Origin of the sequence: Thauera sp. WH-1, from assembly GCF_047806685.1 — a bacterium.
Taxonomy (GTDB): domain Bacteria; phylum Pseudomonadota; class Gammaproteobacteria; order Burkholderiales; family Rhodocyclaceae; genus Thauera.
In genome coordinates this window covers 57,672-115,342 of sequence record NZ_JBLQGP010000014.1, presented here as the reverse complement: position 1 = coordinate 115,342, position 57,671 = coordinate 57,672, and the positions used below count along the sequence as shown (strand labels likewise).

Genomic DNA, 57,671 nt, shown 5'->3' with positions numbered 1-57,671 from the left:
AGGCTGCGGTAGAGCTCGGCCGCGCGGCGGCGCACCTTCATGCCGCCGGGCAGCACGCCCTCGACCTCGCAGCCGCGGCGCACGCAGGCCTGCATCACCTTCCAGATGTGCAGCAGGCCGTTGCGCGTCTCGGCCTCGCTGCGCCAGGCCTTCTCGTTCTCCAGCATCAGGCGGCTGATGGAGAGCTCGTTGACCGCGCACTGCGTCAGCAGCTGGTCGCCGTTGCGGAAGGGATAGGGCAGCTCGGTCGTGTCCTGCACGATGCGGTCGGCACCGGCCGCTTCCTCATTGACGACGAAGCCGCCGCCGACCGAGTAATACACCCGGTTCGCCAGCTCCACCTCCTGTTCCCCGTAGGCGATCAGGCGCATGCCGTTGGGGTGGTAAGGCAGGCTCTGGCGGCGCAGGAAGACGAGATCGGTCTTCTCCACGAAATCCACCGCCTGCATGCCGAGCAGGGACAGCTTGCGCGTCTCGCGGATGCGGGCGAGCCGCTCGTCGATGCTGTCCGGATCGATGAGGTCGGGGGCCTCGCCCTCGAGGCCGAGCATCACCGCCTTGTCGCTGCCGTGGCCCTTGCCGGTGGCGCCGAGCGAGCCGTACAGCTCGGCGCGCACACGGCGCACCTGGGCCAGCACGCCTTCCTCCTGCAGCCGGGTGACGAAGGTCAGCGCGGCGCGCATCGGTCCCACGGTGTGGGAACTCGACGGCCCGATGCCGACCTTGAACATCTCGAATACGCTGATGGCCATCGTCGTTCTCCTGGCGCGGCGATCAGCGGCTGGCGGGATAGACGGGGAAGCGGGCGCACAGCGCGGACGCCTTCTCGCGCACCGCGGCGATCACCGACGCGTCGTCGATGTTGTCGAGCACGTCGCAGATCCAGTGCGTCAGTTCCTTCGCCTCGGCCTCCTTGAAACCGCGGCTGGTGATCGCCGGCGTGCCGATGCGAATGCCGCTGGTGACGAAGGGCGACTGCGGGTCGTTGGGCACGGCGTTCTTGTTCACCGTGATATGCGCGGCGCCGAGCGCGGCGTCGGCGGCCTTGCCGGTGATGCCCTTGGCGACCAGGTCGACCAGGAAGAGGTGGTCGTCGGTGCCGCCGGAGACGATCTTGTAGCCGCGCTCGATGAACTCGCCCGCCATCGCCCGCGCATTCTTCAGCACCTGCTCCTGGTAGGCCTTGAACTCGGGCTGCAGCGCTTCCTTCAACGCCACGGCCTTGGCGGCGATGACGTGCATCAGCGGGCCGCCCTGGATGCCGGGGAAGACAATCGCGTTGAGCTTCTTTTCCAGATCCGGGTTGGAGCGCGCCAGGATCAGGCCGCCACGCGGGCCGCGCAGGGTCTTGTGAGTGGTGGTAGTGACGACGTCGGCGAAAGGCACCGGGTTGGGGTAGAGGCCGGCCGCGACCAGGCCGGCGACGTGTGCCATATCCACGAACAGGTAGGCACCGACGGCATCCGCGATGTCACGGAAACGCTTCCAGTCGATGATGCGCGAGTAGGCCGAGAAGCCGGCGACGATCATCTTGGGCTTGTGCTCGCGCGCCAGCGCTTCGACCTGGTCGTAGTCGATCTCGCCGGTGGCCTCGTTGAGGCCGTACTGCACGGCCTTGTAGATCTTGCCCGAGAAGTTGACCTTGGCGCCGTGGGTCAGGTGGCCGCCATGGGCCAGGCTCATGCCCAGCACGGTGTCGTGCGGCTCGAGCAGCGCCATGTACACCGCGGCATTGGCCTGCGAGCCCGAGTGCGGCTGCACGTTGGCGAAGTCGGCACCGAACAGCGCCTTGGCACGGTCGATCGCCAGCTGCTCGACCACATCGACATGCTCGCAGCCGCCGTAGTAGCGCTTGCCGGGATAGCCCTCGGCGTACTTGTTGGTCAGCACGCTGCCCTGCGCCTCGAGCACGCGCGGGCTGGTGTAGTTCTCGGAAGCGATCAGTTCGATGTGCGATTCCTGGCGCGCGAATTCCGCGTCCATCGCGGCCTTGAGCTCGTCGTCGAAACCTGCGATGCGGTCGGTCATGGCAAACATGTCGGGTTGTCTCCTGGTTGGTATGGGTTTCCGCCTGCGGGGCGGCAGGTGCGTCGAATCGCGACCTGTTGGAGACGGATCTTAGGAACATCGCCCCGTGCCCTTTTGCCTGTATCCGTCACCCGTTTGTCCGAGAGAGACCGATGCAGCACCACTTTTCCGGAAGCGACATGCGGTGTCGGTTTTGCCATCCGGGGGTGCGTATAAAGTCTGTAAATGTACGCATCACAAGCCTGCACAAGCTTGCACAAATCGCCGCAACGCCATTTACACCGCGTCCCTAGTCTCCGTATCGACCGCAAGGTCACGCACACATAGGAGACACTCATGAGCACCACTACGATAAAGCGGCCGACGCTCGGCCTGGCCCTGCTGCCCATCGTCCTGACCCTGGGCGTGCTGGGCATCCAGCTCTTCCACTTCAAGGACTTCACGCCCCACATCCCGCTCGCCTTCGGCCTGGCCATCACCGCGGCCCTGGGCTGGCTGCAGGGCCACCGCTGGCAGGACATGGAAGCCGGCGCCCTGCGCGTGGTCACGATCGGCCTGCAGTCGGTCGCCATCCTGATGGTGGTGGGCATGATCATCGGCACCTGGATCGCCAGCGGCACCGTGCCCTACATGATCCACGCCGGCCTGCAGTTGCTCACCCCGGCCTGGTTCCTCGCCGCCGGCATGCTGCTGTGCGCGGTGGTGTCGGTGTCGCTCGGCACCTCCTGGGGCACGACCGGCACCGTCGGCCTGGCGCTGATGGGCATCGGCGCCGGCTTCGACATCCCCATGTACTGGACCGCGGGCGCGGTCGTGTCGGGCGCCTTCTTCGGCGACAAGGTCTCGCCGCTGTCCGACACGACCAACCTCGCCCCTGCGGTGACCGGCACCAACCTGTTCGACCATATCCGCAACATGATGCCGACCACCGTGCCGGCGATGCTGATCGCCTTCGTCATCTACCTGGTGGCGGGCTACAGCCTGATCGACGGTCGCCCGGTGGACTTCGCCAAGATCACCGCCATCACCCAGGGCATCGAAAGCCAGTTCACCCTGAGCTGGATCGTGCTGCTGCCCGCCGCACTGGTGCTGGTGCTGGCGCTGAACAAGATGCCGGCCATTCCCTCGCTGTTCGCCGGCGCCGTGGCCGGCGGCGTGGTCGCCCTCTTCGTCCAGGGTGCCGGGCTGCATGAGGTCTTCACCTACATGCACAGCGGCTTCAAGCTGGAGTCGGGCATCACCGAGATCGACAAGCTGCTGAACCGCGGCGGCATCGAATCGATGACCTGGGTCATCACCCTGGTGCTGATCGCGCTCGGCTTCGGCGGCGCGCTCGAGCACACCCGCTGCCTCGAAGTCATTGTCGAGGCGCTGCTCAAGCGCACCCGCAGCTTCGGTTCGATGCAGGCGGCCGCCACCGGCACCGCCGTGGCCACCAACCTGGTCGCCGGCGACCCCTACCTGTCGATCGCGCTGCCGGGCCGCATGTTCGCGCCGACCTACCGCGGCAAGGGCTACTCGACGCTGAACCTGTCGCGCGCGGTGGAAGAAGGCGGCACCCTGGTATCGCCGCTGGTGCCCTGGAACGCCGGTGGCGCGATCGTCATCACCGCGCTCGGCCTGGGCATCTCGGACGGCCAGTTCGAGAACCTGCTGTACATTCCGCTCGCCTTCGCGTGCTGGATGTCCCCGGTGATCGGCATCGCTTATGCTTACCTGGGTTGGTTCTCTCCCAAGGCGAGCGCCGCCGAGCAGCAACGCTGGCGCGACCTGGGCGAAGCCATCCAGACCATCGACACGAACCCTGGCGTGAGGCTGCAACCCAGCTACGCTGCCAGTTGATCCGCCGTCGGCGGCCCGGGGCCAGCTGCCCCGCGGCCGCGCGGCCGCGGAGCGGAGCACAAGGCGCGGCATGAGCACCAGCGAGCAGTCCAAGACCCCACTCCTGAGCGCACCCTCTGGAAGCAGGCCCTTCAACAGCAGCCTGCGCCACAGCAACCAGGCCTATCTGCGGGCCCGCCAGAGCGACAGCGACCACCCGCCGATCAGCCGGCGCATCGCCTTCGTGCTGCTCGAGCACTTCTCGATGATGGCCTTCACCGGCGCGGTGGACGCCATCGTCACCGCCAACCTGCTGAGTCGCAACCCGCTCTACCGCTTCCAGGCCATCAGCCTCGAGGGCGGCGCCGTCCTCAGCGACCTCGGCATCAGCATCGCGGCCGATGCCGAACTGCAGGCGCTCGACGCCACCGAGCTCGACATGCTGATCGTCTGCGGCGGCTATCGCTCCGACCTCAATCCGCCGCGCGCCGTCCTCGACCGCCTGAAAGCCATCGCACGCAAGGGCGCTACGATGGGCGCGCTGTGGAACGGCAGTTGCGTGCTGGCCAAGGCCGGCCTGCTCGACGGCTACGCGTGCACGGTGCACCCCGAGAGCCGGGCCGGGCTGGAGGAGGACTGCCCGCGCGTCAAGCTGCTGCCGACGCCCTTCGTCATCGACCGCGACCGCATCTCCTCGGCCGGCGCCAACAGCGCGCTGGGCATGATGCTGGCCGTGATCCGCCATCAGCACGGCGACGACGTGGTGCGCGGCATCGAGGAGATCCTCGCCTGCGACCGCGGCCCGGAGGACATCCCCGACCGCCCGATGCCGGTACTCGAAGGCAGTGCGGCCCTGCCCGACGCCTTGCGCGCCATCCTCAAGCTGATGGAAAGCAACATCGAGGAGCCGCTCGCCATCGACGACCTCGCCCATTACGCGCAGGTTTCGCGGCGCCAGATCGACCGCCTCTTCCACCGCTACATGAAGAGCACGCCGTCGCGCTACTACCTGGAGCTGCGCATCACCCGCGCCCGCCGCCTGCTGCTGCAGACCAATGCGCCGATCACCAGCATCGCCATTGCCTGCGGCTTTACCGGCGCGCCGCACTTCAGCCGCTGCTACCGCGACTTCTTCGGCGTGTCGCCGTCCAAGGCGCGCTCGACCCAGCGCCTGTAGGCGCGACCCGGGCGCCGCCGCTCAGCCCGGCGGGGTCGCCGCGGCCAAATCGCGGGCGCGCGCCAGGTCGGCCGCGAAGCGGGCCGACAAGTCGGCGAGCAGCGCGCGACACGCCGCCGGTTCGTCCGCCGCCGCCCTGCCTTCGAGCGTCCGCAGGCAGCGGCCGCAGGTATTCAGCCCAAGCAGCTCGCAACTGCCGGCCAGCTTGTGCGCGATCGCCTCGGCCTCATAGAGATCCTCGCGCTGCAAGGCCTCGGCCAGTTGCACGAGGGCAGGGTCCGTCTGCGACTCGAGTTGCGCGAGCAGCGCCAGCAGCCGCGCCGGGCCGAACACCGACGCGTGGGTGGCGAGCAGGCGGCGGTCGATGTCGCCCGCCGGCACCTCGGCCGCGGCTGCCAGCGACGCGCCCGCGCTGCGCGTGACGCTGGCCAGGGTCTGGCGCAGGGTCTCGAGCCGGATCGGCTTGGCCACCACCGCGTCCATGCCGCTGTCGAGGTAATGGCGGATGTCCTCCGGCGCCACGCTGGCGGTCAGCGCCACGATCGGCGTGCCCGCGTTCAGGTTGTCGGTGTCGCCGCGGATCCGGCGTGCGACCTCCGCCCCGCTCATGCCGGGCAGGTGCATGTCCATCAGGATGGCGTCGAAGCCCTGCTGCCGGCACAGCGCGAGGGCCTGCTGGCCGTTCTCGGCGCTGAACACCAGGTGGCCGACGTTCTCCAGCAGGCCGACCAGCACCTCGCGGTTGATGGCGACATCCTCCACCAGCAGCAGGCTCAGGCTGGGCCACGCCGGGGCGGCGCTCGCATCCGCCGTCGCGCCGTCGGCCGCGACCTCGATGACATCTGGCGCACACTGCAAGGGCAGCTCGAACCAGAACCGGCTGCCCACGCCCGGCGTGCTCGACACCTCGAGCGTGCCACCCATGCTCTCGACCAGCTTGCGGCAGATGGCCAGGCCCAGGCCGGTGCCGCCGAAGCGGCGGGTGATGCTCTCGTCCGCCTGGGTGAAGCGCTCGAAGATGCGCTCGAGCTGCGCCGCCTCGATGCCGATGCCCTGGTCCTCGACCTCGAAGCGCAGCCGCCCGCCCTCCTCCCCGGGAGCCGGGCGCACGCGCAGCGTGACCTGCCCCGCGGCGGTGAATTTGATCGCGTTCGCGAGCAGGTTGGCGATAACCTGGCGCAGGCCGCCGACGCTGCCACACCAGGCATCCGGCAAGGCGGCGTCCACCTCGGCCACCAGTGCCAGCCCCTTCTGCCGGGCAGCTACGTCGACCAGTTGCCGTTGGCCGTCCACCAGTTGCCGCAACGAGAAGCCGACCGACTCCGGCAGGTAGGCGCCCTCCTCCAGCCGCGCGTAGTCCAGCACCTGGTTCAAGGTCGCCAGCAGCGCCTCGCCGGACTGGTGCAGCAGCTCCAGTTGCGCCCCGATCGCCGCCGGCAGGCGGCGCTGGCGCAGGAGCTGGATCATCCCCAGCATGCCGTTCATCGGCGTGCGGATCTCGTGGCTCATGGTGGCGAGGAACTGCGACTTGGCCTGGTTGGCGGCCTCCGCCGCCTCCTTCGCCGCACGCAGGCTGCGGGTGCGCTTCTCGACCCGGTCCCGGAGCTGGTCACGGCTGGCGACGAGCTGCTCCTGCACGCGCTGGCGGCGGGCCATCTCCTGGCGGATGGCGAGCTGCATGTCATTGACCGCAGCCACCACCGCATCGAGTTCGTCCGGGGTCGTGGTCGGGGTGCGCGCCAGCGCCAGGGGCGCATCGAACTGCCCCTCGCCCAACTGGCGGGCGTGGCGCGCCATGCTCTCGAGGTGGCGGGTGACCAGCCACTGGAAGATCACCACCAGCACCCCGGCAATCATCAGGATGGTCAGCGACTGGCTGAGGAAGATGGTGAGGCCGCTCCAGCCGAGCCGTGCCGCCACCGCGTCGAGGTCGATCTGCACCACCAGCCGGCCGAGCTCGCGCACGCCGTCGGGCGCGGCGTGGCTGAGGACGAAGGCATGCTCGCGGGTCGACACCGGCGGCGCCCGACCGGGCAGACGCACGTCGCCGATCTGAGTGGCCTCTGCGCCCTGCAGGCGCAGGCCGCCGACGTCGGGGATGAACAGGATGCCCTGCATCTGCAGGCGCAACTGCTCGTCGTCTACGTCCCACAGGCTGCGTGCAAGGCTGGCGACATAGCCGCTGCGGATCAGTTCGAGGCGCTGATCGATCTGGCGCATCTCGCGCTGGTACTCGATGCCCACCTGCAGCACGGTCGACAGCAGCGCAAAGCCCAGGCTGCAGGCCAGCACGTACATCGTCAGCCGATGCGCGAGCGGATGCTCCTGGCGGTAGCCGGGCAACTGGCGCAGGTACTGCCGGAGCCAGGGTCTAATCGCCATGGTCCGCCGCCAGCGGCTCGGCCAGGTAGCGCTCGGCCAGTTGCCGGGCACGGCGCTCGATGCTGCCGTCGGCATGCAGGGCGGCGAGGCGCCGATCGATCTCGGGCAGCAGGGCCTCGAGCGCCGATCCCCGGCGTACCGCGACGTGGTAGTACTCGGTGACCAGGGCCTGCGGTAGTGCCATCACACGCTCGTCGTAGCCCAGGCGACGACTTTGCAGGCGCCCGCTGTCGCGCCCGATCGGCATGAAGTCGATGCGCCCGAGCACGAGCTTGCGCACGTTCTGGCGACCGGTCGACACCCGCTCGACCCTCAGCGCCGTCTCGGCGAAGCGGTCGAAGCGCTCACCGAAGCTGTCGCCGAGCAGCAGGCCGACGGTGCGCCCGCGCAGGTCGTCCCAGTCGTCGAAGGCAAAGGGGCGATCGCGGCGCACGAACAGCACGATCGGATCGGCGACGACGTACTGGCCGGAAAAGGTGAACTGCCGCTCGCGCTCGCGGTTGCGGTAGGCAGCGACCACGATGTCCGCCCGCCCCGCGCCTACTTCGAGCAGGCAGCGCTTCCAGTTGCCGAAGGCCTCGAGGCGCACGCGCAGGCCCAGCTCACCGAACAGTTCCCGCACCAGCGTGGGCGCCAGCCCGCGCAGCTCGCCCTCGGCCACCCAGGACACCGGCGGATAGGCGGGGTGGCCACAGGCGATCAGTTCGCGCGCGGTGGCCGGCACCGCGGCTAAAGACAGCAGCAGCGCGCACAGCAGACGCTTCATGCGCGCGGGCGCGCCGAGGGGTTGAAGCGGTAGCCCGCCCCGTGCACGGTGAGGATGATCTTTGGGTTGGCCGCGTCGTCATGCAGCTTGCGCCGCAGGCGGCCGACCAGCACGTCGACCGTGCGGTCGCTCGGCACCCATTCCCGGTTGCGGATCTGGTCCAGCAGGGCGTCGCGGCTCATGGTCTGCCCCGGATGGGCGAGGAAGGCACGCAGGAGCTGGAACTCGCCTTCGGTCAGCGCCGTGACCGCGCCATCGGCGTGGGCGAGCTGGCGAGCGTCTTCGTGCAGCACTGCGCCCTCGCACACGGGCACGGCCAGCGGCGCAGGCACCGCCGGCGTGGCGGATGCGACTGCATCGACCTGGCGCACGCGCCGAATCAGGTTTTTCGCCCGCGCCAGGATCTCGCGCGGATTGAAGGGCTTGGTGACGTATTCGTCCGCCCCGCACTCGAGGCCGATGATGCGCTCGACCTCGTCCTGCCGCCCGGACACCAGGATGATGCCGACCTCGGAGCGCACCCGCAGCTCGCGCGTCAGCGTGAGCCCGTCCTTGCGCGGCAGGCGGATATCGAGCAGCACCAGGTCGACCGCTTCGGCCGCCAGCTGCTGCTCGGCCTCCTCGGCGGTGCCGGCTTCGCGAACCTCATACCCCTCGGCAGCGAAGTAATTCACCAGGCAACTTCGGGTGACAGCATCGTCGTCGACGACAAGAACCTTTGCATCAAGCGGCATGCACATTCACTCGGTCAGGCGGCGACTCACTCGCCGGCTCGGGGCAGGCGCGGAGCCGGCCGCCCTGAGGCTGCTTCCGGTGCGCCGTATGGTGGCCAAGCTAACACGGCCGATCGTGCGGAGTTTGCCCGTTCCGGACACCGGATTGCCTGGCTCCGCCATCCGCGTGACGGGCACGGTGGCGGAAAGCTCGGCGAATAATTGCTCCTCGAAGCATCAATGCAGCTCGATTACTGATTGGACGTCATTTATCCGCATCCTTAATCTTTGAACTGCCTGAGGGCAATGCCCGAACCGGCCAGCGCAAGACAGCGGTTCCCGGAAACTTGATATCCACCCCTAAAGGAGTACGAAAGATGTCCAACGATCTGCAGAGCATGCTCGACCAAGCCTTCGCCCAAGCCACCAAGCTCTACCAGGAGCGCGGCTTCCAGCGCCGTGTCGGTTTCGGCAAGCGCCCCGCCCTGGTGAGCGTCGACCTCGCCAATGCCTGGACCCGCCCGGGCAACCCCTTCACCTGCGAGAAGATCGACGAGGAGATCATCCCCGGCATGCAGCGCCTGCTCGCCGCCTTCCGCGAGCGCGGCTTCCCGGTCGTGCATGTGACCACCTGCTACCAGGTCAATGACCGCAGCAACCCCAACACCGACATGGGCCTGTGGCACAACAAGATCCCGGTCGACGTCGTCGCCCAGGCCGACGAGAACCTGTGGGCGATCGACTCGCGCATCGCGCCGATCGAAGGCGAGCAGGTCCTGATCAAGAAGCACGCCAGCTCCTTCCAGGGCACCTACCTGGCCGGCTTCCTGCGCGCCGCCGGGGTCGACACCGTGCTGGTGACCGGCGTCACCGCCTCGGCCTGCGTCCGCACCACCGTGTGCGACGCGATGGCCGAAGGCTTCCGCCCGATCGCCGTGCGCGAATGCATCGGTGACCGCATCCCCGGCGCCGTGGCCTGGAACCTGTTCGACATCGACGCCAAGTTCGGCGACGTGGAGTCGGTCGATCGCTGCGTCGAGTACGTGATGAGCGTCGGCCGCGAAACGGCTGCGCCCAAGAGTGCCGCACAGAAGCCGGCCCTCGAGACCGCCTGATCAGCGCCCCCGCGGCCACGGGGCAACTGCACTGTGGCCGTAACGTCGACGTTTCGAGCATGGGCTCAGGTCGCAGTGCGGACCTGAGCCCATCAAGCTTGACAGGCCTGGGACGAGCCGGAAACATCGGAGCCCCTCCTACTCCAGCGCCGGACTCCGCCATGGGCAGCCAAATCCGCTTCGACCTGCGCCACCTGCGCGCCTTCATTGCGGTCGCGGAGTCGCTGCACTTCAAGAAAGCCTCCGAGGCGCTGTTCATCACCCAGCCGGCGCTGAGCCGCCTGATCAAGTCGCTGGAGGACGAGGTCGGTGCCGAGTTGTTCTCGCGCACCACCCGCCAGGTCACGCTGTCCGAGGCGGGCAGGCTGTTCCTGGCCGAGTGCCAGCAGGCCTTCACGCACATCCAGCGCGGGGTCCAGCTCGCGCAGCGGGCCGCGCGGGGCGACATCGGCCGCATTTCGATCGCCTACAACGATTTTTCGATCAACAGCGCGCTGCCCCACCTGCTCGAGGTGTTCAAGGAACAGCAGCCTGCGGTCACCATCGATCTGACCTACATGCCCTCGCACGTCCAGGTCGAGGCCCTCCGCAACGGCGAGATCGACGTCGGCTTCCTGTTCGGCCCCCTGCACGAGGACGGCATCGACACCCTCAGCCTGTCGACCGAGCGCACCGTGGTGCTGCTGCCGAAGAAGCACAAGCTGGCGCACCGGCGCTCGATCAGGATGGAAGACCTGCGCGACGAGAAATTCATCATCGGCTCGGAGAGCGGCTGGAAGTCCTTCCGCTCCTTCGTCTTCGACCTGTGCCTGAAGTCGGGCTACATCCCGCAGGTGGTGCAGGAGGCGACCAGCAGCACCGGCATCCTGAGCCTGGTGGCGGCCAACATGGGGATCTCGCTGTATTCGGAATCGGTGCGCAACTTCATCCGCAAGGACATCGCGATCGTGCCGGTGGACAGCACGCACGCTGCCATCGAGACCGTGGCGGCCTGGAGCGCGGCCTACCAGAGCCCGAGCCTCCGCCTCTTCCAGCACACCATGGCGCAGGAGCTGGCACGGCTGCGGCTCGCCCCCCAGGGCGCCGAGCCGGCCGCCTGAGTGCCGGGCCGTCGCCGCCTTGAAACGACGGCGCCCCGCGTTGCGGGGCGCCGTCTGGTCGAGGCCTCAGCGCTTCAGCGCGTCGTCACAGGTCTTCCCGGCGGTCGAAGTCGTGGCCGAGCTGGCTGGTGGGCAGGCGGCGGAAGCCCGATTCGGCGGTGTAGGTCCAGTTGTGGCCCATGGTGGTGGCCAGGTAGCGGTCGCTGTAGCCCGAGGTGATCTCGGCCTGCTTGTAGCGCGGCAGCACCCACACCCACATCAGCAGCAGATACAGGCTGAAGCCGAGCACCAGGCCGACGACGAAGGCCCACGAGCCCGAGTAGAAGGCCGCGCCGCCCGCGATCAGCCAGGCCAGCACGCCCGCCGGATTGACGCCGCCCAGGAAGCGGAACTGGCCATGGGCCTCGTACAGCTCCGGCACGTTGAGGCGGCGGCGACGGATCACGAAATAGTCCGCCACCATGATGCCGCCGATGGCCGACAGGAAGGAGCCGTAGGAGAACAGGAAGCTGAACAGGTTATCCAGAATCAGCCAGGGCATGGACAGCGTGCCGATGATGCCGGCCAGTACGACCGCGCTGCGGTAGCCGATCCAGGGTGCGCCGGCATTGACGAAGGTGAGCGCCGCCGGGATCAGGTTGGCCGCGTTGTTGGTGGACCACTGCGCCAGCACCACCATGACCAGCAGCACGATCAGCGACAGGCCGGTGGCGCTGCCCTGGATCACCGTGATCGGATCCCAGTTGCCGGCGGCAATGAAGGCCGCCGCGCCGATGACGGCGACCCAGGTCTGGGTGATCGGCAGGGCGACCAGTTGGGCGAGGAAGACGCGGCGGTTGCGCTTGGCGAAGCTGCGCGTGTTCTCATCGAGCTTGAGGAAGCGGGTGATGTTGGGAATGTCGATCGCCAGCGTCGACCAGAAAGCCATGTTGGCGAGGAACAGGGTCAGCACCGTCGCCTCCTTGCCGCCCACCCAGTTCCAGATGTTGAGGCCCTGCGTCTGCGCCATCACGTCGAGCGTGTAGTACATCCAGATCGAGATCGCGATGATGGCGGGCGCGGCGATGTCGGCCAGCCGCTCGACCGCCTTGATGCCGCAGGCGGTGTTCCAGATCTGCACGATGGCGAAGATCGCATACCACAGCGCCCAGTTCGAGAACCCGGTCAGGTACTCGACGATGCCGTTGATGGCGAGCGCGCCGAGATAGGTCTGGATGCCGAACCAGATTGCCGCGACGATGCCGCGGAAGATGGCCGGCAGGTGCGTGCCGGCGGTGCCGAACGGGGCGCGCAGGTAGACCGCGAACGAGAGGCCATGCTCGGTGCCGATGTCCGCGGTCAGCGTCATCAGCAGCGCGAGGCAGACGTTGGCCAGCAGGATGACGGCGACCACCTGCCACAAGGGCAGGGACTGCACGCCCGCCGCGCCAAGCTGGAAGGTGGCGATGATGACGGCGAGTCCGATCCAGATCCACACGAAACCGAGCGTGCCGATCGTGCGCTGCGAGTTGAGGACGGGCAGGATGGACTCTTCCAGCAGGTGGGAGCGGCCCGCAGTCGCCCCCTTCGCAGACGGCAGAGCCGCCGTGTCGACGCTATTCATGATGCAACTCCTTTGTAGTTGTGACGGGTTCAGCTATCGAGAAACCAGCGCGCACGCGTCCTCACCCGGTCTTGCGACCGGGTGAAAACACGCTACGGAGTCAGAGAGTGGGAGGCGTCAGGCCGACGCGGATGCGGGCTCGGCCACGCTCGGGCCGGAGTCCGCCTGGCGCTCGAGACGCATCAGCAAGCGTCGCGACTGGGTGGCCGCGAGGTCGAGGACGAGATCTTCCGAGATGATCACGCCATAGACCTCGCGCGCGCGATCGAGGGTGCAGAAGTCGTCCATGACGTCCTCGAGCACCTTCTGCGCGGGGCGGTCGAGCGGATCGCCATAGCCGCCGCCGCAGGGCGAGTAGTAGCTCATGCCACCGCCGGCCGGCACGCGCAGGTTGGATATCTTCGAGTAGGTCTCGCGCACCGTGCCATCGGGCAGGAAGATCTCGACCCGACCCGCCGCCCCTTCGGTGCCGCCGAAGGCGCCCCAGGGCACGTCGAGGTGACGCTCGGACTCGTGCGTGATCGCGCCGTCCGCCAGCAGGCGCTGCGACTTCACCACGCCGATGCCGCCACGGAACTTGCCGGCGCCGGGCATCACGTCGTCGCGCAGCTCATAGCGGTCGCACACCATCGGCAGGTGCATGCCGAGGTCCTCGATGGGGTTGTTGCGGGTGTTGGCCATCAGGTTGTCGATGGAGTCCGGACCGTCGGAGGCGGGGCGGCCGCCATAGGCGCCCTCGTTGACCTCGAGGAAGACCCAGTAGCCGCCCTCCGGCTTGATCCCCGAGTAGGCCGCGAACGAGATCGCCGCCGAGTTGCCGGCGGTGGCGCGATGCGGCAGCACCGGGCTCAGGGCCTGGATGATGAGGTCGATCATGCGGTTGCACTGGGTGAAGCGGGCCTCGGCCGCGGCCGGGAAGATCGGGTTGAAGATCGAGCCCTTGGGCGCGGTGACCTTGATCGGGCGGAAGGAACCCTCGTTGGGCGGCAGCTTGATCTCGGTCAGCGCGGTGTCGGTCAGCATGGCGCGGAAGGCGCAGTAGCAGGCCGGCTTGGTCGAGCCCTCGAAGGGCACGTTGAAGCCGGTCGGCACCTGGTCGGCCGAGCCGGTGAGGTCGACCTCGACGCTGTCGCCCTGCACCCGCACGCAGACCTTGATCGGCAGCGGCTTGTCGCGGTTGGCGCCGTCATCGTCGAGGAAGCCCTCGGCGAAATACTCGCCGTCGGGGATCTCGGCGATGCGCGCGCGCATCATCGACTCGGTGTAATCCATCAGCTGGTTCGCGGCGCCGAACACCGTCTCCTTGCCATAGGAGTCGAGCAGCTCCTGCATGCGCTGGGCGCCGAGCTGGGCCGAGGCGATCTGGGCGTCGATGTCGTCCTTGGTTTGCTTGGCAGTGCGGCTGTTGTGGCTGATGTACTGCCACAGGCCCTCGTTGCGCTTGCCGCCTTCGTACAGCTTGATGCCGGCGAACAGCATCCCTTCGGCATACACATCGGGGATGTCGATGATGAGCCCCGGCGTGGCCGCGCCGATATCGACGTGGTGCGCGGTGTTGGCGGCAAAGGCCACCAGCTCGCCGCGCCAGAATACCGGCACGACGATGCAAAGGTCGGGGCTGTGGCTGGAGCCGTAGTAGGGGTGGTTATGGATCACCACGTCGCCCTCGTTCCACACCCCGCCCTGCAGGCACTGGCTGATGCCGCGCAGATAGGCGGGAATCGAGCCGATGTGCAGCGGCGAGCCTTCGGATTCGGTCAGGGTGTTGAACTCGGTATCGAAAAGCCCGGCGCCGATATCCTGCGATTCACGGATGATCGACGAGAAGGACATGCGGTACAGCACGTGCGCCATCTCCTGGGCGATGGTGTGCAGGCCGCCGCTGATGACCTGCAGCGTGATCGGATCAACCTTGGCCTGGGTATTGGTATTGGACGAAGTCATTTCATGCACCTCCCTGGACGCGTTGCGCATTGATGTGGATGTTGCCCTTGGCCGACACACGAGCGACGTAGCCCGGCGGCACCAGCGTGGTCGAGTCGTGCTGGACGATGATCGCGGGCCCGGGCAGCTGGTGGCCTGCCTTCAGCCGCTTGCGGTCGTAGCGCGGCGTGGAATAGACCTTCTTGTCGTCAAACAGGGTTGGCCGCTCGTACATCAACGCGCCGTCGATGCTGCTGCCGGCCGCATCTTCGAGCTCCGGCCAGCTCAACGGCAGGGTGCGTGCGAGGCCGATGATGCGGATCGTCACGATCTCCACATCGACCTCATCGAAGGCCCAGCCATAGTCCCGACGGTGCTGCTCCTCGAAGTTCGACTTGATCACCGCCAGGCGCTCGCGATCGAGCACGCCATCCGGGATCTCCGCGCGCAGCTCGAAACCCTGGCCGTGATAGCGGCACTCGGCGATACGGATGAAGCGGCGCGCCTGCTTGAGCACGCTGTCGGCCTCGAGCCGCTCGGCGCACTGCTCGGTGAGCTCGTCGATGACCCGGTTGAGCCTGTCCAGGGCGGGCTGCTCGACGTCCTTCAGCACGGTCGGCACCGAGCGCGTGAACTCATACTGCATGTCGGTGACGAGCAGGCCGATGGCGGCGGTGATGCCGGGGGCCGGCGGGATGATCACCTCGCGCGCCGACACGGCTTCCGCCAGAGCCACGCCATTGAGCGGCCCCGCGCCGCCGTAGGCGGCCAGCGCGAACTTGCGCGGGTCATAGCCCTTCGCCACCGAGTTGGCGCGGATCTCCAGCGACATGTTGGAGTTCATGATGCGCAGGATGCCGAGCGCCGCCTCTTCCACCGTCATGCCCAGCGGCTCGGCGATCCGGGTCCTGATCGCCTCGCGCGCCAGTTCGGCGTCGATGCGCACGCCGCCGCCGAGGAAGTGGTCCGGGTCCAGCCGCCCCAGCACCACCTGGGCGTCGGTCACGGTGGGCTCGGTCCCGCCCTTGCCGTAGCACGCCGGTCCCGGGTAGGCCCCGGCCGAACGCGGTCCGACGCGGAAGGCGCCGCCTTCGTCGATGTAGGCGATCGAGCCGCCGCCCGCGCCCATCGTGGCGAGGTCGATCATCGGCGCCAGGATCGGGTAGGCGCCGACATAGGTGTCGCGCGGGTTCATGATCCGCACCTGGCCGTCGGGAATGGTGCTGAAGTCGGCCGAGGTGCCGCCGATGTCTACGGTGATGATGTTCTTCTCGTCCGACAGCGCACCCGACCAGCGCCCACCCATCACCCCGCCGGCGAGGCCCGACATCAGGATCGACACCGCCTCGCTGGAGCACTTCTCGACCGTCGACACGCCACCGTTGGACTGCATGATGCGCAGGTGGGCCTTGATGCCGGCACCCAGCAGCTTCTGCTCGAGATTCTTGAGGTAGTGCGAGGTCTTGGGCCCGACGTAGGCGTTCATCGCGGTGGTCGAGAAGCGCTCGTACTCGCGGATCACGTTCGCCACCTCGGACGAGCACGACACATAGGCGTCGGGCAGCACCTCGAGGACGATCTCCTTGGCGCGGCGCTCATGCGCGTCATTGAGGAAGGAGTACAGGAAGCAGACGATCACCGACTGGATGCCGCGTTGCTTGAAGACTTCCGCCGCTGCGCGCACCTCCTGTTCGTCCAGCGCGACGGCCACCTCGCCCTGCGGCGGCATGATGCGCTCGCTGATCGCGATGCGGTTGCGGCGCTTGACCAGCGGCCGCGACTGCCAGGGCACGTCGAACTGCAGCGAGAAGTTCTCCGGGCGCTTGTGGCGCCCGATATGCAGGATGTCGCGAAAGCCGCGCGTCGTCAGCATCCCGACCTCGGCGCCGTTGTGCTCGATGGTGATGTTGGTGGCCACCGTCGTGCCATGCACGATCAGGCGCACGTCGCTGGGCGCGATGCCGCCAAGCTGGCAGATCTCGAGGATCCCGCGCAGCACTCCTTCCGACTGGTCCGCTGGCGTGCTGGGGACCTTATGCACGAAGATCCGCTTCCCATCCTCCCGCTCGCCCTCGAGCTCGAGAACGAGATCCGTGAAGGTCCCACCTACATCGACTCCAATCCTTGCCATTGTGCTCTCCATTTAGAACGATCTCTTTACCGCCTTCCGATACAGCAACGGCGACCCGCCCGTCTCGTGATCCCCTCACCCGTCCAGCAGCGCCTGCTCCCTCTCATCGAACCACTCCGTCGACAACGGAGAACATGAGCGCAGGCGCGCTTCGTATTGGCCATGTCATTGTTTGCACTCGGCTCCCCGAGCAATGACGACCTAATCCAGGCAAGGTGACGCAAAACCATTCTAGGCCTGAACTTTTCGCTCATTAGTTTCATTTCTGCTCTCATTAATTACACGAGATCATCAATTCGGGCACTCGCGCACCAGTCGCACCCACACCTGTCGGCGCCAGGACCGGTTCAACCCGCCCCTTTCGTTAAAGGTTTTTCGCAGAAGAGGACGTGAAGCGGACCGTGCCCGACCGACAGCAGAAGCACTCGACAATTAATTAAGCAGATTATGTGCCATGCACAAATACGCGTTAATCCGTAATGATTGAGCGAATTCCTTTCTGCAATGCACATTCTTTGTGCAGATCGAATCCATCACGGTGCATGCAGCTGGATATTCCGCATCATGAAAGCGGCGTACGCGCGAACAGATGACCTGCTGTTCTTTTTCTAGAACAGTGACTTACGCCACATGTCGAGTTAATCGGGCGGTTTCCGTGGACGCTTCAAAGAGTGCCTTTTTCGGCAATTCCTCGGCCCGTCAGCGCGCATCCAGATTCGTAGAAACAACGCAAAAACGCACGGACACTCAGTGCATCCATGCGCGTCAAAAAATTGAAATCTGGAGTTTGATGCGACCGACAGAGAAACGAACTCAGAATATTCGCGGTCGCCACTTGACACTTGAACAGTGCCGACGAATCGAATTCGATCGAATGCCGATGGGCAATACCGATAATTATCAGGCCCGTATCCGATTTCCCTGCCGTCATTACACCGGCGGCAAAGGAGGATGGCCTCGGGACCGCTCAGTTCACTTCACTGTAATCACGCCCGGTGCTTCCCGAAAATAAGGCTCGCATTCGCACCACCGAACCCGAAGCTATTCGACATCACACAATTCACATCGACATCCGAAGCCGTCGATGCCAGCAGCGGCAATTCGGCCAGTTCCGGGTCTGGCGTCTCGATGTTGTGCGATGCCGCCATGAAGCGGTGGCGCATCATCAGCAGGCAGTAGATCGCTTCATGCACGCCCGCGGCACCGAGCGCATGCCCGCTGAGCGCCTTGGTGGAGCTGAACGCCGGCACCGCATCGCCAAAGGCGCGTTGCACGGCCGCGATCTCGATCAGGTCGCCGACCGGGGTGCTGGTGCCGTGGGTGTTGAGATAATCGACCGGCAGCGGGCAGGTCTCGAGCGCCGCGCGCATCGCGCGCAGGGCGCCCTCGCCATTTGGCGCCACCATGTCGGCCCCGTCCCCCGCGGTGCCATAGCCCAGCACCTCGCCGTAGATCTGCGCGCCACGCCGCAAGGCGTGTTCGCGCTCTTCCAGCACCAGCACGCCGGCGCCACCGCTGATGGCAAAGCCGTCCCGATTGCGATCGTAGGGGCGGCTGGCGCGCTCGGGCGTGTCGTTGTAGGCCGTGGTCAGCGCCCCCATCGCGTCGAACATGCAGGTCTGGGTGACATGGATCGCCTCGGCACCACCGGCAAAGACGATGTCCTGCTTGCCGAACTGGATCTGTTCAACGCCATGGCCGATGCAGTGCGCGCTGGTGGCGCAGGCCGAGGAGATCGCATAGTTGAGCCCCTGGATGCCGAAGAAGCTCGACAGGCAGGCCGCGACCGAGCTCGTCATGGTGCGCGGCACCCGGTAAGGCCCGACCTTGCGCACGCCCTGGGCATGCAGAATCGCGTTCGCCTCGACGATGTCCGCGCTGGAGCCGCCCCCCACGCCCATCACGCAGCCGGTGCGCGGGTTCGACACCTGCGCGGGGGTCAGGCCGGCGTCGGCCACGGCGTCGCGCATCGCCAGGTAGGCATAGGCCGAGGCGTCACCCATGAAGCGGCGGTGCTTGCGATCGATGCCATCGAAGTCGGCCTCCACCTTTCCCGAAACGTGGCAACGCAGGCCGGCATCACGGTACTCGGGATTGAAGCCGATCCCCGAACGGCCGTGACGAAGGGCGTCCGCGACCTCGGCCTGGGTGTTACCCAGGCTGGAGACGATTCCCAGCCCTGTCACAACGACTCGACGCATTCCCTTCGCTCCTCGCTTCCACACTCAATGTCGCATCACCCAGCAGACGGATACGAGGCTAACAGAGCACTGATGCGCAATTGATGCAATGTCTGTGATCATTGCTGCTTCCACAGGCATCAATCACACCTGCACCGCAAGCCCTGCGGGCACCTGTTGAAGCTGCCCGGGCGCAACTCGCATGTCGGCCGGGCCGGCCATCCCTGCACCGGCCCGGCTCGGGTGAAAGCCGCGTGATCACGTGCTGGCGGCTGGCCTCAGATGAGCAGGGGCGTCCTGCCGGGCCTCATCGTGCTCGCTCACCTGGAGCTTCACGTTGGGGTCGGGGTTATTGACGAACTTCTCCAGCTCCCGGGTTGCGCTGTCGCGCTTCAACAGACGCCGGATCGTATTGACGATCATCAGCAGGATCACGATCGAGAAGGGAAAGCCGCCGATGATGGTGCCGGTCTGGACCGTATCCACGACTGCGGTACCGCCCAGGGTCAGCAGCACCGTCGTCACCGATGCGATGCTGAAGACCAGGATGACGCGGAAGCAGGCGCCGGCCTTCTTCGGCGCCGACACGAAATCGGCCAGCGCATAGGTGCCCGCATCGAGCGAGGTCACGTAGTAGGTCGCGACCAGCACCGTGGCGACGATCATCAGCACGCTGCCGACGACGGGCATTGCATCGAGCATCACGAACAAGCCGCTCGATACGTCCTGGCCGACCGCAGCCGACACCCCGCGCGCGGTGAGGTCGTCGTAGTAGATCGCCGCCGAGCCGATCACGGCGATCCACACCATGACGATCAGCGACGGGATGATGGTGACGCCGATGACGAACTCACGCAGCGTGCGACCGCGCGAGATGCGGGCGATGAAACCGGCCACGAAGGGCGAGAACGCGATCACCCAGCACCAGATGAAGACCGTCCACCAGCCGTTCCAGCTGTCCTTCCAGGACGCCAGCGCACCAGCCGTGCTCGGCGCGTCCGTCCAGAAGCTCATCGCGGCGAAGTTCATCGCATACGCGCCGAAGGACTCCGTCATGTTGGACAGGATGAACACCGTCGGGCCGAACACGAATACGCCGACGACCAGCACGATGCTCAGGATCGAGTTCGTCTCGCTGAGCAGGCGCATGCCGCGGTTGATGCCGAAGAAGGCCGAGATGGCGGCCACCGTGCCGAAGCCGAGAATGACCACCAGCCAGAGGCTGGGCCCCGAGCTCAGCCCGGTGAAGGCGGTGAGCCCGGACGAGAACTGCATCGCGGCAAAGCCGAAGGAGGTGGCCAGACCAAGAATGGTGGCCATGATCGCCAGCAGCTCGATGACCACCCCGGCGGCGCCCCTGGACCATTTCGGCAGCAGGTCGACGGTGGCTTCGCGGAAGGTGAGCGTCTTGCCGAGGTTGTGGTGCGAGTAGGCGAGGCACACGGCGACGACGCAGTACATGGCCCAGGCCGTGAACCCCCAGTGGAAGTAGGACCACACGAGGCCGTTGCCGGCGACGTTGCTGCCCAGCGTCCGCACCACCGGGCTGTCGTCACGCAGCATGATCGGCTCGGCGACCGACCAGAAGATCAGGCCGATGCCCTGGCCGCAGGCGAAAAGCATCGAGTACCAGGCAAAGTTGCTGTATTCCGGCTTCGCATTGGGGCCACCCAGCCGGACCCGGCTACCCACCTTGCTGAAGATGAGCCAGGCGCACACGGCGACGGCAAAGAGCGAATACAGCACGAACAGCCAGGTGAATCCGCCGGTGACGAAGGTCCGCAGCTCGGAGATGACCGCGGCGACGCCGTCGGGGTTCACGAGCACGGTCACGACGAGCAGGATGATGGCCAGCGGAGGAATGAATTGAATGAGCAACCTGCTCACGTGCGGCAGATCCCGTCCGGTGAACCGGGGAATCGACACCGGCTCGAAACACGTGCCGTCACTCAGGGGCACGTCGTGCTCCACTTTTCTGTTTGTCACTTTGGTCCACCTCTCGATCATCTAGTTTTATGAATCTTGCACATCGGCATGTTGCCGGCGCCCTTGCAGTGCGCGCCGCCAACTCTCCGTGTGGAGCGCACACTTCGACGCGTGCGCCCTGCTCCTCCTGCGAAACATGAACCTCGGCTCATCCGCCGTCTTCGCCACAGATGATTCGATCCACTTATGGATCAATAAATCTTGTCAAGTGCAGTATGAAAACCTCGGAAAGAGGCGACTGTCCTGATATCGCCAGATCCTTTCGTGTTGGCGACATTGATCTGCCGCCTCACCCACGATGCGCGTGGGAACTCAGAAATTCCACCTCAGCTGCAGCGTCGGCGTGTGGCGTGAATAGGTGCCGCCTCCTTCTGCATCGGTCTTGCTGTACCGCGCGTACTCGTGCCGGTAGCCAATATCGAAGTGTGAGTTGATCTTCAGCCACAGGTCGGGCTGGACGAAGACCGTGGTACCGCGTTCTTCGTTATTGAAGTTCACGAGCAGCAACGGTGACCAGGTGAACTGGAACCCGCCGAACTCGAACGGCAGAATCGCGAACGTGCGCCAGAAGAGCGTCTTGACAGCATCGCCCCCGTCGCCGGTGAATCGTGCGCGGCGGGCGTAGAAGTCGGTCTCGAAGAAGCTGAAGCCAGGTACGTCCAGATCGAAGGCGAGACCGAGGTTGTCGGCGCGAAAGTTGGCATAGGATCCACGCTCCAAACGGGCCGCCAGGTTCACATCCTTGATGATGCCGAACGAGAGGTCCTTCCCGCTGATCCGGGACAGGCTCAAGCGCGGATTCCACACGCCGAAGTACTGGTTGCCGGTCTCCTCACCAAAAGAGCCAGCACCATCCCCGAAGAAGTTGCCGACGCCCTTGCCGTGATAGGTGTCGAAGAAGAAATAGTTGTCTCCGTACTCGTGGACGCCGAAATGCTCAAGGCGCACGGTCGTGAGCTTCTTGTCCTCTGTACCCGTGCCGAATACCGGATCGAACTTCGAATTCGTCGTGTATCCGATGTTCACGTTGGTGTTCTGCCAGCTTTCCACGGCGTGGGCGCTGTAGGCAGTGGCCATCCCGAGGGCGACGCCGCAGCTCGTCAAGAGCGCGGCAAGGCGTTTGTTGCGAATCATGTTGCTCCTCATCTTCATTCACTCGTTATTGAATCCTTCCAACAGCATCGGCCCGCCGCCGCCCGGGCGCCGGCGCGTCCTGCTGAATGCCACGCCCGACGCATTGCATTGGGCGCGGCAAACCCCTTCCTTGCTGCAAGAGGTGGTGCTCCGAACATCGGTCGCCGCACCGGATTCACCCCTCTTATCCGCACATCAATCAATGTTTGCGAGCCCAGTATGCGAAGCTTCCAACCTCGCCAATTGGCTGTTATCGCCACATCCTGTCGCGTTATCGACATGGTTTTCCTGCAGGGCGCCACGCAGCCAGGGGGCTGGATCCGCGCCCCGCGAAGGCGGGCCGCTCGCGGCGCAGGCGCGAGCAGGCCCTGTCCGCGCGCCAGGGCAGCGCAGATGGAAACCGCATCGATTCAGCGATGATTACGACCTTGACGAGCTCGCGGGCAAACCAGGGGGCACCGCAGCCCCTGCGCCGACGCGTCGTTCAGGGCTTAGCCGGCCGGATCCGGCAGTGCTCGGTGCGTCTGCGCCACGGCGGCGCGGGCACACGCGGCTTGGGGTAAGCCCAGCGCACGCCAGATCTCGCCCACGCGCTCGCCCTCGTTCAGGCTGAAGAAGTGCAGCCCGGGCACGCCCATGCCGAGTAGCCGCTCGCACAGTCGCACCACCACCTCCACGCCGAAGGCGTGAATCGAGGCGCTATCGTCGCCGAAGCCTTCCATGCGACGGCGGATCCAGCGCGGGATCTCGATGCCACGCGCCTCGGAGAACTGCACCAGACGGGAGAAGCGACCGATCGGCATCACGCCCGGCACGACCGGGGCCCGGATCCCTGCGGCCGTGCATCGATCCAGGAAGTCGTCGTAGGCGTCGGGATTGAAGAAGTACTGCGTGATCGCAGCATCGGCCCCCGCATCGATCTTGGCCTTGAACTGGGCCAGATCCGCGTCGCACGACCCCGCCAGCCGTCTCGGAGGGATAGACTTCGGCGCTGAATTGAAGGATAGGCTTCGCCATGAGATCACCGGGAAGGTAGTGGAATGATGCTGGGCCGCGCGTGGCGGACGCATATGCTCGCGCCCGCCACGGTGTTGTACATCCTGGACAGCTCGCATCCTCTGATCGTCACCCGGCGCTTCAGGCGCGCCGGATCATGGACCGCGTGCGGACCGGCCCTCTGGTGATCAAGGACACGGCAACGTAGCAGGCCGACGAGGCCAGGCAACCGATCAGCGGCCCTTCCACCCAACCCAGGTCGGTCAGCGTCAGCAGTCCGGCGCTGGTGCAGAAACCGACCAGCATCGCCGTCAGCGCCCCGGCGACGTTGCCCTGCCAGAAGGTCGAGATGAACACCGGACCGATCATGGCTGCCAGCAGCGTGCCCGAGCCGAGGATGCCCAGCCAGGACAGCATGAAGGGCGGGGCGTACATCATCATCAGCAGGCCCAGCAGGCCCAGCACCACCACGGCCAGGCGGTTGATCGCCAGCGCCTGCGGCGAATCGTGCTGCGCGCCCTTGAACAGTGCCAGGCGCAGGTCGTGCGAGGTGGCCGAGGCCACGGTGTGCAGCATCGAGTTGGCGGTGGATTTCATCGCGAAGATGATGAACAGCGTGATCAACCCCTGCACCGCCGGATGCATGAAGGTCTGCAGATACATCGGCATCGCCTGATCGGCATCGGCGAGCGCCGGGCCGTAGGCGCGCATGTACAGGCCGACGATCGGGATCAGGCTCAGCAGGCCGCCCATCACCGCCACATACACCCCCACCCGGTACATCCGCACCTCCGCCCGGAAGGCGAGGAAACGCACCGCCATGTAGGGCAGCACGGCCGCGAACAGGAAGGCGTAGGGCAGCACGTAGAACACCGACACCTTGCTCTCGCCATAGGGCGCGGCCGTCTCGGGGTTGAGCAGGGACGGGTTGATGGCGTCGAGCCGGGCGGCCCAGTCGCCGACATCGACGCTGAAGAACATCTGCCCGGTGATCACCAGCGCCCCCAGGACCATGCCGCACACCATCACGGTGTCGGTCCAGGCCACCGCCGCCAGCCCGCCCCACATCGTGTAGATGATGATGATCGAGATCATCAGCCAGGCGCTGGTGGTCATGTCGATGCCGAGCCAGGACGCACCCAGCATGCCGACGGCCTTGATCTGGCTGACGAGGAAGACCATCAGCAGCACGATGGTGATGAGCCCGGCCACGCCTTGCAGCAGACGGCCGCCCTCGCCGCCCCCATGGATCTGCGCGATGTATTCGGGGATGGTGTTGCTGCCCATCGTCAGTGCGCGCTTGCGCATCGAGTTGGCGAAGAACAGCACCGCGATCATCATCGCCGGGGCGAAGAAGAAGTTGCCCAGCACTTCGATCGCGCCGTACTCGTAGGCCACGCCGGGCGAGCCCATGAAGCCCCAACCGCTGAAACCGGTCGCCACGATCGTGCTGGCACCGACGAAGGGCCCGAGGCTGCGCCCGGCCAGTAGGAAGCCACCCTCGTCGCTGTCGCTGACCTTGCGCGAGGACAGCGCGCCGATGCCGATCATCACGGCGAAGGCGAGGATCATCAGACCCCAGTTAAGCATGGTGTAGTCCATGGCTCACCTCCGCCCTTGACGACGCAGGCGGGCGGACCGCACCCAGGCCGTGCCGAAGGCGACGGCCAGCATCACCACATTGAGCAGAACGAATAAATCGATCACCCAGGAATTCATGTCTGTCTCCTCATCATTTTTGGGTTCGGCGAAGGTTTGTCCTTCTGCCGACCGGCCTGATGCCCGCCGCCGCCAAGGGAGGGAGTGCGGCGACGGGCCCGGCGCAAAAGCTCCCGCAATCGGGAGCCAACCTCGATCAATCGGTGTTCCGGGTTCTGTTCTCCTGCATACCCTCCAGGGCTGAGGCAGCGGACAGCCGCGACGCGATGCCGCTGCGGGAGAAGATGAATGGGGGACGCGCGCCGGCGTGACACCGCCGGCGCAAGGCCCCTTCGACGGGATCAGTCGAAGGCGGTGGCCAGTTCGCGGCTGATGCCGTCGACGCAGACCTTCAGCAAGGTTTCGCCGTGCGCGGCCGAGGCCCGCTTCGCCGACGACAGGCAGCCGGAAGCGGGCGTCCATTCCGGCTTGATCGGGAAGAAGTCGTAAGGCGGGAACTGTGCCGGCGCGTGGTCGCAGACCTTCTCCATGTCGACCAGCTGCGGATGCAGGTGCAGCATCAGCGAGGTCTCGAGCACGCCGCCATGCTCCACCGCCCAGCCCGGGAAGTCGCCCTCGTAGATGGCGTCGATCGCCTCCTGGGTGACGAAATCCCAGTAGGAAAGGACCACCGTGGAGAAATCCCGGATGCCCTCCCAGCGCAGCTCGCGCTGGGCGAGATCCACCCCTTCGACGATGAAGGCGGAGTTCTCGTAATGGCCATTGACGAGCACGGTCTTGCGCACGCCGTGGCGGGCAAGCTCTTTCAGCACATCCTTGATCGTCGAGGTCACGGTGAGACCGTCCAGGCTCGTCGTGCCCGGCATGTGGTTGCCGCCGCCACTCTTTTGCTGCGACTTGTAGCCGTAGGCGATGGGCGGCGCCACCAGCGCACCGATGCGCTCGGCGACGCGCGCGGAAATGGCGGTGGGCAGCAGCACGTCCGGGTTCATCGACATGTGTGGGCCATGCTGCTCGAGCGCACCGACGGGAATGAGCACCGGCGTCCTGCCGTCACGGACCTTCTCGTCGTAGACCGGCCAGCTCAGCTCGGAAATGTGCACGCTGTTCATAAGTTCCTCTCCAGTTTGGCAGGGCGCGCAGCCTATCCAACTCGCCACGCCGCCGCCAGCTCACTTGCACGTCACAGGCCAGATGCTTCACCGGCCGCCCGGGCAAGGCCTTGACCGGCCTCCCCGGGCGGCGGCGTGCGTCCCTCGCGCTCAGCGCTTGATGATGTTGTGCGCCGGGCCGTACTTGAAGCCGGTGATGTTCTCGGCACCGTTCTCGGTCACCACCAGGATGTCGTGCTCGCGGTAGCCGCCGGCACCCGGCATGCCTTCGGGCAGCATGATCATCGGCTCGATCGACACCACCATGCCCGGCTCGAGCACGGTGTCGATGTCCTCGCGGAACTCGAGGCCGGCTTCACGCCCGTAGTAGTGCGACAGCACGCCGAAGGAGTGGCCGTAGCCGAAGGTGCGGTACTGCAGCAGGCCGTGCTCGGCGAAGATCTCGTTGAGTTGCGCGGCGACGTCGCAGCAGCGGATGCCCGGCTTCACCAGCGCCAGACCGGCCTCGTGCACCTTGACGTTGACTTCCCACAGCTTCAGCGAAGCGTCGTCGCAGTGGTCGTAGAACATCGTGCGCTCGAGCGCGGTGTAGTAGCCCGAGATCATCGAGAAGCAGTTCAGCGACAGGATGTCGCCCTTCTGCACCTTGCGCGTGGTCACCGGGTTGTGCGCACCGTCGGTGTTGATGCCCGACTGGAACCAGGTCCAGGTGTCCATCAGCTCCGAATCCGGGAAGCGCTTGGCGATCTCGCGGATCATCGCCTGGGTCGAGGCCAGCGCCACTTCGTGCTCGGACACGCCTTCATGCACCGCCGCGGCCAGCGCCGCGCCACCGACGTCGCACACCTGGGCGCCGTGCTTGATGAGGGCGATCTCCTCGGCCGACTTGATCATGCGCATGCGCATCGTGCCAGCGCCGATGTCGACGATCTGGGCGTTGGGCAGCGCGGCCTTGAGCTTCTCCAGGCGCTCGACCGGGATGTGGTCGAACTCGACGCCGACGCGACCCTTGTTGGGGATCTCCTGCTGCACGGCGCGGAAGTAGTTGTCACGGCGCCAGTCGGTGTAGACCACGTTGTAGTCGCCGAAGGTGCGGCGCCACGGCTGGCCGCCGTCGATGTTGGCGCTGATCGACACCACCTTGTCCTGCGTCACGACCAGGCCGTAGGGGCGGCCGAAGGAGCAGTACAGGAAGTCGCTGTAGTAGTTGATGTTGTGCATCGACGTGAACAACACGGCGTCGATGCTGTTGGCCGCCATGTAAGCGCGCAGCTTGGACTGACGGTTGATGTATTCCTGATCGGAGAAGGTGTGCTTCACCTTCTCGCCGTTCTCGATGCGCAGCAGGTCCTTCATTTCGGTCATGGACTTGATGTCGCCAGCCAGATTCGTCATGTCTTCGCTCCTTGGTGTCGCAGATGGGTCGGGTTGCACGGTTACCGTTTGCGCTCAGGCATAAGTAACGTGGATCCAATGATAAGAAGCGCTGACAGAACCTGGTTTCCGCCTGCCGACGGGGGTTTGCGTGAAAACGACTTTGTCGGAAACAGGCAAATTCCGGCGTCGAAAAGCGGACAACGGAAAACGGAAAGCGACCGCCCACAGCAGGCGGCGACATCGTGGCCTTGATTGCGAGGTGACGAGGAAGGCTCAGGCGCCCGTATCGGGAGCGTCGTCGGCCCCGCCGCCAGGCGCCGGCTCCGCAGAGGCGCGGGCGTCGGCGGTCAGGTTGGCGAAACGCTCGCCCTCCGCAGCGTGGCGGCGACGGTCGGCGCTCGGCGAAATGCCGAAACCGGCGTGATAGCGATGAGAGAAGTGGGCAAAGGAGACGAAACCGCAGGCCATCACGATGTCGGCAATCGGGCGGTTGGTGCGGGTCAGCAACTGGCGGGCCCGCTCCAGGCGCAGCTGCAGGTAGTACTGGCGCGGCGTGCATTGCAGCGTTTCGCGGAACAGGCGCTCGAGCTGGCGAGCGGAGAACTGCATGTGGGTCGCAATCTCCTCCATCGACAGCGGTTCCTCGATGTTGCACTCCATCAGCTTGATCGCTTCGACCAGCTTGGGGTGCGAGCTCGCGGCCACGTCGCGCAAGGCGGTCTTCTGGCGCTCGTCCGGCCCGCGGCGCTCGTAGATCATCAGCTCGGCCACCGCCGAGGCGATCTTGTGCCCGCCGCTGCCCAGCCCGATCAGGTGGATCATCATCTCGACCGGCGCGATGCCGCCACTGCAGGAGGCGCGATTGCGGTCCACCTCGTACAGCTTGGACGACACCACCAGGCGCGGGAAGCGGTCGAGCAAGGCATCCATGTCTTCCCAGTGGATCGTGCACCGATGGCCGTCGAGCAGCCCGGCGCGCGCCAGAAAGTAGCTACCGGTATCCACGCCGCCCAGCGCGACCCCCTTGCCGGCCTGCTCGCGCAACCAGTGCAGGATCGGCTCGCTGCCCGACGGCGGCAGCGGGTTGGGGCCGATGACGAAGACGCCGTCGAGCTCCCGTGCATCGGCCGCGGCACAGTCGGGCATGACGCACACGCCCGCACTCGAGCGCACCGGCGCGCCGTCCAGCGTCAGGGTGACACACTGGTAGAGGGTGCGCCTGGCCACCATGTTGGCCAGGCGCAAGGGGTCGACCGCCGCACCGAAGCCCACCAGGGTGAAGCCCGGCACCAGCAGGAACCCAAAGCGGATGGGCGCATCGTCACCCCGCCCCGACCAATGGTTGGAAAGGGGGGCCGGGACCGGACCACTACTACTCACCTGCGTCTCCTATCGTTCGCTGCCTCCGCTCGATCTGCCGTCGGATCGCGGATGACCCATCATGAGGCGGCGGATTCTACGAGAGAACGACCGTGCGCGCACCGTTCAGGAACACCCGGCGCTCGAGGTGGAAGCGCACTGCACGCGCCAGCGCCTGGCACTCCATGTCGCGTCCCACGGACAACAGCTGCTCGGGACTGCAGGCGTGGTTCACCCGCTCGACCACCTGCTCGATGATCGGCCCCTCGTCGAGATCGGTGGTGACGTAGTGCGCGGTCGCGCCGATCAGCTTCACCCCGCGCGCGTGCGCCTGGTGATACGGCTTGGCCCCCTTGAAGCCGGGCAGGAAGGAGTGGTGGATGTTGATCGCCCGCCCCTGCAGGCGACCGCACAGGTCTTCGGACAGCACCTGCATGTAGCGCGCCAGCACGACCAGCTCGGCCCCGCTCGCGTCCACGATCTCCATCAGCTTCGCCTCCTGCGCGGGCTTGGTCGCCTCGCTGATCGGCAGGTGATGGAAGGGCAGGCCATCGGCCTCGGCCAGGAATGCCAGGTCCGGGTGGTTCGACACCACGCCGACGATGTCGATCCTGAGCTCGCCGATGCGCCAGCGATACAGCAGGTCGCGCAGGCAGTGGTCGAGCTTCGACACCATGATCAGCACCTTCGGCCGCTCGGACAGCGCGTGCATCGCCCAGTCCATGCGGAAGCGTGCCGCCACGGGCTGGAAGTCGTCGCGCAACGTTGACGGAATCGCGCGCGAGTCCGAGCCGGGCCGGAACACCGCACGCACGAAGAAGCGATCGCCGAGATCGTCGTCGAAGCAGGAAAACTCGTTGATGTAGCAGCCGTGGCTGTCCAGAAATCCCGAAATCGCCGCCACCTGCCCCGATGCGCTCGGGCAGGCGACGGTCAGCACCCAACGCTGGTCGCTTGTCATTGTCGTGTCTCCTCTCAAGGTGGTGGCGCCACCATAGGGCAACACGCCCGGCACGACTTGTCTGCAGGCGACAGCGTCTGACGCAATCTGGCAACTGCGCGCAGGACGTCGGGCGAACCCGCGCGGGTGCGGCGCAGCGCCGGACTCAGGCAGGCCGGTTCGCCACCCAGATTCCCGCACCGACCAGCAGCAGCGCGGCGAACACCGCTGGAGTGAGGGGCTCGCCGAGCAGCAGCCCGCCCGCCAGCACGCCCATCACCGGCGTCATGAAGGAGAAGGACGACAGCCGCGTCGCCGGATACTGGCGCACGAGCCAGAACCACACCAGGAAGCTGATGCCCGCCACCATCACCGTCTGGAACGCGAGACTGCCCACCACCAGCGCCCCGGGCGCGAACACACCGGGCTCGCCCAGCGCCACCGCAGCGAGCAGCAGGAGCGGCGCGGAGACACCGAGCTGGTACAGCAGGGTCTTCTCCGCCGCCGCCCGGTTCAGCACCGACGCCTTGACGGTCAGCGTCGTCGCCGCCCAGAACATCGCCGCCACGAGCATCATCAGGTCCCCGATCCAGGCCTGCCCGGCCGGCCGCAGCAGGTTCTCGCCGAACAGCACGAGCACGCCCGCAAAGGCCAGCGCCATGCCGAGCCACTGGGCCGCGCGCATCGACTCGTTCGGCAGCAGCCAGCGCGCACCGAGGGCGACGAAGAAGGGCGCGGTGTACAGAAAGATCACGCCGCGCGAGGCCGAGGTGAACTGCAGACCGTAGTAGACGAAGGCGAACTCGGCCGCAAACAGGGCGCCGGCGGCGATGCCGGGCACCAGCGTCGCATCGCGTTCGAACAGGGGAATGCGGCGCAGGCCCGTCCACGCCCACACCAGCAGTGCCGCACCCAGGGAGCGCAAGCCCGCCTGCCACAGGGGCGAGATGCCTGCGCTGGCGACCTTCACCGCGACCTGTTGCAGGCCCCAGGTCATGCACAGGATCACCATCAGGCCGATGGCAAATCGATCGAGTTCGGTCTTGGGCGGCATGGCAGGCAATCTTCAGTCGGCAGGCCGCGCATTATGCGGCATGCGCGGCGCATGCAGGACCACGCCTTGATTGGCTCAGTCCGCGTTCAGCGCGAGGCGCTCATCGCGGTCCGGCGTGGCACACGCCAGGCCCTCGAACTGCCCCGCCAGGCCGTCGATCTCGCGCAGCAGGCGCTGGCGCTGCGCCGGCGTGGCGGCGTTGAAGACATCGGCCAGCAGCACCAGCGTGCGGTCGCGGTTGTGGGCCTGCTGGGCCCGGTATTCGGGTGTGGCACCCGCCTCATCGGGCGCCATGAAGGCTGCGACCCGCTGCGCGAACAGCGCCTCGTCGGTGCGCACCTGCAGCGCATCGATGACCGCCGCCTGCCAGCGTGCGCGGCTGTCGAGCCAGGCCTGGGTGGTCGGCATCAGCGCGTCGCTCCAGGCCGCGATCAGCGTGCGCTGCTCGGCGCTGATGCGCCCGAACCAGCGCTGCAGGCGCTTTTCCATGCGCGCGATGCGCGCCTCGCGCTGGCTCGCCTCGCTGCCCCCGAGGAATTCCTTGCGTGCCTCGCGCTGACGGCGCTCGAAGGCCTGGCGCAGCTCGCCCACCTGCTCGTCGGACAGCGCCGGCAGCAGCACGCGGGCGTCGTCCTCGAGCTCGGCGCGAATCTCCTGCCACCACGCCTCGCTGCGCGCGAGGAAGGGGCTGAAGTCCTCAGCTTCGATGCGCTCGGCCGACAACACGCGCTGGGCCTCGCGCAGCGTGCTCGCGTAGTCGCCAAGGTGGCTGCGGCAATGCCAGTCCAGACGTGCAGCCAGCTGGCGGTCGAGCAGCGTGCGCTGGCCGGCATTGAGCATCACGTAGTCGCGCAGGTACCAGGGCACCAGCCAGTCGAGCTGGGAGTAGGCCATGCGCAGGCTGCAGCCACCGAGTACGAGGCTGAGGAGCAGCCCGGCGACGAAGACGCGCCGCATGGACGACACGCGCGAGCCGAGCCTAGCGGGCTTCGTCCCGCGGCGGCGGATGATGGCCGACGACCTCCTCGGCCAGCGGGTCGTCGGCTAGGGCCGGCTGGTCAGTGCGCGCCTCGGCGACCGTGGCCGGGGCGGGCGCTGCCTCGGTCGCGAGCGCCGGCTCCACGCCTGCTTGCCCGGCTTCCGCCGGTTCGGCCTCGGCCTGCCCCGCCTGTGCCATCTCCGAGACGACCCGCTCCGACGCGGCAAGCTCCGATGCGGTCGGCTCGGCCACGCTCGAGGCGATGCCCGCTTGCCCCGCTTCGGCAGCCGCCTGCGTCGGCGTCTGGTCCGCATCGTTGCCGGCGCCCACCTCGTCCCCCGCGTCGGACGTGGCCGTCGCATCCGTTTCGCGCTCACCCGTGCTGGCCACTGCCGTGCCGGCCGCGGCGGCGGCCGCGGCCAGGCCCGCGCCGGTCAGCAACTTGTTGTCAGCGTCCGCCGCAGGGTTGTTGCCGACCAGCAGGGCATCGACCCGCTGCTGGAACAGCTCGCGTGCCGAGCCCGAGGACAGCTTCTCGTAGCCCGAGGACAGATGCTCGAACAGCTCCTTGTAGGAACCCGCCATCGACACGAACAGGGTCGCGGTCTTGTCGAAATGGGTCGCAACGTCCTTGCGGTAGTCGTCGATCTCGCCCTTCTGGCGCGCGACCTCGGCCTCCAGCTCCGTGATGCGCGTCTTGCCGCCGCCGAACTGGCGGCCGACGAAGAAAGCGACGATACCCGTGATCACCACGGCAAAGATGCCGATCAGCCATGCAGTTTGTGCACTCATTCCTGCTCCCTCCCCTCTTTTTGATTCAATCAACGACCTTCGGCGCCACCGGACCGACGAACTGCAACCTCGCGCGTAGCGCGCGCGTCACCTCCACGCTGCCGTCCTCCGCGATCCGCAACGCGTGTTCGATGCCAAAACGGCGCGTATGTTCTCGCCACGCGTCGCCCGCCAGGTAGGCGGGCTTGCTCGGGGCGTCGGACAGGGTGCCGGCATTGGGCTGCGGCGTGATCAGGATGGTCAGCGACTGGGTGCCGCGCGCGGGCAGGCCGGTGCGCGGATCGAGCAGATGGGAATAGCGCTCGCCGTCGAGCTCGAAGTAACGCTGGTAGTCACCCGAGGTGCCCACCGCCTCGCCGTCGTAAAGCGGCAGGGTGGCGATCGGTGCGGGCTCGCGCGGGTGCTGGATGCCGATGCGCCAGGGCTGGTCGCCCTTGCGCCCCAGCGCCATGACATTGCCGCCGATGTTGATGAGCGCATTGGTCACGCCCTGCTCGCGCAGGAGCGCTGCCGCGCGGTCGAGGGCGTAGCCCTTGGCATAGCCGCCAAGGTCGAGCTGAACCGCGCGGTTGCGGCTTTCCACCCGCCTGCCCTCGATCACCAGGTCCGCCATGCGCGGCCGCGCCTCGAGCACGGCCCTGAGCTTGTCCGGATCGGGCCGCTGGGGCACGAAGGTGTCGGTGTGAAAGCCCCACAGCGCGACCAGCGCACCGAGCGCGGGGTCGAACAGCTCGTCGCCGATCGCGGCGATGCGCTGCGCGTCCTTGAGCATCGCCGCGAGCTCGTCCGACACCTCGGCCGCCTCGCCGCGCGCGATCGCGGCGTTGAGCGTGGTCAGCTCGGACGGCTCCCAGGCGTGGTAGGCACGATGCAGGCGGTCGAACTCGCGCAGCACGGCGGCGGACGCGGCCTCGGCCAGGGCCGCGTCGTCACCATACACGGCGATGCTGACCGGGGTGCCGAAGACGAAGGCGTCGTGGCGGAACACCTCGGCGCGCGAGCAGGCCGTGAGCAGCACGGCCGCGAGCACCAGAATCAGGAAATAGGGGACAGACCCCAATTTCCTTCGGGAAATTGGGGTCTGTCCCCTATTTCCTAGTCCCCTATTTGCCGTCATATCTCCCGCGCCTAGGCGCAAGCCTGCTCCAGCTTGTCGATGACCAGCCCCGCGACATCGAAGCCCTGCTGGGCGGCGATCTCGACCATGCAGGTAGGACTGGTGACATTGATCTCGGTAAGGTGGCCGCCGATCACGTCCAGCCCCACGATCAGCAGCCCGCGCTGCCACAGGATGGGGGCAAGGTACTCGGCGATCTCGCGCTCGCGCGCGGTGAGCGGCATGGCGACGCCGCGGCCGCCGGCGGCGAGGTTGCCGCGCGTCTCGCCGGCCTGGGGGATGCGCGCCAGCGCAAAGGGCACGACCTCGCCGCCGATGATCAGCACGCGCTTGTCGCCCTCGGCGATCTGCGCCAGGTAGCGCTGCGCCATGATCGTACGGCGGCCTTCCTCGGTGAGCGTCTCGATGATGACGTTGCGGTTGGGGTCGTCCTTGCGGACGCGGAAGATCTGGCTGCCGCCCATGCCGTCGAGCGGCTTCAGGATGACGTCGCCGAGCTCGTCGATGAAGGCGTTGAGGTCCACCGCATCGCGCGCCACCAGCGAGGTCGCCATGAACTGCGGGAACTCGGTGATCGCCAGCTTCTCGGAGTGGTCGCGGATCGCGCGCGGATTGTTGAACACCCGGGCGCCGGCCTGCATCGCGTCCTCCAGCAGCCAGGTGGCGGTGACGTACTCGAAGTCGAAGGGCGGATCCTGGCGCATCAGCACCGCATCGAAGTCCGCCAGAGACTGCGCCTGCTCTGCGCCCGCCGGCTCGAACCAGCGCGCGTCGTCGGCGAGCAGCCGGATCGGCAGCGTGCGGGCGACAACGGCGCCGTCGCGCCAGCTCAGCGCGCCGCGCTGCATCGTCCACACCGCGTGACCGCGGGCCGCGGCCGCCCGCATCATGGCGATGCTCGAATCCTTGTAGGCCTTGAGGCCGTCGAGCGGGTCGAGGATGAAGGCCAGGCGCAGGGCACGACTCATGCCGCGACCTCGTCGGCCTCGACCGGTGCGGTCTCCTCGATCTCGACCGAGGCCGCCAGCAGGGCCAGCCGCGCGACCACGCCGTACGCATAGAAACGGTTCGGCGGTGCGTCCGGCCCCTGGGCGGCGTCGGGCATGGTGCCGCTGGTGTCGAAGGCGAGCGGCTTGAAGTGCATGCCCGGCGCATTGAGGTTCTCGTCGCGGCCGCGCTCGGTGTGGACGCGGTAGAAGCCGCCCACCACGTAGTGATCCATCATGTAGACCACCGGCTCGGCGACGCCTTCCTCGACCGTCTCGAAGGTGTGCACACCCTCCTGGATGATCACCTCCTGCACCTGCAGGCCTTCCTTGACCACCGCCATCTTGTTGCGCTGGCGGCGGTTGAGGCCGACCACCTCGGAGGCGTCCTTGACCGTCATCACACCCATGCCATAGGTGCCGGCGTCGGCCTTGACCACCACGAAGGGCTGGTCGCTGACGCCGTACTCCTTGTACTTGGCGCGGATGCGGGTGAGCAGCGAATCGACCTGCGCCGCCAGGCACTCCTCGCCGGTGCGCTCCTGGAAGTTGATCTCGCCGCACACGCCGAACTCGGGGTTGATGCGCCACGGGTCGATGCCGATCTCTTCGGCGAAGGCGCGCGCGACGCGGTCATAGGCGGCGGCATGCTTCGACTTGCGGCGCGAATGCCAGCCGGCGTGCAGCGGCGGGATCAGCCACTGCTCGTCGAGCCCCCTGAGCACCTCGGGCACACCGGCCGAGAGGTCGTTGTTGAGCAGCACCGCGCAGGGGTCGAAGTTGTCGAGACCGACGCGGCTGCCACTGCGGCGCAACGGCTCCAGCGTCAGCCGAGCGCCGTTGGCGAGCTCGAGCACGGTGGGCTCGGCGATTTCGGGCAGCAGACTGCCGAGGCGCACGTCCAGCCCGGTCAGGCGCAGGATCGACACCAGCTTGGCCACGTTCTGCAGGTAGAACTGGTTGCGGGTGTGGTTCTCCGGGATCAGCAGCAGCTTGCTGGCGTCCGGGCAGATGCGCTCGATCGCCGCCTGCGCCGCCTGCACGCACAGCGGCATGAAGGCGTCGTTGAGGTTGTTGAAGCCGCCGGGAAACAGGTTGAGGTCGACCGGCGCCAGCTTGAAGCCGGAGTTGCGCAGGTCGGTCGAGCCGTAGAAGGGCGGCATGTGATCCTGCCACTGGGTGCGGAACCACTTTTCGATGTCGCAGGCGTTGTCGAGGAACTGGCGCTCGAGCTCGAGCAGGGGGCCGGTAAGTGCGGTAGTGAGGTGCGGGACCATGGTGTCTCTCGGGAGGGCCCGCCGCCGGACTGGCAGGGGCAAAAGCTTTGGCCGGAATGTTACACCAAGCCCCCCGGACACCGCCTGCGAGCCCACCGGCCGCGTCGCAAAAATGCCCCGGGGCGCGCTCCCCAGCCGCCCCGACCCGGACCGCGATCACACAGCTAGGGGCAGCACGGATGGCAAGACGGAAAAATTCGCTTACCTTTGTCGGGCGCAAACGGCACCGTACGGTGGCCGCCATCGACAAGCCGCAGTCCTGCGCCATGAAGCACACGCAAACAACACACAGCCACGAAGGAGACGTTTCATGAAAAAGACCCTGCTCGCCACTGCCGTCCTCGCCCTCGGCGGCTTCTCCAGCGCCGCCCTGGCCGACCTCTCGGTCGCCATCGCCGGCCCGATGACCGGCCAGTACGCCTCGGCCGGCGATCAGATCCGCAAGGGTGCGGAGATGGCGATCGCCGACATCAACGCCCGTGGCGGCGTGCTCGGCGAGAAGCTGGTGCTCGAAGTCGGTGACGACGCCTGCGATCCGAAGCAGGCGGTGTCGGTGGCCAACACCATGGTCAACAAGGAGATCGCGTTCATGCACGGCCACTGGTGCTCGAGCTCGACCATCCCGGCCTCCGAGGTCTACAACGAGTCGGACATCCTGATGGCCACGGTGTCGACCAACCCGCAGGTGACCGAGCGCGGCCTGGATAACATCTTCCGCATCATGGGGCGTGACGACCAGCAGGGCCTGGTGGCGGGCAGCTACATCGCCGAGAACTTTGCCGGCAAGAAGGTCGCCGTGGTCGACGACAAGAGCGCCTACGGCAAGGGCCTGGCCGACGAGATGGCCAAGGCGATGGAAGGCAAGGGCCTCAAGCCCACGCTGCGCGAGGCGATCACCGCAGGCGAGAAGGACTACTCCGGCCTGGTCACCAAGCTCAAGCAGGCCGGCGTCGAGGTCATGGCCTATGGCGGCTACCACACCGAGGTCGCGCTGATCCTGCGCCAGGCCCAGGCCGCCGGCCTGCAGCTCACGGTGATGGGCGGCGACACCATGACCAACTCCGAGCTCGTCACCGCCGCCGGCGCGGCCGCCGACAACGTCATGTTCACGTTCTCGCCCGACCCGCGCAAGAATCCGGACGCGGCGCCGGTGGTGGAGAAGTTCCGCGCCGCCAAGGTCGAGCCCGAGGGCTACGTGCTCTACGCCTACGCGGCCATGCAGCTCTTCGAGCAGGCCGCCACCGCGGCCAACAGCACCAAATACGCTGACCTCGAAAAGGCCATGCGTGCGGGCAACTTCAAGACCGTGATCGGCGAGCTGTCCTTCGACGCCAAGGGCGACCAGAAGGCGCCCGGCTTCGTGGTCTACCGCTGGCAGGGCGGCCAGTACGACTACGCGCAGTAATCGACCGCGCCGGCCTGTCCGGGACAGCGCTCGCCGCCCGCCCACAAGGCGCGCGGCGAGCACGGAAGCAAACGACAAGACGGCATCGGGCTCCCGCAGCGGCCACACCGGCGCGGGCGCCCTCCTGCCTCCACGGGAGACATCGTGGCCTACGCCCTCCAGCAACTGATCAACGGGCTCACGCTCGGCGCCATGTACGGCCTGATCGCCATCGGCTACACGATGGTGTACGGCATCATCGGCATGATCAACTTCGCCCATGGCGACATCTTCATGGTGAGCGCGTTCATCGCGGTCACCGCGTTCACGATCCTCGCCGCGGCCGACGTGACCTCGATCCCGCTCGCGCTCACCTTCGTGCTGATCGTGTCGATCTTCTTCACCTCGGCCTACGGCTGGGCGGTCGAGCGCGCCGCCTACCGCCCGCTGCGCGGCTCGACCCGGCTGGCGCCGCTGATTTCCGCGATCGGCATGTCGATCTTCCTGCAGAACAGCGTGCAACTCACCCAGGGCGCGCGCGTCAAGCCCATCCCGCCGGTGCTCGAGGGCGGCGTGGTGCTGTGGGACGCGCCGGGCTTCACGGTGCAGATCGGCTGGAGCCAGATGCTGATCATCGTCACCACGGTGATCCTGATGAGCGCCTTCACCTGGATGATCACCCAGACCCCCTTCGGCCGCCAGCAGCGCGCCTGCGAGCAGGACCGCACCATGGCCGCGCTGCTCGGCGTCAATGTGGACCGCACCATCTCGCTGACCTTCATGCTCGGTGCGGCGCTGGCCGCGGTCGCGGGGGTAATGGTCACCGTGTATTACGGCGTGGTGGACTTCTTCATCGGCTTTCTCGCCGGCATCAAGGCCTTCACCGCCGCGGTGCTGGGTGGCATCGGCTCGCTGCCGGGGGCGATGCTGGGCGGGCTGCTGATCGGGCTCATCGAGTCCTTCTGGGCCGCCTACCTGTGGGCGGAATACAAGGACGTCGCCACCTTCGGCATCCTGTGCCTGGTGCTGATGCTGCGCCCCTCCGGCCTGCTCGGCCGGCCTGAAGTGGAGAAAGTGTGATGAGCGCCGTCGTCTTCGCCCGCCATGCGATGACCCCCGCCGAGCGCCTGCGCGACGCCGGCTGGGTGGCTTTCGTCGGCCTCATCCTCGGCGTCCCGCTGATCGGCCTGACCACGGTGGACGTGGGCGGCCGGCTGGCGGTCGACACCCGCTTCGGCCTGCTCGCGGTCTTCATCGCCGCCGTGTTCGCCGGGCGCCTGGCGCTGCGCTGGGGCATCGACCAGATGCGCAACCGCAAACTCGCGCGCGACCAGCGCAGCACCGCCACCGCGGCCGACCGCGCCCACGGCGCGCAGCGCGTGGTCAGCGTGCTGGGCTGGATCGCACTTGGCGCCTCGATCGCGCTGCCGATCGTGTATTCCGACAACCGCTACGTGGTGGACACCGCCACCACGGTGCTGATCTACGTGATGCTGGGCTGGGGCCTGAACGTGGTGGTGGGCCTGGCCGGCCTGCTCGACCTCGGCTATGTCGCCTTCTACGCGGTCGGCGCCTACTCCTACGCGCTGCTGTCCACCCAGTACGGCTGGGGCTTCTGGGAGGCGTTGCCGGTGTCCGGCGCGCTCGCCGCCAGCTTCGGCATCCTGCTCGGCTACCCCATCCTGCGCCTGCGCGGTGACTACCTGGCCATCGTCACCCTGGGCTTCGGCGAGATCATCCGCGTGATCCTGGTGAACTGGACCGAGTTCTCCGGCGGCCCCAACGGCATCAGCTCGATCCCGCGGCCGAGCTTCTTCGGCCTCGAGTTCACCCGCAGCGCGCCCGAGGGCGGGCACAGCTTCGCCAGCTTCTTCGGGCTGGAATTCTCGGCCATGCACCGGCTGATCTTCCTCTACTACCTGATCCTGGTGCTGGCCCTGCTGACCCACGTGTTCGTGTCGCGGCTACGCCGGCTGCCGGTCGGCCGCGCCTGGGAGGCGCTGCGCGAGGACGAGATCGCCTGCAAGGCGATGGGCATGAACACCACCAACATCAAGCTCTCGGCCTTTGCCATCGGCGCCATGCTGGGCGGCTTTGCCGGGGTGTTCTTCGCCGCGCGCCAGGGCTTCATCTCGCCCGAGAGCTTCACCTTCACCGAGTCGGCGATCATCCTCGCCATCGTCGTGCTCGGCGGCATGGGCTCGCAGATGGGCGTGGTGCTGGCCGCCACCCTGCTGGTGCTGATCCCCGAGTTCGGGCGCAATTTCGCCGAGTACCGCATGCTGCTGTTCGGCGCCGCGATGGTGCTGATCATGGTGTGGAAGCCCGGCGGCCTGCTGTCGCACCGCGAACCGACGGTGCGCCTCAAGCCCCTGCAGCGCTCGCAGCCGGCCGCCGCCGGCGGGGAGATGGTGCGATGAACGCGCCTGCCACCCTGCTGTCGGTGCGCAAGCTGACCATGCGCTTCGGCGGCCTGACCGCGATCGACGACCTGTCGCTGGAGGTGCCGGCCGGCAGGATCACCGGCATCATCGGCCCCAACGGCGCCGGCAAGACCACGCTGTTCAACTGCCTCACCGGCTTCTACAAGCCGACGACCGGCACCCTGCTTCTCACCCACCCCCGGCACGGCGAGATGCTGCTGGAGAAGCTGCCCAGCCACCGCGTCGCGCGCGACGCCCAGGTGGTGCGCACCTTCCAGAACATCCGCCTGTTCCCGAAGATGACGGTGCTGGAGAACCTCATCGTCGCCCAGCACAACGTACTGCAGCGCGCCTCGAAGTTCTCGATCGCCGGCCTGTTCAAGCTGCCGGGCTACGTCTCGGCCGAGCGCCAGGCGGTGGAGCGGGCGGCGATGTGGCTCGAGCGTCTCAAGCTCACCCACCTTGCCGATCACGCCGCCGGCGACCTGCCCTACGGCATCCAGCGCCGCATCGAGATCGCGCGCGCGCTGTGCGTCGACCCGGTGCTGCTGTGCCTGGACGAGCCGGCCGCCGGCCTCAACCCGCGCGAGTCGGCGGAGCTCAACGAGCTGCTGCTTTACCTGTGCGGCGAGCTCGGCATCGCGATCCTGCTCATCGAGCACGACATGAGCGTGGTGATGAACGTGTCCGACCACATCGGCGTGATCAGCTACGGGCGCAAGATCGCCGAGGGCACGCCGGAAATGGTCAGGAACGATCCCGAGGTGATCAAGGCCTATCTCGGCGAGGACGAGGAGGAAGCCGAAGCCGCGATCGCGGCGAAGCTCGCCGAGGAAGGCCTGGCGGTGCAGGGCGAGCAGAAAGGGAGTCAGCCGGCATGATGCTCACGATGGAGGGCGTGCACGCCCATTACGGCCACATCCACGCGCTGCGCGGCATCGACGTCGAGGTCCAGGTCGGCGAGATCGTCACCCTGATCGGCGCCAACGGCGCCGGCAAATCGACGCTGATGATGAGCCTGTTCGGCAACCCCAAGGCCAGCGCCGGGCGCATCGTGTTCGACGGCGAGGACATCACCCGCGTCCACACCCACGAGATCGCCCGCCGCGGCATCGCCCTGGTGCCCGAAGGCCGGCGCCTCTTCCCGCGCATGACGGTGATCGAGAACCTGCAGATGGGCACGGCCCACGCCGACCCCGCCAACTACGCCGCCGACATCGCGCGCGTGTTCGCGATGTTCCCCATCCTCGACGAGCGCCAGGCCCAGCGCGCCGGCACGCTGTCCGGTGGCGAGCAGCAGATGCTCGCCATCGGCCGCGCGCTGATGAGCCGGCCCAAGCTGCTGCTGCTCGACGAGCCCTCGCTGGGGCTGGCGCCGATCTACATCCGCAAGGTGTTCCAGATCATCCGCGAGCTCAACCGCGACCACGGCATGACCATCCTGCTCGTCGAACAGAACGCCAACCAGGCCCTGCGCGTGGCCGACCGCGGCTACGTGCTGCAGCACGGCGAGATCACGCTGGCCGGCAGCGGGGCGGAGCTGCTGGCGAGCCCGGAGGTGCGGGCGGCGTATCTGGAGGGCGGCCACGCCTGATCGGCGACAATCCGCGGCCCTCCCCCGCCCCGCACCAGCCCATGTCCCACACCGCCCAACCCGCCCGCTGGCTGCCCTTCGTCGTCCTCGGCATCGGCCTCATCGCCGTCTCCCTCGGCGCCATCTTCGCCCGCCTGGCGCAGGCCGAGCAGGTGAGTTCGCTTGCCGTCGCGACCTGGCGGCTGGGGCTGGCGGCGATCATCATCACGCCGCTCGCGCTGATGCAGTCGCACCGCGAGCTGGCGCGACTGAGCCGGCGCCAGCTCGGGCTGGCGCTCGCCGCCGGCCTCTTCCTCGCGCTGCATTTCGCCGCGTGGATCAGCTCGCTGGAATACACCTCGGTGGCCTCGAGCACCGCGCTGGTCACCACCAACCCGCTGTGGATCGGCCTCGCCTCCTTCCTGATCTTCCGCGAGACGCCGACGCGGATGATGCTCGGCGGCATCGCCCTGTCCTTCGCCGGCAGCCTGTTCATCTTCTGGAGCGACAGCCAGAGCGCGAGCGCCGGCAGCCAGCCGATGCTCGGCAACCTGCTGGCGCTCGCCGGCAGCTGGTGCTTCTCGGCCTATCTGCTGATCGGTCGCCGGCTGCGCGCCGGGCTGGGCCTGCCGGCCTACATCTGGCTGGCCTACGGCGCGGCGGCCTTGTTCCTGTTCGCGGCCAGCGGCGCCGGCGGCGTCGAGCTGTTCGCGCTGTCGGGCCCGGCCTGGCTGTTGCTGCTGGCGATGGCGCTGGGCCCGCAGCTGCTCGGCCACACCGCCTACAACTGGTCGCTGCGCTACGTGTCGGCCACCTTCGTCGCGGTGGTGACCCTGGGGGAGCCGGTGGTGAGTGCGCTGCTGGCCTTCCTCATTTTCAGCGAGGGCTTCGCGCCGCTGCAGTTCGTGGGCTTCAGCCTGCTGCTTGCGGGCATCTACCTGGCGGCGAAGGGCGAACGGAGCTAGTACACGCTTAAGCCCCATCGCGCGCCCTGCCTTGAACTACCTCGCCCACGCCTTCCTTGCCGGACCGATCGCCGCCGACCGCGTCGGCGGCGTCGCCGGCGACTTCGTCAAGGGCCTGCTCGACCCGCTGCCGCCCGGCCTCGGCCCGGCGCTGGCCGAGGGCGTGCGCCTGCACCGACGCATCGACAGCTTCGCCGACACGCATCCGGCCTTCCGCCGCAGCCGAGGCCGGGTCAGCGCGGCGCGACGGCGCGTCGCCGGCATCATGGTCGACCTGTTCTACGACCACTTCCTCGCCCGTCATTGGGACGCGGTCAGCGCGCGCTGGCCCGCGAACGCCGCCCGGTCCGGCGCGTCGCTGACCGCATTCACCGCCGAAACCTACCGCCTCATCGACACCCACCCCGAGCCGCTGCCCGCCGCCTTCGTGCCGGTGTTCGAGCGCATGGCCGCGCACGACTGGCTGGCAAGCTACGGCGACGCCGCCACCGTGGCGCTGGCGCTCGATCGCATGGCGGCACACCGCCTGCGCGCCCCCAATCCGCTCGCTGGCGCGGGGGCGGAGCTGCTCGCGGATTACGCCGGCTTCGAAGCGGATTTCTTCGACTTCCTGCCCGATGCGCTGGCCTTCGCCGCGCAGGTCAGGGCGGAGCGTGCCTGAGCGCGGACACCCCGCGCCCGGTCATCGACTCAGCCGCCGAGCACGGCCAGCGCCTGCCGGTACAGGCCCTGCCGCAGGTCCACGTCACGCGTGCCACCGCTGATGCGGCGGGTGATGCCGGCGATGTCTTCCGCATCGGCCAGCTCGTTGAGCCCGCGCGACTGCCAGAACCAGGCGCCGGTCCGTGCCGCCACTTCCGGCGTCGCCGCCAGTTCGGGCCGAGCGACGAGGTCTACGCCCACCGCGGCGCCGAAGCGCTGGTAATTGGCACGGCCGGTAATCCAGATCAGACCACGGCCGCGATAGCGCTCGCCGTCGCCCGCTTCGACATTGCCGAGCGCGGCGGCGAGCGAGGACGGCGGCTCGTAGCGCAGCTGCTGCGCGTTGGGGCCCCACGGCTCCTGCAGGTAGCGCAGCTGCGTCGTCTCCTGCGCCACCTGCGACAGGAAGGCCGCCTGGCGCCGCGCCGTGCCGATGTCGAATTCGGCCATCGCCCGGTTCAGCACCTCGGCCCACCTGGCCCGGCGGTCGGCCGCCAGGGCCGGCATGATGCGGCCGAGTTCGGCCGCCGTGAGCTCGCGCTGCAGCGCGGGCGCAGGCTGCGGCGCAGGTGCCGGCCGCGCCAGCGGCCGGCTGGACGGCATCGCCCCGACGGAGGCCGCCGCCGGCGGCGGCGGGGCCGGGCTTGCGCTCACCGGTCCCGACGCCGCTTCGGTGTCGGGCGACGTCGGGGCCGCATACGCCGCCGGTGGCACGCTGCGCGCCATGAACTGCTCGAGCGCCTGCTGAAGCTCCTCAGCCCGCGCACGCTCGTACTCGGCGGTGGCCAGCGCGGCCTGCAACTGGCGCTCGCTGTAGATGTAAAAGCCCGCGACTGCCGCGACGGCGACGAAGGCGAGCGCGGTCAGCACGGTGCGACGCGCGTGCACCCGCTGCCTGGCGACGCGCTCGGCCTCGCGCGCCGCGGCGCTGGCGTCGACAAAGCCCATCACATGCTCGAGCCGCACACCGTACTGCGCGGCCCAGCTCGGATTGGGACGCTGCCGCGCGCGCCAGTTGAGTGCCATCTGCAGCTCCGGGTCGCGCAGCAGGTCAGCCCCGCCTTCGTCATGCAGGGTCGCGGTCTGCGCCAGGCGGCGCAGGTTGCCTGCCGAGCGCGCCTCCTCGTCGGCCCAGCCACGCAGGCGCCGCCACACCCGCATCAGGCTCTCATGCGAGATGTCGATCACGGTGTCGGCGTTCAGCGGCTCGCCGGCCGGTGGCATCAGGAAGCAGCACTCCGGCGCGCGGAACACCTCGATGACGACACGCACATCGTCCTCCGCCGCCTCCGCGAGCGCGCACAAGGCGTCGAGCCGGGTCGGCCGGCGCACGCCGCGCGCGTCCGTGCCGCAGTCGGTGAGGACCTTGAACACCCGCTCGGCAAGCTCCTGCAGCGCCACGCTGCCGAGACGGCCGAAGGCCTCGTCGGCGTGCTGGTCGAGCGCCTGCGCCATCGAACCGACCGCCTCGTAATGCGCCAGGCCGATGGCACCGCGGCCGCTGGTGTCGGCCTGCCAGCGCGCCCAGCTGCGGTTGAGCGCGTGCTGCAGCAGCGACAGCTGGTCGGGCAGGTCGCCCACGTCGTTGACCAGCCGGGTGAGCAACACCGGATCGATGCGCGCGCCCTGCATCAGGGCCGGCCCCTCGATCGCGCGCCGCCGCTCGTCACGGCTCATGCGCGGTACGAGGTACTGACCCTGGTTGATCGCCTCGGGCAGGCCAGGGAACTGGGCGCAATCGCCGAGGAAGTCCGAGCGCATGGTCAGCACCACATACACGCCCGGCGGGCGCAGCTCGGCGACCGCGAGCAGCAGATTGACGAAGGCGGTCGCTTCCTCCCCGAGCCGTTGCGCGCCTTGCTGCCCACCGCTCTGGCCGGCTTCGGCCACCGCCCGATAGCGGAACAGCTCCTCGAACTGGTCGGCGACGACGAGCAGGTTGGTGCCCGCCGCAAGCCTGGCCTGCTCGAACACATCGACGAGGCCGAGGCTGCTCATGCGCAGCGTGGCCTCGACCATCTCGGCTGCGCTGAACGGGCCGTCCGGCACGCCATCGTGCAGCACCCCAGGCGCGGCCAGCGCCTGCGCCAGCGCGCGGATGGGCGCCTGGCCGGGGCGGAACTGCGCCACCCGCCAGGCCGAGCCCGCGGCCGCAATCAGGCCCCGATGCAGGGCCGGACGCAGGCCGCAGTTGACCAGCGAGGACTTGCCCGAGCCCGAGCTGCCCACCACGGCGAGGAAATGCGTCAGGCTCAGGCGGTCGGCCATGGTGTCGACCTGGTGCTCGCGGCCGAAGAACAGGTGCTCCTCGTGCTCGAGGAAGGGGCGCAGGCCGGGATAGGGGTTGGCCGCCCGCGGCGCGGCGCGGTCGTTCATGGCGCCTCTCCGGTCGGCGCCAGCCGCGCCAGCAGGCCATCGAGCACGGTCTCGAGCTCGCCTCCCAGGCCATCGCCCGTGCCCGGCTCCGCGAGCGTCTGCAACAAGGTCTTGTCATCGGTCGCCGGCGGCGCCAGCCAGAGGCCGCAGCCCGCATCCGGGCCGCTGTCGGCACGGCCACGCGCCTTGCGCAGCTCGTTGAGCTGGTGGTACTTCCACGCCTCGTCGCCCGCCCCGTAGTACAGGATCACGCGCCCGGCCGCGGCCGCCTGCTCCGCGAAGGCTTGCCGCAGCGCGGCGGCATCGCCCGTGAACAAGGGCAGGCTCACCTCGTAGCCGCGCGCACGCAGGGCCTTGAGCAGGGGCACCACCGCGAGCCGGTCGCGCGCCTCGCACACCAGGAACACCCGCCGCGCCGCGCCCTGCTCCGCGGCCGCGCCGGAAGCGGGCTGCGTGTCCTGCTCGATGCGCTTGAGGTGGCTTCGCAGCGCCCCCTTGAGCGCCTCGAGGTCGCCGGTCAGCAGATCGGCGCCGGCCTGCGCCGCGGCGCTCGCGTGCAGTTCGTCGATGAAGACCTGCTGCGCGGCCTGCTCGGCACGGATGTCCGCCGGCAGCCAGATCAGGCGGCGGATGCGTCCGGCGCCGAAGTGCGCGGCGGCGCGCTCGTTCTGCAGCACGACGATCGACTTGTCGCCCGGCCCGTCCGGCACCAGCCCATAGCCATCGCCGATGAGGTGGATGGAGAAGGCGCTGCGCGCGAGCAGCGCATCGACCGCCGCCACGTAGTCGGCCTCGTCGGTCGGCAGCTGGCGGTCGGGCAGCACGACATGGCCCAGGCGCTTGAGCTCTGCCTCGATGACCTCGCGTTCGTCGCGCCGGTCGCGACTGCATTCGGCCAGGTAGACGACCGGCTTTGCGCCCGCGGCCGGTGACGCGTCCGCGGCCACGCGGCGCAGCTGGTCGAGCAGGCGCTTGATGTCCCAGGCGACCTTGTTCACCTTGCGCAGGAATTCCTCGCGCGCCTCCGGGCCGAACACGGGGTCGAGCTCGAGCGGCGTCTGGTCCGCATCGAGGCGGAAGAACTCGTAGCCGAGCAGCTCGCTCACGATCGGTGGCAGGCCTTGCTCGCCCTCGATCGGCGTCTTGATGACCTTGAACACGCGCGCGCTGTGGTCGATGACGAGGCCGCCGCTGCGCTCGGCCTGGCGGCAGAAGGCCTCGATCTCCTGCGCGCACGAGGGCGAGCTGACATAGCGCGGGCTGAGCACCGACACCAGCACCGCGGCCTCGGCGACGCGGGCCTCGATCTCCTGCCACAACACGTCGTTGCCGGCGAGCTTGGGGTCGCGCCAGATGAGGGCGGCGCTGCCCTTGAAGCGGCTCAGCAATTGCTGCAGCGCTTCGTGGAACACCGTCACCCAGCCCGGCACGTCGGCCAGCAGGGGCTGATTGTCGATGTGGGCGTAGCTGATGAAGACGTCCAGTCGCGGACCGGCCTCATCCGCACCGCGTCCGGCGCCCGCCGTGCTCGAACCATTCATGTACCCGCTCCCTTCGGGGGTTACCCGGCCGTCATCCGCATCCTGTGCACGTCCTGTCCCGGATTGTAGTCGAGCACCGGACGGCCGGCAGCGGCGAACGCCGACGTCATCGGCCCCATCTGGGCGCCACCACACCGCAGCCGTCGCGGCGGCAGGGCGCGGGCACTCGGCGACCGCCTGCGGGTCACATCGTGGCGCGCCACGGCCAGCGCCGCGCAACCCGCACACGCACGGAGGCCCCATGAACCCGACACCCTTGCCACCCGACCCTCCCCCCTCGATGAGCCGGGCCCGCTTCCTGCGCCTGGCCGCCGCCAGCGCGGCCGGCCTCGTCATCGGCGCCCCAGCGCGCGCCACGCCCGCAAGCGACGCCACTACCCTGCCCCGCCCCACCCCGACCATGCATACCCGCCCCATCCCCGTCACGGGCGAGCCCTTGCCGGTGATCGGTTGCGGCACCTACATCGGCTTCGACGTCGCCCGCGACAGCGAGCAGTACCAGCGCCTGCCCGATGTGCTGCAGGCCTTGTTCGGCGCCGGCGGCGCGGTGATCGACAGCTCGCCGATGTACGGCCGCGCCGAAGCGGTCACCGGCGCACTGCTCGCGGCGGCCGGCAGCCACGACAAGGCCTTTGTCGCCACCAAGGTGTGGACGCGCGGCCGCGCCGAGGGCATCCGCCAGATGGAGGAATCCCTGCGCCGCCTGCAGGTCGAGCGCCTCGACCTGATGCAGGTGCACAACCTGGTCGACTGGCAGACCCAGCTCGCCACCCTGCGCGACTGGAAGGCCGCCGGGCGGGTGCGCTACCTCGGCGTCACCCACTACACCGCCGGCGCCTACGACGCGCTCGAGGCCGTGATGCGCGCCGAGCCGCTCGACTTCCTGCAGATCAACTACTCGCTCGACGAGCGCGAGGCCGAGCGCCGCATCCTGCCGCTGGCGGCCGAGCGGGGCATGGCGGTGCTGATCAACCGCCCCTTCGGTGGCGGTGGCCTGCTGCGCCGCCTGCGCGAGCGCCCGCTGCCGCCCTGGGCGGCCGACATCGGCGCCACCAGCTGGGCCCAGCTGCTGTTGAAGTTCGTCCTCGCCCACCCCGCCGTGAGCTGCGCCATCCCCGGCACCAGCCGGCCGGAGCACATGGCCGACAACGCCCTGGCCGGCATCGGCGAGATTCCGGACCAGGCGTTCTGGAACGGGCGCAGCCTGGAGCTGACTTGAAGCAGCGGGTCGCGCCGGCTCAGCGCCGTTCTCCAGTCGCGCCGTCCGAACTCGCCGCGTCGTCCAGCCCGACCCGGCCGATCGCCGGCAGGCGCAGCGCCGGGCGGTTGAAGTCCACCCCGAAGTTGAGGCCGAGCAGATTGAACTCGATGCCTTCCTGGACGCTCACGCTCAGCCCGAGCAGGCCGAGCAGCGACAGCTGCACGCCCGAGCCCGACGGCGACAGGCCGAGCGGGCGGCTGGCGGGGCGGTAGTCCTTGCCGATGGCGTTGGCCGGCAGGTCGAGGCGCAGCGCCGGCACTTCGCGGCCGATGTGGGCGAGGAAGGTGTTGCTGTTCGGACCCGGATAGCTGCGGTATTCGTCGGCATGGGGGTAGCGGGCGATCGCCGCCTCGATGTCGTCGATCATGGCCTCGACATGGGCGCCGCGGTGATCGACCAGCACCGCCGGCATGGCGCCGAACCACAGCCCGTCGGGTAGCGCGTAGTTGCGCCGAACCACGTTCGCGCCCCCCCAGCCGATGACGTCGAAGCGGGTGTAGGCGGTGTCGCCGGCGCGCTTGTAGATGATCCAGGGATGGACGGCGAAGTAGCCGCGCCAGCCGTAGGTGGGCGCGGCATAGACCTGCACGATGGCGGTGTCTGCAAGCTGCACCGGATCGGGGGCGATGCCCGACGAATGGCGCGCGGCGGTGCGCCAGCTGCGCTCCTCGCCGCTGGCGGGGCGCGGGTCATTGGCCAGGCTGAGGCCGAAGGAGACGCTCAGCAGGCCGACGAGGCCAAGGATCAGGAGCCGGGTGGTCTTCACGTAGGTGTCCGCAGCGGACTCGGGAGAGTCGATGTTGATCAGAGCGGGCGCGGCGCGCCGAGTTCAGCCCGCGCCTGCACGCAGCAGCGCCCAGCCCATGCCGGCGAGCAGCCCGAGGGCCACTGCCCCCATGCCGACCACCGCCTTCAGCGCCAGCGCGCGGCCCCCGATCACCGCCGCCATGCCGAGCTTGAAGCCGAGGTTGCCGAGCATCGCGAGCACGATCGCGATCACGGTCGGCGACAGCTCCAGCCGGCCGAGCGAGAACAGCCGCAGACTGGACAGCGAGATGGCGTCGACATCGGTCAGGCCCGACACCAGGGCGAGCACATACAGGCCACGGTTGCCGGCGTAATCCGACAGCCACGCCGCACACAGCAGTACCAGCGCATAAAGGCCGCCAAAGCCGAGCGCCGTCTTGAGCTCGGTCGGGTTGCTGGTCGCAGGCAGCACCGGCTGGCTGCGCTCGAGCAGTTGCCGCCAGTGCCAGAAGCAGGCGAGCAGGCCCAGCGCCAGCGCGGGCAGCAGCACCGCCGCCAGCGCCGCAAGGACCGGCGGCGCAACCAGCGCGGAGATGACGCCGATGCGCAGCACCATCACCAGGTTCGCGAGCACGATCACCAGCGCTGCCATCGGCGCCATGGCGGGCAGTTCGCGGGCCTGGCGCGCATACAGCAGCGTGGTGGCGGTGCTCGAGGCCAGGCCGCCGAAGATGCCGACGAACACCGCGCCGTAACGCGCGCCCGCGATCTGCAGCGCGGCGTAGCCCGCCAGCCCGACGCCGGCGATCAGCACCACCATCAGCCACACCTGGTGCGGGTTGAGCGCCCCATAGGGGCCGAACTCCTCGTTCGGCAGGATGGGCAGGATCACCAGCGACAGCACGCCGAACTGCAGGATCGAGATCCAGTCGCGGCTGCCGAGCCGGCTGGCGATTCCGCGCAGCTGGGCCTTGAAGTAGAGCAGCACCGTGGTCGCCACCGCGAGCATGACGGCCAGCTGGGCATGGCCGAGCCAGGTCGCGGCGCCCAGGCAGTAGCACAGCACCATCGCCGCCACCGAGGTCGTGCCCGGGTCGGTGGGGTCGGGATGCCGCAGGTAGGCGGCGATGATCATCACCGCGACGATCACCAGCCCGGCGACGAAGGGCGCGAAGCTGCCGATCTGCTGGCTGAGCAGGGTCACCAGGGCGCCGAACATGCCCACCAGGGCGAAGGTGCGCAGGCCGGCGCGGGCCGAGGGCACCCGCTCGCGCTCGAGGCCGATCAGCAGGCCGATGCCGGTCGCGATCAGCAGCGCTTCGATCTGGGCAGCGTCCAGGGGCACTTCGAGGGGCAGGGTCTGCGGCATGCGAATGGCCGGGATGGCAGCGCCGCCCCGGACGGAAACGGTGACCGCATGATGATACGCCGCTGCTCACCGGCACGATCGCATCGTGAAACATGTGCGCGCGCCTGTAACGAAACCCGCGTGATACTCTGGATTGTGCATTGCAACATAACCCGGGCCGGCGCGCGCCCTGCATCGGCAGCGCCCACCCGGCCAGACACGGAGGATCACGCCATGTTTCGCTTGCCGTGGCCACGCAAGAACAATGGAGCCCACCCGCCCACCCTCAGCCTCGCGCTGCAGGGCGGCGGCGCCCATGGCGCCTATACCTGGGGCGTGCTCGACCGCCTGCTCGAGCACGGCATCCGCATAGACGGCATCAGCGGCACCAGCGCCGGGGCGATGAACGCGGTGGCGCTGGCCCATGGCTGGACCGTGGACGGTGCCGACGGCGCACGCGCGGCACTGGCCGGATTCTGGGAGGCGGTGGGCGCCAGCGTTCCCTTTCACCTCGAACTGCTGCACACGCTCAACGGCGCCGCCGACGGCGGCCTGCCGGCGCCGATGAGCATGATGCTGGGGCTCACGCGCATGTTCTCGCCCTATCAGTTCAACCCCTTCGAGCTCAACCCGCTGCGCGACGTCGTGCGCGCGCAGTTCGACTTCGAGCGCCTGCGCCGCGACTGCCCGATCAAGCTCTTCATCGCCGCCACCGTGGTGCGCACCGGCAAGGTCAGGCTGTTCCACACCGCCGAGCTCAGCGAGGCGGCGTTGCTGGCCTCGGCCTGCCTGCCCACCCTGCATCACGCGGTCGAGATCGACGGCGAGTACTACTGGGACGGCGGTTTCACCGCCAACCCGGCGGTCTACCCGTTGCTGTACGAATGCAGCACGCCGGACGTGCTGATGGTGTTGTTGAACCCGCTGCAGCGCGACGATGCCCCGCGCAGCGCCGACGACATCGCCGCGCGCAGCATGGAGCTCGGCTTTTCCACCACCTTCCTGCGCGAGATGCGCATGGTCGCCCATGCCCGGCGCTTCATCGCCAGCGACGCGCCGGCCTGGCTGCGCGGTCGCCTGGAGCGCAAGCTGATGGGGCAGCGCTTCCACCTCATCGAAGCCACCGAGCTCGGCGACGCCGGCTCGGCAAGCAAGCTCAACGCCACCAGCGGCTTCCTGCTGCAGTTGCGCGACCTCGGCCGGGCGCGCGCCGATACCTGGCTGCAGGCGCACGCCCACGCGATCGGGCGGCGCGAGACGGCCGCGGTCGAGGCCCTGTTCCTGTAGCTGACGCGGGCACCGCGCCCAGCCGGGGCCCTGCCCGTGGCGTGGAATCGCGACCGCCTGATGATCGCCCCGCGCCCTCGTCGGAGCTTCGCCCTCGTCGCGATGCAAGGCAGGCACGGCCGCGCTAGTATTGGCGGCACGGCGGCGACGTGATCGGAATGGCCTCACCGCTGGCCCTGGAACGAGGAAACCGGATCATGAAGCTGCTGCTGGTCGAGGATGACCCCACGCTGGCCGACGGCATCGCCGAGTTCCTGCGCGGCCAGGGCGACGCGGTCTGCGTCGAGCATGACGGCATGCAGGCAGACCGCCGCCTGCAGGAGGACGGGTTCGATTTCGTCCTGATCGACGTTGGCCTGCCCGGCCTCGGTGGCTACGAGGTGGTGCGCCGCATCCGCAAGCGGGGCCAGCGCCTGCCGGTGATCCTGATCACCGCGCGCGACGCCCTCGACGACCGCATCTACGGCCTCGACCTCGGCGCCGACGATTATCTGGTCAAGCCTTTCGAGCTGGCCGAACTGAGCGCACGCATGCGCGCGGTCCAGCGCCGCGGCGGGCACGCGGCCGCGCCGGCACTCAGCTTCGGCGCCCTGGTGCTCGACATCGACGGCCGCCTCGCCGAGCTCGACGGGGCCCCGCTGCCGCTCAGCGGGCGGGAATGGGACGTGCTCGAAACCCTGGTGCGCGCCGACGGCCGCACCGTCACGCGCGAGCAGTTGCAGGGCGAGGGCAGCGGCAACGCGCTCGAGGTCTGCATCTCGCGCCTGCGCCCGCGACTGGAGTCCGCCGGCCTGGTGATCCGCACCGTACGCGGCTTCGGCTACCGCCTCGAGCGCATCCGCGAGCGGCCCGGCGGTGCAGACTAGCCTTCGCCGTACCCTGCTCAATGCGCTGGCCGCGCCCACCGTGCTGCTGCTGGTACTGGCGGGCGCCGTCGCCTATGGCACGGCCAAGATGGTCGTGCGCGACGCCTACGACCGCAGCCTGCTCAATCTCGCCCACGGCATCGCCACCCATGTGCGACCGACCCCGGGCGGACTCGCGCTGACGCTCTCGCCAGAGGCCGAAGTGGTATTGCGCACCGACATCCAGGACCGCATCTTCTTCCGCGTACGCGATCGCCATGGCCGCCTGCTCGGCGGCGACGCCGATCTCCCGCTGTTTGACGACGGCGGCAGCGCCTCGAGCCTGCCCGTGCCCTACCAGCCGCTCGACAGCGACCCCGCGCCTGCAGCAAGGCTGACGCCCAGCCGCCCACAGTTCCGGGATCTCGTCCATCGGGGCGAGCCGATCCGCGCCGTGCGCCTGTATCGCGAGCACGCGGCGGCCGGCTTCTACGTGCTGGTGGCCGAGACGCTGGGCAAACGCACCGAGGCCATGGACAAGCTGCTGTTCGGTTTCGCCTCCGCCGCCCTGCTGCTGCTGCTCACCGCCATAACCGGCGCCCGCTTCGGCATCCCGAGCGGCCTGGCGCCGCTCGGGCGGCTCGAAGCCTCGTTGCGGGCGCGCTCCGGCACCGACCTGTCGCCGATCGACCCGGCGGACGTGCCGAGCGAGATCCATGAGCTGGTCCTTGCACTCAATGGCCTGCTCGCACGGCTGCGCGCAGCCAACGCGCTGCAGCGCGAATTCCTGCAGGACGCCGCCCATCAGCTGCGCACACCGCTTGCCGGCCTGCAGATGCAGCTCGAACTGCTCGAATCGAAGCCCCTCGATGCCGCCGCCCGCGCCCGCCTGCGCCAGTCGGTGGCACGGGTCACCCGTCTCGCCAACCAGCTCCTGGCGCTGGCGCGCGCCGAGGCGAGCGAGCGCCTGGTCGCCCATGCGGCGCCGGTCGAGCTGTCGGCGCTGATCGATGACATGGTGGAGGACTGGCTGCGGCTGGCGGACGAACGCGGCATCGACCTCGGCATCGAGCGCGAGGCGGTGGCGGTCGAGGGCGATCCGACCCTGCTGCAGGAGCTCATCGCCAACCTGATGGACAACGCGCTCAAGTATGGCCGCGCCGGCGGCAGCGTCACGCTGCGCTGCGCGAGCACGGGCGACGAGGTCGTGCTCGAGGTCAGCGACGACGGCCCCGGCATCCCGCAGGCGGTGCGCGAGCGGGTCTTCGAGCGCTTCTACCGCCACGCCGCCGACGGTCAGCTCAACGCCGCCAGCGGCAGCGGTCTCGGTCTGTCGATCGCACGCGAGATCGTGCGGGGTCACGGTGGGCAGATCGACATCGCCGATGGGCCGGACGGCCGCGGCACCTGCGTGCGCGTGCGTCTGCCGGCCCACAAGGCAACGGGGCGGTGAGCCTTCGCCCACCGCCCCGCGCCTGCCGCTGCCCCCCGCCGACGCCCCCGAGGGGCGCCGTCGAGCGGATCAGGCCTCAGTGTGCCGACGCCGCCGCCGCACCGATGCCGGTTTCCGAGCGGACCTTCTGCGCCAGGTAGCCGGCGCGGTCGGCGCGGGCCAGCGCGCTCCGGTCGAGGATCGAGAACAGCCAGATGCCGATGAAGCCCGCCGCCATCGAGAACAGCGCCGGCGACGCGTAGGGGAACAGCGCCGAACCCTTGGGGTTGCCCAGCGTGGCTTCCCACACCGACGGCGACACGACGGTCAGCACCACCGCGGTGATCAGGCCGATGAAGCCGCCGATGGTCGCGCCGCGGGTGGTGCAGTCCTTCCACAGCACCGACATGAACAGCACCGGGAAGTTGGCCGAGGCGGCGATCGCGAAGGCCAGCGACACCATGAAGGCGATGTTCTGTTTCTCGAAGGCGATGCCCAGGATGACCGCGATGAAGCCGAGCACCAGGGTGGTGATGCGCGACACCCGCAGTTCCGAGGCCGAGTCGGCGTTGCCATGCTTGAACACCGTGGCGTAGAGGTCGTGCGACACCGCCGAGGCGCCCGACAGGGTCAGGCCGGCGACCACCGCGAGGATGGTCGCGAACGCCACCGCCGAGATGAAGCCGAGGAACACGTTGCCGCCGACCGCGTTGGCGAGATGGATCGCCGCCATGTTGCCACCGCCGATCAGGCCGCCCTTGGCGTCGAGGAAGTCCGGATTGGTCGACACCAGCACGATCGCACCGAAGCCGATGATGAAGGTGAGGATGTAGAAGTAGCCGATCCAGGTCGTCGCCCAGAACACCGACTTGCGCGCCTGCTTGGCGTCCGGCACGGTGAAGAAGCGCATCAGCACGTGGGGCAGGCCGGCGGTGCCGAACATCAGCGCCATGCCGAAGGAGATCGCCGAGATCGGGTCCTTGATGAAGGAGCCCGGGCCCATGATGGCCTGGCCGATCGTCGACGCTTCCTCGGCCGTCTTGCCGCCGGCGCTGGCGACTTCGGTCTTGATGCGGACCGCGTCGGCGAACATCGCCTCGGGCGAGAAGCCGTAGCTCAGCAACACCATGAAGGCCATGAAGCTGGCCCCGGCAAGCAGCAGACAGGCCTTGATGATCTGCACCCAGGTGGTCGCGGTCATGCCGCCGAACAGCACGTAGATCATCATCAGCGCGCCGACGATGACCACCGCCATCCAGTACTCGAGGCCGAACAGCAGCTTGATGAGCTGGCCCGCGCCGACCATCTGCGCGATCAGGTAGAAGGCCACCACGACCAGGGTGCCCGAGGCCGCGAAGGCACGGATCGGCGTCTGCTGGAAGCGGTAGGCGGCGACGTCGGCGAAGGTGAACTTGCCCAGGTTGCGCAGGCGCTCGGCCATCAGGAAGGTGATCACCGGCCAGCCGACCAGGAAGCCGATCGAGTAGATCAGGCCGTCGTAGCCGTTCATCATCACCGCGGCCGAAATGCCGAGGAAGGAGGCCGCCGACATGTAGTCGCCGGCGATCGCCAGGCCGTTCTGGAAGCCGGTGATGCCGCCACCGGCGGTGTAGAAGTCGGACGCCGACTTGGTCTTCGCCGCCGCCCACTTGGTGATGTAGAGCGTGCCGACCACGAACACGCCGAACATCATGATGGCCGTCCAGTTGGTGGCCTGCTTCTCGGCCTGGCCGAGATCGCCGCCCGCGGCCAGCGCCAGCGAGGACAGCAGGGCGAGCGCGAGCCCGCCCACGAGTTTCATGTTCGTCGCGCTCACTTGCTGCTCTCCTGCACGATTTCGTGGGTCAGGCGGTCGAACTCGGAGTTCGCGCGACGCACGTAGAAGCCGGTGATGAGGATGGTGAAGAAGATCACGCCGAGCCCGATCGGGATGCCGACCGTGGTCACGCCCTCGCCCAGACGCGCCGAGAGCAGCTCCTTGTCGAAGGCGATGATGGCGATGTAGCCGTAGTACACGACCATCATGATCGCGGTGAGGATCCAGCCGAAGCGCGAGCGCGTGCTCACGAGCTGCTGGTACTTGGGGTTGGCAGCGATCCGCGCTGCCATGTCGTTTTCCATGTCTCCCTCCTTCAGCGGTGAACACACCGGACGGCCCGGTTACCGACACATTACGGAGGGAAGACTTACATTCCGCTTACGCAGTCATAAAAAACTTCTTTATTAACAGATACTTAATGGAATCTTAGCGAAACCTTGCAGCGCCCTGCCGCGCCGCGCAAGACGAGCCCGCGAAGGCCCGGCCTCAAGCCGCCGGCAGGAACTCGGCGAAGGCCGCCGGCAGCGGCGCGTTCTCCAGGCTGCGCTGGGTGAACAGGAAGCGGCCATCGCAGACAAAGCCGAGATCCGCCCAGTCGACCGCATTGAGCGCATCGCGGAAGGCCTCGATGTCCACATCGGCCCGCAGCGGAAACACCGCCATCACCGCGCCGTCGTAGTCGGTGCACGGGTGCACGAAAAAGGGTCGCGCCACCCGCGTCTTGCCGTTCACATAGACACGCGGCTGGGCGCTGCGATGGTGCATGCGCCCCCACATCCACCAGTTCGATTCATCGAACTTCGTCACCTTGCGCTGCAGCAGGCGGGCCTTGTGCGGCACCAGCACCTCCGGTGGCGGCCCGCCCGGCTCGCTCCAGATCATGCGCCGCGTCTGGCCGGTGCTGACGGTGGAGGAGCACACGAAGTCGCGGTTGCCATGCACCGCGTCCGTGTACAGCTCATCCGCCCCCGACACCGCGCCGACCTTGACGAAGGCCACGTCCGACAGCCGCAGCGGGTAATCTCCACGGGCGAACATCAGGTGTCCGGCGCATTCGATGAAGTGGCGCGTCTCCCACGCCGGCGCGGCGAGCGCCACGGCGAGCTCGTCGCCGACGCCGATCTCGCAGTAGCGCATCTCGCGCGTGCTGCAGCCTTTCTCGAAGCGCCAGATCAGGCAGTTCGGCACCGCATCGGCGAACACGCGCGCATCGCCGAGCTCGATCGCATCGGTGATGCTGCCGGCCTCGAACAGCAGGCGGTTGAGCTTGACCGCCGAGGTCGCCTTGAGGAAGTCGCGCGGCGTGATGAAGATCAGCTCGCCACCCGGCTTCAGGTGGCGCAGGCACTTGTCGATGAAGAACAGGTAAAGATTGGCGCGGCGGTCGAGGCAGCGTCCGAAGTGGCCGCGCGCGATCAGCGCCTGCGTCGCCGCGGAGATGTCCTGGCAGCGCACATAGGGCGGGTTGCCGATGATGGTGTCGAACTGCTCGCGCTCGGGATAGGCGAAGAAGTCGATCGCCTGCGCACCGGGCGGACAGTGGTCGGCGTCGAGCTCGAGGCCGACTGCGCCCGGCAGGTGGCGCAGGAAGGCGCCGTCGCCGCAGGAAGGCTCCAGCACGCGGCCGTTATTGCGGCGCAGCGCCAGCATCGCGCGCACCACGGGCTCGGGGGTGAACACCTGCCCCAGCGCCGCGACATCGCGCAGGCCGAGCGCGAGCTGATCAGCCATGGCGGACTCCCGGGCGGGGCCAAAGGCGACAGCGGGGCGCGTTCGAGCGCGGCAAGGGGCGATGTGGGGCGTCGAGCAACATGGGCCGCGATCTTACCAAGCGGCGCGAGCGCCGGGTGAGCGGGCTGCGGGCGGGGGCGGCGCGCCGGTCGTGCCGTGCTGGAAGCCGTCGCGTACGCCGATTGCGTCCGCCCTCGTGCCTGGACGCCCCACTGGCTTGCCCTGCGCCCCCTGCGGCGCTAACGTGAGCCCTCTCCTGGCATGCATGAGGAATCCCTGGATGCCCCTCCCCAAGGCGGCCGACCCGCAGGATGCGGGCGCCCTGCTGGCGCTAATCGACACCCTGGTGCGCGAGCTGCAGCCCGGCGCCCAGCGCCCGGCGAGCCTGGACAGCGCGCTCGACCGCGAGCTCGGCCTCGACAGCCTGAGTCGTGTCGAGCTGCTGGCCCGCATCGAGCGCCAGTATGGCGTGCATCTGCCGGCCGAGGTGCTGGGTGCGGCCGAGACCCCGCGCGACCTGCTCGCCGCGA

General features: G+C 68.1%; 46 protein-coding genes (2 of these 46 cut by a window edge). 16 read left to right on the top strand and 30 right to left on the bottom strand.

Going from position 1 to position 57,671, the window contains the following annotated elements; genetic code table 11:
* On the bottom strand, positions 1 to 752 hold the 5' portion of the coding sequence (locus tag ACMV5O_RS14455; RefSeq protein WP_416164107.1) for an L-serine ammonia-lyase. It extends 628 nt beyond the left edge of the window; 752 of the gene's 1,380 nt are visible here — the first part of the coding sequence; its start codon is at positions 750 to 752; its stop codon lies beyond the left edge, outside the window.
* A gap of 22 nt (positions 753 to 774) precedes the next feature.
* The gene (gene glyA, locus ACMV5O_RS14450) at positions 775 to 2,037 is read right to left on the bottom strand and encodes a serine hydroxymethyltransferase (protein WP_416164106.1); all 1,263 of its coding nucleotides are present in this window, start codon (positions 2,035 to 2,037) and stop codon (positions 775 to 777) included.
* 327 nt (positions 2,038 to 2,364) lie between these two features.
* On the opposite strand from glyA, the gene nhaC reads away from it, so the two are divergent.
* Both nhaC and ACMV5O_RS14440 read left to right on the top strand, forming a co-directional pair.
* Entirely contained in the window at positions 2,365 to 3,870 is a 1,506-nt protein-coding gene (nhaC, locus tag ACMV5O_RS14445) for a Na+/H+ antiporter NhaC (RefSeq protein ID WP_416164105.1), read from the top strand.
* A gap of 70 nt (positions 3,871 to 3,940) precedes the next feature.
* Positions 3,941 to 5,026, top strand: coding sequence for a GlxA family transcriptional regulator (locus tag ACMV5O_RS14440; protein WP_324543495.1), 1,086 nt, complete (start codon positions 3,941 to 3,943; stop codon positions 5,024 to 5,026).
* A gap of 21 nt (positions 5,027 to 5,047) precedes the next feature.
* Here ACMV5O_RS14440 and ACMV5O_RS14435 read toward each other — a convergent pair whose 3' ends face one another.
* The 3 genes from ACMV5O_RS14435 to ACMV5O_RS14425 are packed head-to-tail and all read right to left on the bottom strand — an operon-like array spanning position 5,048 to position 8,908.
* A complete protein-coding gene (locus ACMV5O_RS14435; RefSeq protein ID WP_416164104.1) occupies positions 5,048 to 7,408 on the bottom strand; it encodes an ATP-binding protein in 2,361 nt (786 codons plus the stop codon).
* On the bottom strand, positions 7,398 to 8,174 hold the full coding sequence (locus ACMV5O_RS14430) for a substrate-binding periplasmic protein (protein WP_416164103.1): 777 nt from the start codon (positions 8,172 to 8,174) through the stop codon (positions 7,398 to 7,400). Before ACMV5O_RS14430 ends, ACMV5O_RS14435 begins: the two co-directional genes overlap by 11 nt.
* The gene (locus ACMV5O_RS14425; protein ID WP_416164102.1) at positions 8,171 to 8,908 is read right to left on the bottom strand and encodes a response regulator; all 738 of its coding nucleotides are present in this window, start codon (positions 8,906 to 8,908) and stop codon (positions 8,171 to 8,173) included. The genes ACMV5O_RS14430 and ACMV5O_RS14425 overlap by 4 nt, the downstream gene beginning before the upstream one ends.
* A 356-nt stretch (positions 8,909 to 9,264) precedes the next feature.
* On the opposite strand from ACMV5O_RS14425, the gene ACMV5O_RS14420 reads away from it, so the two are divergent.
* Positions 9,265 to 10,002 carry an isochorismatase family protein gene (locus ACMV5O_RS14420; RefSeq protein ID WP_416164101.1) on the top strand — a complete coding sequence of 246 codons (738 nt, stop codon included), beginning with the start codon at positions 9,265 to 9,267 and terminating at the stop codon, positions 10,000 to 10,002.
* 161 nt (positions 10,003 to 10,163) lie between these two features.
* Positions 10,164 to 11,102 (top strand): LysR family transcriptional regulator, encoded by a 939-nt coding sequence (locus tag ACMV5O_RS14415; RefSeq protein WP_416164100.1) that lies wholly within the window; start codon positions 10,164 to 10,166, stop codon positions 11,100 to 11,102.
* A gap of 85 nt (positions 11,103 to 11,187) precedes the next feature.
* Here ACMV5O_RS14415 and ACMV5O_RS14410 read toward each other — a convergent pair whose 3' ends face one another.
* The 18 genes from ACMV5O_RS14410 to gshA form a co-directional block, all read right to left on the bottom strand.
* Positions 11,188 to 12,705, bottom strand: a complete 1,518-nt coding sequence (locus ACMV5O_RS14410; RefSeq protein WP_416164099.1) for an NCS1 family transporter — start codon at positions 12,703 to 12,705, stop codon at positions 11,188 to 11,190.
* A gap of 117 nt (positions 12,706 to 12,822) precedes the next feature.
* Complete coding sequence (locus tag ACMV5O_RS14405) at positions 12,823 to 14,649, bottom strand: hydantoinase B/oxoprolinase family protein (protein ID WP_416164098.1); 1,827 nt, start codon at positions 14,647 to 14,649, stop codon at positions 12,823 to 12,825.
* A 1-nt stretch (position 14,650) separates the two neighbouring features.
* Entirely contained in the window at positions 14,651 to 16,759 is a 2,109-nt protein-coding gene (locus tag ACMV5O_RS14400; protein WP_416164097.1) for a hydantoinase/oxoprolinase family protein, read from the bottom strand.
* Between the two features lie 986 nt (positions 16,760 to 17,745).
* Positions 17,746 to 18,960, bottom strand: a complete 1,215-nt coding sequence (locus tag ACMV5O_RS14395; protein WP_416164096.1) for a beta-ketoacyl synthase N-terminal-like domain-containing protein — start codon at positions 18,958 to 18,960, stop codon at positions 17,746 to 17,748.
* 237 nt (positions 18,961 to 19,197) lie between these two features.
* A complete protein-coding gene (locus tag ACMV5O_RS14390) occupies positions 19,198 to 20,817 on the bottom strand; it encodes a BCCT family transporter (protein ID WP_416164095.1) in 1,620 nt (539 codons plus the stop codon).
* A gap of 420 nt (positions 20,818 to 21,237) precedes the next feature.
* Entirely contained in the window at positions 21,238 to 22,059 is an 822-nt protein-coding gene (locus ACMV5O_RS14385; protein ID WP_416164094.1) for an outer membrane protein OmpK, read from the bottom strand.
* 491 nt (positions 22,060 to 22,550) lie between these two features.
* Positions 22,551 to 23,129: a methylenetetrahydrofolate reductase gene (locus ACMV5O_RS14380; RefSeq protein ID WP_416164093.1), complete on the bottom strand. Its 579-nt coding sequence runs from the start codon at positions 23,127 to 23,129 to the stop codon at positions 22,551 to 22,553.
* Between the two features lie 67 nt (positions 23,130 to 23,196).
* Complete coding sequence (locus ACMV5O_RS14375; protein ID WP_416164092.1) at positions 23,197 to 24,657, bottom strand: sodium:solute symporter family protein; 1,461 nt, start codon at positions 24,655 to 24,657, stop codon at positions 23,197 to 23,199.
* Positions 24,658 to 25,055: 398 nt separating this feature from the next.
* Positions 25,056 to 25,826, bottom strand: a complete 771-nt coding sequence (locus ACMV5O_RS14370) for a creatininase (protein WP_324543320.1) — start codon at positions 25,824 to 25,826, stop codon at positions 25,056 to 25,058.
* Between the two features lie 150 nt (positions 25,827 to 25,976).
* Positions 25,977 to 27,221: a M24 family metallopeptidase gene (locus ACMV5O_RS14365; RefSeq protein ID WP_416164091.1), complete on the bottom strand. Its 1,245-nt coding sequence runs from the start codon at positions 27,219 to 27,221 to the stop codon at positions 25,977 to 25,979.
* 255 nt (positions 27,222 to 27,476) lie between these two features.
* Positions 27,477 to 28,583, bottom strand: coding sequence for a GlxA family transcriptional regulator (locus ACMV5O_RS14360; protein WP_416164090.1), 1,107 nt, complete (start codon positions 28,581 to 28,583; stop codon positions 27,477 to 27,479).
* 76 nt (positions 28,584 to 28,659) lie between these two features.
* Positions 28,660 to 29,523 carry a formyltetrahydrofolate deformylase gene (gene purU, locus ACMV5O_RS14355; RefSeq protein WP_416164089.1) on the bottom strand — a complete coding sequence of 288 codons (864 nt, stop codon included), beginning with the start codon at positions 29,521 to 29,523 and terminating at the stop codon, positions 28,660 to 28,662.
* A 145-nt stretch (positions 29,524 to 29,668) separates the two neighbouring features.
* Positions 29,669 to 30,556 (bottom strand): DMT family transporter, encoded by an 888-nt coding sequence (locus ACMV5O_RS14350; RefSeq protein WP_416164088.1) that lies wholly within the window; start codon positions 30,554 to 30,556, stop codon positions 29,669 to 29,671.
* A 75-nt stretch (positions 30,557 to 30,631) separates the two neighbouring features.
* On the bottom strand, positions 30,632 to 31,513 hold the full coding sequence (locus ACMV5O_RS14345) for a DUF6279 family lipoprotein (protein ID WP_416164087.1): 882 nt from the start codon (positions 31,511 to 31,513) through the stop codon (positions 30,632 to 30,634).
* 22 nt (positions 31,514 to 31,535) lie between these two features.
* Complete coding sequence (locus ACMV5O_RS14340; RefSeq protein WP_416164086.1) at positions 31,536 to 32,327, bottom strand: YhcB family protein; 792 nt, start codon at positions 32,325 to 32,327, stop codon at positions 31,536 to 31,538.
* Positions 32,328 to 32,352: 25 nt separating this feature from the next.
* Positions 32,353 to 33,387, bottom strand: a complete 1,035-nt coding sequence (locus tag ACMV5O_RS14335; protein WP_416164085.1) for an FAD:protein FMN transferase — start codon at positions 33,385 to 33,387, stop codon at positions 32,353 to 32,355.
* Positions 33,388 to 33,455: 68 nt separating this feature from the next.
* Positions 33,456 to 34,412, bottom strand: a complete 957-nt coding sequence (gene gshB, locus ACMV5O_RS14330) for a glutathione synthase (protein ID WP_416164084.1) — start codon at positions 34,410 to 34,412, stop codon at positions 33,456 to 33,458.
* Positions 34,409 to 35,707, bottom strand: coding sequence for a glutamate--cysteine ligase (gene gshA / locus ACMV5O_RS14325; RefSeq protein ID WP_416164083.1), 1,299 nt, complete (start codon positions 35,705 to 35,707; stop codon positions 34,409 to 34,411). The genes gshB and gshA overlap by 4 nt, the downstream gene beginning before the upstream one ends.
* 310 nt (positions 35,708 to 36,017) lie before the next feature.
* Here gshA and ACMV5O_RS14320 point away from each other — a divergent pair, with 310 nt between their 5' ends.
* The 7 genes from ACMV5O_RS14320 to ACMV5O_RS14290 all read left to right on the top strand — a co-directional run bounded on the left by ACMV5O_RS14320 (position 36,018) and on the right by ACMV5O_RS14290 (position 42,713).
* Positions 36,018 to 37,112: a branched-chain amino acid ABC transporter substrate-binding protein gene (locus ACMV5O_RS14320; RefSeq protein ID WP_416164082.1), complete on the top strand. Its 1,095-nt coding sequence runs from the start codon at positions 36,018 to 36,020 to the stop codon at positions 37,110 to 37,112.
* Between the two features lie 144 nt (positions 37,113 to 37,256).
* Positions 37,257 to 38,171 (top strand): ABC transporter permease subunit, encoded by a 915-nt coding sequence (locus ACMV5O_RS14315; RefSeq protein ID WP_416164081.1) that lies wholly within the window; start codon positions 37,257 to 37,259, stop codon positions 38,169 to 38,171.
* A complete protein-coding gene (gene livM, locus ACMV5O_RS14310) occupies positions 38,171 to 39,511 on the top strand; it encodes a high-affinity branched-chain amino acid ABC transporter permease LivM (protein WP_416164080.1) in 1,341 nt (446 codons plus the stop codon). The genes ACMV5O_RS14315 and livM overlap by 1 nt, the downstream gene beginning before the upstream one ends.
* Positions 39,508 to 40,395, top strand: coding sequence for an ABC transporter ATP-binding protein (locus tag ACMV5O_RS14305; protein ID WP_416164079.1), 888 nt, complete (start codon positions 39,508 to 39,510; stop codon positions 40,393 to 40,395). The genes livM and ACMV5O_RS14305 overlap by 4 nt, the downstream gene beginning before the upstream one ends.
* On the top strand, positions 40,395 to 41,108 hold the full coding sequence (locus ACMV5O_RS14300; protein ID WP_416164126.1) for an ABC transporter ATP-binding protein: 714 nt from the start codon (positions 40,395 to 40,397) through the stop codon (positions 41,106 to 41,108). The genes ACMV5O_RS14305 and ACMV5O_RS14300 overlap by 1 nt, the downstream gene beginning before the upstream one ends.
* Before the next feature lie 41 nt (positions 41,109 to 41,149).
* Positions 41,150 to 42,052 (top strand): DMT family transporter, encoded by a 903-nt coding sequence (locus ACMV5O_RS14295; RefSeq protein ID WP_416164078.1) that lies wholly within the window; start codon positions 41,150 to 41,152, stop codon positions 42,050 to 42,052.
* Positions 42,053 to 42,083: 31 nt separating this feature from the next.
* Positions 42,084 to 42,713: an ACP phosphodiesterase gene (locus ACMV5O_RS14290; RefSeq protein WP_416164077.1), complete on the top strand. Its 630-nt coding sequence runs from the start codon at positions 42,084 to 42,086 to the stop codon at positions 42,711 to 42,713.
* A 29-nt stretch (positions 42,714 to 42,742) separates the two neighbouring features.
* Here ACMV5O_RS14290 and ACMV5O_RS14285 read toward each other — a convergent pair whose 3' ends face one another.
* Positions 42,743 to 45,130 carry a glycoside hydrolase family 19 protein gene (locus ACMV5O_RS14285; RefSeq protein ID WP_416164076.1) on the bottom strand — a complete coding sequence of 796 codons (2,388 nt, stop codon included), beginning with the start codon at positions 45,128 to 45,130 and terminating at the stop codon, positions 42,743 to 42,745.
* Positions 45,127 to 46,671, bottom strand: a complete 1,545-nt coding sequence (locus ACMV5O_RS14280; protein ID WP_416164075.1) for a TIR domain-containing protein — start codon at positions 46,669 to 46,671, stop codon at positions 45,127 to 45,129. Before ACMV5O_RS14280 ends, ACMV5O_RS14285 begins: the two co-directional genes overlap by 4 nt.
* A 241-nt stretch (positions 46,672 to 46,912) precedes the next feature.
* Here ACMV5O_RS14280 and ACMV5O_RS14275 point away from each other — a divergent pair, with 241 nt between their 5' ends.
* Positions 46,913 to 47,890: an aldo/keto reductase gene (locus tag ACMV5O_RS14275; protein ID WP_416164074.1), complete on the top strand. Its 978-nt coding sequence runs from the start codon at positions 46,913 to 46,915 to the stop codon at positions 47,888 to 47,890.
* A gap of 19 nt (positions 47,891 to 47,909) precedes the next feature.
* Here the strand turns inward: ACMV5O_RS14275 and ACMV5O_RS14270 are convergent, their stop codons facing one another.
* Both ACMV5O_RS14270 and ACMV5O_RS14265 read right to left on the bottom strand, forming a co-directional pair.
* Positions 47,910 to 48,698 (bottom strand): DUF3750 domain-containing protein, encoded by a 789-nt coding sequence (locus tag ACMV5O_RS14270; protein WP_416164073.1) that lies wholly within the window; start codon positions 48,696 to 48,698, stop codon positions 47,910 to 47,912.
* A 63-nt stretch (positions 48,699 to 48,761) separates the two neighbouring features.
* Positions 48,762 to 50,048 (bottom strand): MgtC/SapB family protein, encoded by a 1,287-nt coding sequence (locus tag ACMV5O_RS14265; protein WP_324543773.1) that lies wholly within the window; start codon positions 50,046 to 50,048, stop codon positions 48,762 to 48,764.
* 213 nt (positions 50,049 to 50,261) lie between these two features.
* Here ACMV5O_RS14265 and ACMV5O_RS14260 point away from each other — a divergent pair, with 213 nt between their 5' ends.
* From ACMV5O_RS14260 to ACMV5O_RS14250, 3 genes are all read left to right on the top strand, one after another.
* Positions 50,262 to 51,314 (top strand): patatin-like phospholipase family protein, encoded by a 1,053-nt coding sequence (locus ACMV5O_RS14260; RefSeq protein WP_324543771.1) that lies wholly within the window; start codon positions 50,262 to 50,264, stop codon positions 51,312 to 51,314.
* A 197-nt stretch (positions 51,315 to 51,511) separates the two neighbouring features.
* Positions 51,512 to 52,180, top strand: a complete 669-nt coding sequence (locus tag ACMV5O_RS14255) for a response regulator transcription factor (RefSeq protein WP_324543769.1) — start codon at positions 51,512 to 51,514, stop codon at positions 52,178 to 52,180.
* On the top strand, positions 52,170 to 53,612 hold the full coding sequence (locus tag ACMV5O_RS14250) for a sensor histidine kinase N-terminal domain-containing protein (RefSeq protein WP_416164072.1): 1,443 nt from the start codon (positions 52,170 to 52,172) through the stop codon (positions 53,610 to 53,612). Before ACMV5O_RS14255 ends, ACMV5O_RS14250 begins: the two co-directional genes overlap by 11 nt.
* A 76-nt stretch (positions 53,613 to 53,688) precedes the next feature.
* Here ACMV5O_RS14250 and ACMV5O_RS14245 read toward each other — a convergent pair whose 3' ends face one another.
* The 3 genes from ACMV5O_RS14245 to ACMV5O_RS14235 all read right to left on the bottom strand — a co-directional run bounded on the left by ACMV5O_RS14245 (position 53,689) and on the right by ACMV5O_RS14235 (position 57,141).
* Positions 53,689 to 55,392 carry a cation acetate symporter gene (locus ACMV5O_RS14245; RefSeq protein WP_416164125.1) on the bottom strand — a complete coding sequence of 568 codons (1,704 nt, stop codon included), beginning with the start codon at positions 55,390 to 55,392 and terminating at the stop codon, positions 53,689 to 53,691.
* 11 nt (positions 55,393 to 55,403) lie between these two features.
* Positions 55,404 to 55,712: a DUF485 domain-containing protein gene (locus ACMV5O_RS14240; RefSeq protein WP_324540187.1), complete on the bottom strand. Its 309-nt coding sequence runs from the start codon at positions 55,710 to 55,712 to the stop codon at positions 55,404 to 55,406.
* A 184-nt stretch (positions 55,713 to 55,896) separates the two neighbouring features.
* A complete protein-coding gene (locus ACMV5O_RS14235; protein ID WP_416164071.1) occupies positions 55,897 to 57,141 on the bottom strand; it encodes an Eco57I restriction-modification methylase domain-containing protein in 1,245 nt (414 codons plus the stop codon).
* A 280-nt stretch (positions 57,142 to 57,421) separates the two neighbouring features.
* On the opposite strand from ACMV5O_RS14235, the gene ACMV5O_RS14230 reads away from it, so the two are divergent.
* Positions 57,422 to 57,671: the beginning of an AMP-binding protein gene (locus tag ACMV5O_RS14230; RefSeq protein WP_416164070.1), read on the top strand. Its footprint extends 2,672 nt past the window's final position; only the first 250 of its 2,922 coding nucleotides appear in the window; the start codon lies at positions 57,422 to 57,424; the stop codon falls past the right edge of the window.

Bases quoted from the DNA above. Each gene is read 5' to 3' on its own strand.
- glyA (WP_416164106.1), bottom strand. From the start codon at position 2,037: ATGTTTGCCATGACCGACCGCATCGCAGGTTTCGACGACGAGCTCAAG.
- nhaC (WP_416164105.1), top strand. From the start codon at position 2,365: ATGAGCACCACTACGATAAAGCGGCCGACGCTCGGCCTGGCCCTGCTG.
- ACMV5O_RS14440 (WP_324543495.1), top strand. From the start codon at position 3,941: ATGAGCACCAGCGAGCAGTCCAAGACCCCACTCCTGAGCGCACCCTCT.
- ACMV5O_RS14435 (WP_416164104.1), bottom strand. From the start codon at position 7,408: ATGGCGATTAGACCCTGGCTCCGGCAGTACCTGCGCCAGTTGCCCGGC.
- ACMV5O_RS14430 (WP_416164103.1), bottom strand. From the start codon at position 8,174: ATGAAGCGTCTGCTGTGCGCGCTGCTGCTGTCTTTAGCCGCGGTGCCG.
- ACMV5O_RS14425 (WP_416164102.1), bottom strand. From the start codon at position 8,908: ATGCCGCTTGATGCAAAGGTTCTTGTCGTCGACGACGATGCTGTCACC.
- ACMV5O_RS14420 (WP_416164101.1), top strand. From the start codon at position 9,265: ATGTCCAACGATCTGCAGAGCATGCTCGACCAAGCCTTCGCCCAAGCC.
- ACMV5O_RS14415 (WP_416164100.1), top strand. From the start codon at position 10,164: ATGGGCAGCCAAATCCGCTTCGACCTGCGCCACCTGCGCGCCTTCATT.
- ACMV5O_RS14410 (WP_416164099.1), bottom strand. From the start codon at position 12,705: ATGAATAGCGTCGACACGGCGGCTCTGCCGTCTGCGAAGGGGGCGACT.
- ACMV5O_RS14405 (WP_416164098.1), bottom strand. From the start codon at position 14,649: ATGACTTCGTCCAATACCAATACCCAGGCCAAGGTTGATCCGATCACG.
- ACMV5O_RS14400 (WP_416164097.1), bottom strand. From the start codon at position 16,759: ATGGCAAGGATTGGAGTCGATGTAGGTGGGACCTTCACGGATCTCGTT.
- ACMV5O_RS14395 (WP_416164096.1), bottom strand. From the start codon at position 18,960: ATGCGTCGAGTCGTTGTGACAGGGCTGGGAATCGTCTCCAGCCTGGGT.
- ACMV5O_RS14385 (WP_416164094.1), bottom strand. From the start codon at position 22,059: ATGATTCGCAACAAACGCCTTGCCGCGCTCTTGACGAGCTGCGGCGTC.
- ACMV5O_RS14380 (WP_416164093.1), bottom strand. From the start codon at position 23,129: ATGCGTCCGCCACGCGCGGCCCAGCATCATTCCACTACCTTCCCGGTG.
- ACMV5O_RS14375 (WP_416164092.1), bottom strand. From the start codon at position 24,657: ATGGACTACACCATGCTTAACTGGGGTCTGATGATCCTCGCCTTCGCC.
- ACMV5O_RS14370 (WP_324543320.1), bottom strand. From the start codon at position 25,826: ATGAACAGCGTGCACATTTCCGAGCTGAGCTGGCCGGTCTACGACGAG.
- ACMV5O_RS14365 (WP_416164091.1), bottom strand. From the start codon at position 27,221: ATGACGAATCTGGCTGGCGACATCAAGTCCATGACCGAAATGAAGGAC.
- purU (WP_416164089.1), bottom strand. From the start codon at position 29,523: ATGACAAGCGACCAGCGTTGGGTGCTGACCGTCGCCTGCCCGAGCGCA.
- ACMV5O_RS14350 (WP_416164088.1), bottom strand. From the start codon at position 30,556: ATGCCGCCCAAGACCGAACTCGATCGATTTGCCATCGGCCTGATGGTG.
- ACMV5O_RS14345 (WP_416164087.1), bottom strand. From the start codon at position 31,513: ATGCGGCGCGTCTTCGTCGCCGGGCTGCTCCTCAGCCTCGTACTCGGT.
- ACMV5O_RS14340 (WP_416164086.1), bottom strand. From the start codon at position 32,327: ATGAGTGCACAAACTGCATGGCTGATCGGCATCTTTGCCGTGGTGATC.
- gshB (WP_416164084.1), bottom strand. From the start codon at position 34,412: ATGAGTCGTGCCCTGCGCCTGGCCTTCATCCTCGACCCGCTCGACGGC.
- gshA (WP_416164083.1), bottom strand. From the start codon at position 35,707: ATGGTCCCGCACCTCACTACCGCACTTACCGGCCCCCTGCTCGAGCTC.
- ACMV5O_RS14320 (WP_416164082.1), top strand. From the start codon at position 36,018: ATGAAAAAGACCCTGCTCGCCACTGCCGTCCTCGCCCTCGGCGGCTTC.
- livM (WP_416164080.1), top strand. From the start codon at position 38,171: ATGAGCGCCGTCGTCTTCGCCCGCCATGCGATGACCCCCGCCGAGCGC.
- ACMV5O_RS14305 (WP_416164079.1), top strand. From the start codon at position 39,508: ATGAACGCGCCTGCCACCCTGCTGTCGGTGCGCAAGCTGACCATGCGC.
- ACMV5O_RS14300 (WP_416164126.1), top strand. From the start codon at position 40,395: ATGCTCACGATGGAGGGCGTGCACGCCCATTACGGCCACATCCACGCG.
- ACMV5O_RS14295 (WP_416164078.1), top strand. From the start codon at position 41,150: ATGTCCCACACCGCCCAACCCGCCCGCTGGCTGCCCTTCGTCGTCCTC.
- ACMV5O_RS14285 (WP_416164076.1), bottom strand. From the start codon at position 45,130: ATGAACGACCGCGCCGCGCCGCGGGCGGCCAACCCCTATCCCGGCCTG.
- ACMV5O_RS14280 (WP_416164075.1), bottom strand. From the start codon at position 46,671: ATGAATGGTTCGAGCACGGCGGGCGCCGGACGCGGTGCGGATGAGGCC.
- ACMV5O_RS14275 (WP_416164074.1), top strand. From the start codon at position 46,913: ATGAACCCGACACCCTTGCCACCCGACCCTCCCCCCTCGATGAGCCGG.
- ACMV5O_RS14265 (WP_324543773.1), bottom strand. From the start codon at position 50,048: ATGCCGCAGACCCTGCCCCTCGAAGTGCCCCTGGACGCTGCCCAGATC.
- ACMV5O_RS14260 (WP_324543771.1), top strand. From the start codon at position 50,262: ATGTTTCGCTTGCCGTGGCCACGCAAGAACAATGGAGCCCACCCGCCC.
- ACMV5O_RS14255 (WP_324543769.1), top strand. From the start codon at position 51,512: ATGAAGCTGCTGCTGGTCGAGGATGACCCCACGCTGGCCGACGGCATC.
- ACMV5O_RS14245 (WP_416164125.1), bottom strand. From the start codon at position 55,392: ATGAAACTCGTGGGCGGGCTCGCGCTCGCCCTGCTGTCCTCGCTGGCG.
- ACMV5O_RS14240 (WP_324540187.1), bottom strand. From the start codon at position 55,712: ATGGAAAACGACATGGCAGCGCGGATCGCTGCCAACCCCAAGTACCAG.
- ACMV5O_RS14235 (WP_416164071.1), bottom strand. From the start codon at position 57,141: ATGGCTGATCAGCTCGCGCTCGGCCTGCGCGATGTCGCGGCGCTGGGG.